The following is a 52,152-nucleotide window of genomic DNA, read 5'->3' as shown; positions in this document are numbered from 1 at the left end:
CCCATCGAAACGTGGCAACGACGAGTACGGGCCAGCCTGAAAGCCCCGTAGGGCGTGGTCTGAAGCGCACATCTGCCGCGCCTTATCTCTAGCAAAGGGAACCACCCTGTCCGTCGAGACAATGCACAGCAGCTGCACGCTTCAGGCCACGCTGAGCATGCAAGGGGTTTTACAACAGCCTGCTAGCCCGCATTTCTCTAACGTCATCCACAGAGAATTTACTGCCGCAAGAGCGGCAAAATGAATTTCCGTAAGCCGCCACCCCGGAGCACTGAGGGCAGCGATAAATATCTTCTAATGTTTTAATTTTGTTTCTCCAGATGCAGATGGGGTGAATTACAGCACGAGCGTTATTGACGTATGTACTAACGCCTAGCCCCGTAAATACTAACAACAAGCTATTTTATTTATTATTTCGTGTTAATTAACGGTTTAACTCATACGCACACATATTAACGGCTGTGGCGAGGTTGAGCGACTCTAGAATACCGCTACCCTGGATAGAGAACGACTCTACCGGTAACCCTGCCAGCTGCTCACGCGGCACGCCCCGCGCCTCATTGCCAAATATAAAACACTGATGCTTGCCAAATTGCGGCGCTGATAGCGCAGCGCCGGCGGTGTCCAAACACGCAAAAGAGTCAAAGCGCGTTTGCAGTGTGCTAAGGGGTACATCTAGTTCGACCGGCACATGAAATATTGCCCCCATGCTGGCGCGTACAACTTTGGGGTTGTAGGGGTCGACGCTATTGGGGCTAAGCACACACTTAAAGCCACCAAACCACGCAAGGGTGCGTAAAATGGTGCCGAGGTTGCCAGGGTCTTGTATCTCGTGCAAATAGATTGTGCGCTCGGCATTATCCGCTGGTGCCGAGGCCGTGGTGGCGCTAAAGGGCACTACGGCAACGATACCTTGTGGAGATTTAGTATCGGATATTTTTTGCATCTGTTTGTCAGAAATCCGCACCAGCGCAAAATCAGTTTGCACATCACCGTAGCTGTCGCTGGCATAAACCGTGGCCGCGGCTAATCGCGAATTATTTTTAGCGGCTTTTTCCAGCTCTAAAATTAGGTGCTCGCCCTCTACCAAAAAACAGCCTAGCTCGGTGCGGTATTTTTTTTGATGGAGCTTTTTAATATCGTCGAGCTTCATGGGGCTTTCCCTTCGCTTGCGATATCGCTCAACATCGCTTTGGCCAGCTCTTCGGCAATTTTTATACCGTCCACCCCGGCGGATAAAATACCACCGGCGTAGCCGGCGCCCTCACCGGCGGGGTATAAGCCCCGGGTATTTAGGCTTTGCAGGGTGTCGCGATCGCGCGTGATGCGCACCGGGGATGAAGTGCGGGTTTCGATACCGGTTAATATCGCATCAGGGCGATCAAAACCGCGAATCTGTTTGGCAAACGCCGGCAAGGCCTCACGGATTGCGTCGATCGCATAACCGGGTAACGTCGTCGACAAATCTCCCAGCGTAACGCCAGGCTTATAAGAGGGCTCTACCTCACCAAACTCGGTAGAGGCTTTGGCGTTTATAAAATCGCCCACCAGCTGGCCCGGTGCACAATAGTTTTTACCACCGGCCACATACGCGTAAGACTCCAACGCCTCTTGTAATTCAATACCGGCCAACGGGCCGCCGGGGAAGTCTTCGGCTGGGTTAATGCTCACAACGATACCCGCGTTAGCGTTGCGCTCGTTGCGGGAGTACTGACTCATACCGTTGGTGACAACGCGGCCTTCCTCGGAGGTAGCTGCCACCACGGTGCCGCCGGGGCACATACAAAAGCTGTATACCGCACGGCCGTTTTTAGCGTGGTGCACTAATTTATAATCCGCAGCGCCCAAATCCGGGTGCCCGGCGTATTTACCCAGGCGCGCGTGATCGATGAGCGATTGCGGATGCTCAATGCGAAAGCCAATGGCAAACGGTTTCGCCTCTACATACACGCCAACCTTGTGCAGCATACGAAAGGTATCGCGGGCACTGTGCCCAACCGCCAGCACCACGTAGCGTGTTTTAATCTGCTCGCCATTTTCCAGGGTGATGCCCCGAATGCGATTGCTTTGCTCACCGTCGTTGCTATGCGCTTTATCAAGGTCGAGAGTCGCCACTTTGCTCTCAAAGCGCACCTCACCCCCCAGAGCAATAATCTCCTCACGCATGGCGGCCACAACACCGGTTAAACGAAAGGTGCCAATGTGCGGCTTGCTAACGTACATAATTTCGTCCGGCGCGCCGGCGCGGACAAACTCGTGCATTACTTTTCGGCCGTAAAACTTAGGGTCTTTAATTTGGCTATAGAGCTTACCGTCGGAGAACAGGCCCGCACCGCCTTCACCAAACTGCACGTTAGATTCAGGGGTAAGCACGTTATTGCGCCACAGCGCCCAGGTATCTTTGGTACGGGTGCGCACATTGCGGCCGCGCTCGAGCACGATGGGCTTAAACCCCATTTGCGCCAAAATCAGCGCGGCAAACAAGCCGCAGGGGCCAAAGCCAATCACCACTGGCCGCTCGGTTAGCTCGTCGGGTGCCTGGGCCACCGGGTAATACTGGGTATCAGGCGATGGCCGGATATGGCGATCATCCGCCAATCGCTCTAGCACGTCCGCCTCGTTGGCAAGGCTCACATCGATAATGTAAATAAACTTAATTTCGGTGTTTTTTTTGCGAGCGTCGTAGCTACGTTTAAATACGGTTAGGTTTTGCAGCTCGGCTTCAGCCACACCCAGGCGCCTGGCAACAGCCTGAGGCAGCGCCTCCGCCGGGTGATCGAGGGGTAGGGCGAGTTCGGTAAGTCGGATCATAAAAGAGACCTGGCCGGTGTCTCCGGCAAAGGGGCAAAAAGAGCGCCAATGGCGCCGAATGAGCGTATTGTACCTTTGAAAACGGTAGCTGCGAAGCAGGTGTTAGCGCCTCGGGTACTGGCAGCATAGGCTGCCGCCCCCTGTTACGGCCCGGCACCAGAACGCGTATAATGCGGTTATTATTTACCGGGCACAGCAGAGTCGTACCATGGCTAGATCAAAAAGCAGCAATCAGTGGCTTAGCGAACACGTTAATGACCCTTACGTAAAGCGCGCTCAGGTGGATGGCTACCGCTCCCGCGCCAGCTACAAGCTGCTTGAGATTATTAAAAAAGACAAACTGGTGCGCCCCGGCATGATCGTTATGGACTTAGGCAGCGCGCCCGGGGGCTGGTCGCAAGTGGTGGCGCCTATTGTAGGCGTTAAAGGGCGCGTGATCGCCTCGGACATCTTACCCATGGATTCCATGGCCGATGTCGATTTTATTCAGGGCGACTTCACCGAAGATGCGGTATTTGAGCAGATTATGGCGGCCGTGGGCGACGCTCCGGTAGATCTGGTGATTTCCGATATGGCGCCCAACATCAGTGGCGTAAACGCCGCCGACCAGGCGTCATCCATGTACCTGGTAGAGCTGGCGCTGGACATGGCGCGCCAGGTACTCAAGCCCAAGGGCTGCTTTGTGGCAAAGGTGTTTCAGGGCGAAGGCTCTGATGAATACCTAAAAGATGTACGCTCATCGTTTGATAAGGTCGTAATACGTAAGCCGGACGCCTCGCGTGCCCGCTCGCGCGAGGTTTATTTTGTGGCCAAGGGTTTTAAAGGCTAGCAGGCCTTTTTTTAGCGCCTAGGCTTTTTAGGGCCAGAGCGCCCGGGCTTTTGGCGCCCGCCACTGCCCGCAGGCTTTGCTTTAGCTCGATTGCCGGGTTTGTTTTTGCCCCCCGGGGCAGGCTTATTTTTTCCCCCGGCCGCAGACTTAGCCGCCGGCTTTTTACCGCTCCCCACCGCCGATTTTTTACCCCCACCCGCAAAGGGCTTTTTACCGCCCGCCTTTGGTTTGCCGGGGCTACGGGCTTTAGGGCCGTTAGCTGGCGACTTTTTGGGCGCTCTTTTCTGCGAGCTTTTACGCCCGGCAGGCGCCTCGGACGATGAATCCTCGATCGCAGCCAGCAGCACTTTCAGCTCTTTTTCGGTAAGGTCGCGCCACTCGCCCACGGGCAAGCCCTTCAGGCTCACGTTCATAATTTTTACGCGCTCTAGGCGCACCACATCGTAGCCAAAATGCTCGCACATGCGGCGAATCTGACGATTCAGGCCCTGAACCAGGGTGATTCTAAATACCGTGGGCGCCTCTTTACTCACCTTGCACTTTTTCGTCTTAGTGCCCAGTATCGGCACCCCCTGGCTCATACCCGTAATAAAATCGTCGCGAATCGGCTTATTAACCGTCACCAGGTACTCTTTCTCGTGGTTATTACCGGCGCGTAAAATCTTATTAACCAAGTCGCCATTATTGGTTAAAAAAATCAGCCCCTGGGAGTCTTTATCCAACCGCCCAATCGGAAATATCCGGGTACTGTGGCGCACAAAATTAACAATATTATTCCGCTCGCTACTCTCGGTGGTACTGACAATACCCACCGGCTTATTCAGCGCAATAAAAATCAAATCCTCCGCCTCTTGCGGCTCGATAAGCTGGCCATTCACCCGCACCGTATCCCCCGGCGCCACCTGATCGCCCACCTGAGCACGCTTACCGTTTAGGTACACATTGCCCTGCTCGATAAAGCGGTCAGCATCGCGCCGCGAGCACATACCACTCTCGCTAATGTACTTATTAAGGCGTGTTAAAGATGTGTTGAGCATATAGTGTCGACTTTTAAACGGTAATACAGAAAGAGGTTGGCAGGTAGCGCTGTAGGCATACGACAGACCCAACAACCCGCCCCAATGGATGCACGGGGGATTATATCGCACAACAGTGGGTAAGCAAAAAGAGGTTAGGTGGTAGGGGTTTACGAAGGGCCCCAACAATGGCGGCTGCTATTGCCAACCGATATTATATGGTTTGAGTATGAGCTAAAGGCTGGTCGGATTTCCCCTAATTACCCATAAAAAAATAGACACCTTGTATAGTTATATTAACCTATCTAAGGTGTTCAAAATGGCGCGTAAGGCGCGCGAAGTTCAGACTCGCATTTGACGCGTTTGTTAGAACTAATCTGGCTCATAGCACCTCATTTCGACGCTTCGGGGCTCAATGCGTACGTTTGACTGCCGATCCTCGTTAACATGAAAACAGTAAAGCTCCTGTCGCTCGCCGAGCGCGGTTATTTGATAGCTGGCCTCATGCTCTGCTGGTAGAGGCTTTAGCTTTGCCACAACTTTTTGAATGTTGCCTTTCTTCAATGCATGCTGCCCAAACCAAACCTTGAATTTACGACTGATTGGCTCACCGTGTACGACCGTTTTAACACGAGCCTCAAATAGATAGAAAGTAGCCCATGTTGCGCAGCTCTCAGTCTCTGTTTCTTCCTTGAAACACAGGGTTGAGGCGGTTTCGCCCGTGTCCTTCAAAAACTTTAAATCGACTACCGCAATCACCTCTACCGCGAAAGCATTGGACGTGAGAAGAAGGGCTAAGATACTGCTACGAATCATAGTTTTGCTCTAACGCCTCAAGACCCAACGGCGCTTTCGCCCTCCGGGTTTTTTGAGTTGTTAAATGCCGAGCTAGTAAAAAATAACAAAGCTAGAATGATACCTTGGATTACAGAGCCGAGATCGTAAACCGTCGTTGAAATCGCATGCTCTACTGTTGGGCTCAAAAACGGTGTAAGTGCATAGCCAACTACAAAAGTAATAACATATAAGATTTTTCCCCATATCTTGGTTAGCAATAAGCCGACTATAGAAGCCGCATACAGCGGAAGAATTAGGGCCCCACCTAAGAGTGCAAGTGAATTCGAGTTGCTGAAATCGGACTCAGGCGATTGCGTAATATACTGCTCTAGTATTTCCGGCAAGTATGGTTCTAAAGAAAGTGACAATCCTACGTAAGCCAGAAGTAAGAATACTTCAAGCGCGACGAATTTTTTTATTGTTGTAGTTGTATCCATATTTACTCCTATGCATTTAACGCTCGGTTTGGTAGCGCGTACGCAGTGATCGTCCTAAGCCGCTTGTTAGATTTAGTTCCATCTACTATCAGGCGATGCCTTTATGATACTGACAGAATTGTGATGGTATTCGTCTAATTCAACCGACGCTTTACCTTTAACTTTGAACTTTCGCTCTGACATCGGCCCAACGATTAGGTCCGAATCCTCATCATTGAAAACATCGACAACCTCGTTTTCCTCGTTATAATAGGTTACCTGAAAATGGATTCTGGCCCATGGAGTTTCCGTATTATTCTTGATTGTTCCAATTGTTGAGACACATGCCTCACAGCCATTCTTAGTAACATTAAAGCTCGTATCGCGAACGGTCAGCTGATTAGCACCTTCATAAATTGGGTCACTACTAAACTGAGCCATTGATTCTTCCATTGCCTGCACAGTTACAAGCCAATAGCCTCCTAGCGCAAGAATAATGACTGCCAAGGCTTGGGGAGGAATAAGTGCTCTAAGTATTGATTGAGGACGGTGACATTTGGGACACCAGGTGGCTTTATCCAGAATGGTTTCCTTGCAACTTCTACATTCCATTTTAAATACTCCGTTTTATGATAGAAATCTAACGTCCAAAGCAAGCGCGCGGCTACGCGCCTCCGTGCCTTTGCTTGTTAAAAGGACCGAGCTTATTGGTGGCACAAGCCATGATTTGTAGGCATAGGATACCCAGCAAGCCTATCGGGTAAAGAATATACCACCCCATAAATACCTCTGCCTTAACTATGACAACAGAAGAGGCAACATCCCAAGCAAACAATCCCGAAAGCCCCACAATTATCCAGATCACATAGGTTGGTATATCACTTTTTATCTTCTCCGCTGCGACGGTGCCCAGCACTAATGCCACAAAGAAACAAACGATATTTACCGCATGCACTTTTACTGGAGCACCGCTTAGGAATATTGACCCCAATGACAACACTAAAAACAACAAGAAACTTGTGACTATGGTTGGGTTCATTTTGCCTTTTATCATTTATATTCGAGCTTGCGCATTATCTCCCCTAAAAGAATTATAGGAAGACAGAATAACGCTCTGATTAGGCTCGACTTTTAGTAATTGTTTAACAATAGGCGGGCGGCAAAGTGTGCTTGCGCGGTATCCTGCGGCCGCGGGCCTCGTTATCTCACCTTCCTATCTGGCTAAGCGTTTGACTATAAAGTAAATGTTAATTATTGAAAACCGCAAACCGAGCTATATAAAACCACTAGCTTCCCAATTACGGCTGGGAAGGATTGGCCGGGGCTGTCTCTTCTCTGACTTTATAATATGTTTGCTCCGACACTTTATGCCAGGCGGCGGCTTTGGCCTGAAAGCTTTTGTAAGACTCCCACACTTTGGCGAACATGGCGTCTTGCTCGGCTTGCTCGATAAACACTTGCTCGGTGATGCGGCGTAGCTCTTGCAGCACTTCGTCGGGTAGGCGGCGTAGCTCGACGCCGTGATCGTTTACCAGTGCCTGTAGGGCGGCGTTGTTAGTAGCGGTGTACTGGTCGAGCATATCCTGGTTGGACGCACGCGCGGCGTAAGTGACGATGGCCTGCAAATCCTCGGGCAAAGATTCAAACGCGCTTTTGTTTACAATTAGCTCCATGGTGGAGCCGGGCTCGTGCCAGCCTGGGTAGTAGTAATACTTGGCCACCTGATGAAAGCCAAACGCTAAATCGTTGGCGGGGCCGACCCACTCGGCGGCGTCGATAACGCCAGTTTGCATGGCGGTGTAAAGCTCGCCGCCGGGGATATTGACCGAGGTGCCACCGGCGCGGTTAAACACTTCACCGGCCAGGCCCGGTATGCGCATTTTTAAACCGCGTAAATCGTCGAGCGTGTTGATCTCTTTGTTAAACCAACCGGCCATTTGAATGCCAGTATTACCCGAAGGAAACGGCAGCAAGTTAAAGGGCTCGTACACCTCGCGCCACAGCTCTAGCCCGCCGCCGTGAAAGAGCCAGCCATTCATCTCTTGCGCGTTCATGCCAAAGGGCACGGTGGTAAAAAACTGGCTGGCCGGCGCTTTGCCGCGCCAGTAGTAAGCGCCGCCGTGGCCTACCTCGACACTGCCGGAGGAAACCGCATCAAACACCCCCATAGCCGGCACGATCTCGCCCGCGCCGTGCACATGAATGGTCAAGCGGCCGCCGCTCATCTCGCCGACGATGCTGGCAAATTTCTCAGCGGTGGTGCCAAGGCCCGGAAAGTTTTTTGGCCAGGTCGTCACCATACGCCACTGATACTGTTGGCCGCTAACAGCCGGGCCAGTTGCCTGAGCCTTGCCTTGGTCGGCCTTACTCATAACCAGTGCGGCAAACAAGGCGACGCACAAAGCAATAAGCGCGAGAATGACAATAGGTGTAAATTGAAAGCGACGTGTTGTGCTCATAGTTTTGTGTCTTTATTTTTTGTTTAACTTTAACGGGCGGCACGAAATTTTCAATGCTATTTAGCTCGGTTTGAAACTTTATTTGATAATGCTTACCCAGTATTGCCTCTAACGCGGACTTTGTTTATAAGCTCGCATCGCCGAGCGTGGCGAGTGACTTTTCTTTGTTTGGCCAAATCAAAGTAACCAAAAGGTCGCTCTTGCGCTTCCATGCGCTCGCGGCATTAGTGCATCCGTGCACGTCAAAGGCCACCCCGGCGTCTGGCCCTAACGGGTTCCCTCTCTCCAGCCAATTTTAGCGGGCCGTATCGACAGGGCGTCCATGCCCTGACGATACTTGCGCAAACGTCCTGTTTGCTTACCCCCTAAAATAGGCTTCCGCTCGGCTCATTCGCAGGGGACCTAAAAACGGCGCTTCGTAGTAAAGACCTTCTACTCTGCACGACCTGCCTTGGATTGCCACTCCCCACAACTTAAACCGCCTCCAACTTGGCGTACTGCACCACCAACCACTTGGTGCCGGCATCGTCAAAGTTAATTTGTACGCGGGTGCTGGCACCGGAGCCTTCAAAGTGGACGATAATACCTGCGCCGAATTTTTTATGGCTAACCCGCTGCCCTAAACGAAAGCCGGTATCGGAGCCCGAATCACTCAGTGCGGTACCGCGCGCCTGTTTACGCTGGGTCGGGCTTTGGTGGCGCACCGGGCGGCTGACGGTGCTTTTAATGCGCACTTCATCGAGGTGCTCGTCGGGTATCTCTTTGACAAAGCGCGACAGCGCATTAAAGGTTTCACCGCCGTGCAGCCGGCGGGTTTCGGCGTAGCAGATGTAGAGCTTCTCCATGGCGCGGGTAATGCCCACGTAGGCCAGACGGCGCTCTTCCTCCAGGCGGTCCGGGTCTTCTACCGACATTTTGTGGGGAAACAGGTTTTCCTCGACGCCGGCCATAAACACTAACGGAAACTCCAAGCCCTTGGCCGAGTGCAGTGTCATCAGCTGTACCGCGTCTTCAAACTCATCGGCCTGGGCCTCACCGGCGTCCAGCGCGGCGGTGTCTAAAAACTGTTGCAGCACGGGCTCTTCGTCATCGGGGGCTTCAAACACGCGGCATGCGGTTACCAGCTCTTCAAGGTTTTCGGCGCGGGCCTGGCCTTTTTCGCCTTTCTCTTTTTTGTGAAACTCAAACAAGCCGGTGGTTTCGAGTACCGACTCGGCCAGCTGATCGAGCTTAACCTCGAGGCTGCGCTCGGCCAGGGCATCGATAAGCTGAGTAAAACCGGCCAGAGCGTTACCGGCGCGAGCGCTGAGCACGCGGTTGGCTAACATTTGCTGGCTGGCCTGCCACAGCGAGCAGCCGTGCTCGCGGGCAAAGGCGCGAATATCGTCGACGGTTTTACCGCCAATGCCGCGCGTTGGGGTGTTAATAACGCGCTCAAACGCCGGGTCATCGTCGCGGTTGCTGGCCAGACGCATGTACGAGAGGGCATTTTTAATTTCTAAGCGATCGTAAAATCGCTGGCCGCCATAAATGCGGTAGGGCACACCTTCGCGCAGCAGGGCTTCCTCTAGCACCCGCGACTGAGCGTTAGAGCGATATAAAATGGCGCAGCTGTCTTTGCGGTTGCCTTTTAGTACCCAGTCGTTAATGCGCTCGACAATAAAGCGCGCTTCGTCTTGCTCGTTAAAAGCCGCGTACAGTGAGATAAGCTCGCCGTCTTCGCCGTCGGTCCACAGCTGTTTACCCATACGGCCCGAGTTGTTGGCGATAACCGCGTTGGCGGCATTAAGAATATTGCCGGTAGAGCGGTAGTTTTGCTCCAGCCGCACGGTGCTGGTGCCTGGGTAGTCTTCGCTAAAGCGGCGGATGTTTTCAACTTTGGCGCCGCGCCAGCCGTAAATGGATTGGTCGTCATCGCCCACGGCGGTAACAAAGCAGCTCTCGCCGGCCAGCACCCGCAACCAGGCGTACTGCACCGAGTTGGTATCCTGAAACTCATCCACCAAAATAAACGGGAAGCGCGCCTGGTAGTGATCTAAAATAGCGGGCTTGTTAAGCCACAGCTCGTGGGCGCGCAGCAGCAGCTCGGCAAAGTCGACCATGCCGCCGCGCTCGCAGTCGGCCTCGTAGGCGGCGTACACGGTAGTCATGGTGCGGGTAAAAGGGTCGGCACTGGGCTGCATGTGCTTGGCTCGCAGGCCCTCGTCTTTTTGGCCGTTAATAAACCACTGCGCCTGCCGGGGCGGCCAGCGCTCGGCATCGATGGCCAGATTTTGATACACCCGTTTAATCAGGCGCAGCTGATCGTCACTGTCCAGAATCTGAAAGTTCTGCGGCAGGTTGGCGTCTTTCCAGTGGGCTTTTAGCAGCCGGTGGGCCAAACCGTGAAAGGTGCCCACCCACATGCTGCGGGTGTTAATGGGCGTACCGCTCTCGCGAAAGCTCTCGTCGAGTCGCGCGCGCATCTCGCGGGCGGCCTTATTGGTAAAGGTAACCGCCAGGATGCTGTAGGGCGACACCCCCTGGGTTTGCACCAGCCAGGCAATGCGGTGTACCAGCACGCGGGTTTTACCACTGCCGGCACCGGCGAGGATGAGCTGATTGCCAGCTTCAGCGGTAACGGCTTCGCGCTGGGCATCGTTTAAACTTGCGACGAGGTGAGGAGCATCCATGAGTCAGTTCTGGCATCTTGGTGTATGGTAGGGCACTTGCCCTGACGGAGGCGACAGCATACCATTTTACTGTAAATTTACACAGTGTCGGTAACCAGACGCCGTCAATACGGGCCCAAGCAGGCATATCGCCAAACTTTTTAAAGGAGCTGTAAACACGTGGATCTTCACCATCATATTCGCCTGATGGCCGGTTATAATAAGCGCTTAAACAGTCAGGTGTTTGCCGCTGCCGCCACGCTCGACCACGCCACACTCACCGCTGACGCCGGCGCTTTTTTTGGCTCGATTTTAGGCACGCTTAACCACATGGTGGTTACGGACCTATTATGGCTGGCGCGTTTTGCGAAACACGCCCCTCACTATAAAAGCCTGCAGGCACTGGCCGAGCTACCCACCCCCGAGCGGCTCGACCAACAGCTGTACCCGGCATTTGCCGCCCTGGGCGCCGCCCGTGGGATAATCGATAACGCCATCATCGAGTGGAGCGCCGACGAGCTGCAAAGCGGCGATTTACAGCGCGCGCTGGCGTATCACAACAGCAAAGGCGAAGTCGCCGAGCGGGATTTTGGTGAGCTGGTGATGCACCTGTTTAACCACCAAACACACCATCGCGGCCAGGTGAGTACGCTGCTAAACCAGCGCGGGCTGGACATAGGCGTAACCGACTTTTTACAGGATATCCCGAGGTTGGATACCTAGCGGGCTGAGCGCGCGCTTGATTCTCGCCGCTGCGCCCCCATAAACCCACGAAACGCCTAACACAGGCCGTGTTTCCACCAACCGTGACAGTTAGTGAGTTATGACGGACGTATACATACTGCAAAATCAAGATAAGTTGTTTTTGAGCAAGCAGCGCATTTGGGTAGATGGCCGCGACCCGGCGGGTTTATACCGCAGCCCCCATAAAGACGAGGCGGTGAATGAGATGTTTGAGGCCAGCAGCAAAGACTACACCCAGCGAGTATCGCTGGTGGCTTGCCCGTTAAATGAACGGCGTAACCCGGTCATCGACCCCGAGATACTGCCGCCGCCCCAGCCTAAAAACCGTGGCGAAGACTCACTAGAGCTGGATTTGGCCGCCAACGACACGCCGCCCCCCGGCGAGAGTGAGCCCGCGAGTACCGAAACCCAAGCTGACCCGGCCCCTCAAGCTGATAGCGCCGAACCGCACCCCGAGGCTACCGAGGCCGAGCCACGCGAGTCATCGCCGCAGTGATTTTATCGCCATCACAATTACGGTTTTTTACCCCCCAGGACCGCTCTGGCGGTGGCCCTGTTTGGGCGAACTGACTACACTCGACACTTTAGGGCTGGTGACAGCCGAGCGCCTGGCGCCACGACCGCGTCCGCAACCGGACTGCAGAGGAAAAGCTTTTGTCTCAATTTGATGCGCAGTTACAGGCGTTATCCGGCGCTAAAGCCAATCAAACACTTCGCGGTATTTTGCGCGGCATCGAAAAAGAGAGCCTGCGCGTTAGCCCCGACGGCCGCCTGGCGCAAACCAGCCACCCGCTGGGGCTCGGCTCGGCACTCACCCACCCGCACATCACCACCGATTACTCCGAGGCCCTGCTGGAGTTTATTACCGAGCCGCAAACCTCCATCGGTACACTGCTCAACCAACTTGATGACGTACATCGCTACACCTATAGCCAGCTGCAAGATGAGTATTTGTGGCCGGCCAGTATGCCCTGTGTACTGGGCGCCGACGGCGATATTCCGGTAGCGCGTTACGGCACCTCCAACAGCGGCACCATGAAAACGGTATACCGCCTGGGCCTGGGCCACCGCTACGGCCGCGCCATGCAAACCATTGCCGGGGTGCACTACAACTTCTCGTTGCCAGACGATTTTTGGCGCGAGCTGGCCCGGGATATGGGTAACCAGCAAAGCCTGCAGGCGTTTAAAACCGACCGCTACTTTGCGTTAATCCGCAATTTTCGCCGCTATTTTTGGCTGTTGGTGTACTTGTTTGGCGCCGCCCCGGCGGTATGCCGCAGCTTTGTGCGCGGCCGCGAGCACGCCCTTGAGGCTTTTGGCGAAGACCAAAATACCTTGCACACCCCCTACGCCACCTCGCTGCGCATGGGCGATTTAGGCTACCAGAGCGATGCCCAGCAATCGCTGGTGGTGTGCTACAACAACCTCGATAACTATTTGCAAACCCTGTGCGGCGCCATTACCCAGCCCCACACCGAATACCAAAACATCGGCCTAAAAGGCGCCGATGGCCAGTATCAGCAGCTAAACACCAGCCTGCTGCAAATCGAAAACGAGTTTTACAGCACCATTCGCCCCAAGCGCACGGCCAAATCTGGGCAAACGGCGCTGCAAGCGTTGCAATTGGGCGGGGTAGAGTACGTCGAGGTGCGCTGCGTCGACTTAAACCCGTTTGAGCCACTGGGCGTAAGCGAATCACAACTGCATTATCTGGATGCGTTTTTGCTGTTTTGCTTGTTAGAAGATAGCCCCGAAGCGACCGATGCCGAGTATCAGGATCTACAGGATAACCAGGCGCGCATCGTGTATAGCGGCCGCGACCCGGCACTAATGCTGCGCCGCAACGGCGGCGACGTTAACATGCGCGAGTGGGCCGGCGAGATTCAAAAAGGGGTCGAGCGCTGCGCCGCGCTGCTGGATCAGGCCAATGGCGAACGCCGCTACCAAAACGCCTGTGCCGAGCAGCGCCAAAAACTCACCGGCGAGCAAATAACGCCAGCGGCCCAGGTGCTAAAAGATTTGGCCGAACACCGGCAAACCTACTACGCCCACACCCTAAAGCTGGCCGAGCAACACCGCGACTACTTTGCCGCCCGCCCGCTTGATGCAAAGCAGCAGGGGCGCTTTGCCGAGCTGGCCGAGCAATCTAAGCGGCAACAAACCGAGGTAGAAGCCGCCGACCGTATTAGCTTTGACGAGTATCTGGCCAACTACTACGCCCAGTACACCTGCTGTGGCGGGGCGCCAGCGGCTACTTCTGCACAATCAGGTTGTTAAAGTAAACCTCGAGCACATCGTGCTCGGCCTGCTCCGACTCCAGTAGCGCGATAATCTCGGCTTTGGCCGTTTCGCGCAGCTGAGTAACCCCCTGCTGGGTGGTGATGGAATCTTCAGTTTGGCGGCTAAACAGCATCACCATGGCGTTGCGCAACAGCGGCATGTGGTGGCGCACCGCCGAGGCGGTATAAACATCGTTAACCCGCAATGACAGCTCGGTTTTTAGGTACTTAAGCCTTCCGGCACCGCCGTAATTAACGACAAACGCCGGCTGCATGGGTATATAAATCGAGCCCTCTACCTCATTAGATTCCGAATCGCTTTGCGCCAACGAGGCCGCGCTTAACAGCAGGGCAAACACGAGCGCTAATGCCGGCAGCAGCACCTGCAAAAACGGGCGAAAGAGGGTGGCGGACTGAGCCATCGGTTACTCCTGACAAGATAAATGTTGATCAAGCCGGCCGCTTAAGCGGCCTGTGCTAGGCTATCGGCGCAGCATCAGTTTACTTGAAGTAGCCGCGCAATATTCGTGCTATCGCTACTGGGGGACGGCGATTGATCGTGGTAACATTGCCCAACACTGGATTGATTAAAGAATATCGCTAAAGATAGCTAGGATAATGTCATGTTAGAGAATTGCCAGGATGCGAAAGAGCGCTGGGGCGGGGTAAGCCAAATTATCGACCGCTGGCTGCAAGAGCGCCAGGAAATGCTGGTGCAGTACTGCGCCCTGTCCGACACCAAAGGCCAAACCAGCGACGAGCGCGGCGCTAAACTGCGCCGAATGTGCGAGATCATGGTGGATTACGTCTCGGCCGGGCATTTTGAGATCTACGATCAACTGGTGCGCGAAGGCCGCGAGTTTGGCGACGAGCAAGCCCTTAAAGAAGCCGCCGAGCGCTTTAAAGAAGTGGATGCCACCACCGAAAAGATCCTCGATTTTAACGACAAGTACCAGGAAACTGACGATCTATCGACACTGGATGCCGACTTGTCAGAGCTGGGCGAAACCCTGGAAGCACGCTTTAGCGGTGAAGACCGTATGATTGCGGTACTTCACGATGCCAATAAAGACGTCGTTCAAGCCAGCTAAACCCCATTTGGCGCCAAAGGTTAACACTGCCTTGGCGCCACCTCGACTCTGGCCCGCCCCATGTTAAAACCGCTGCTGTTTACAGCCGCACTCCTACCGCTGTTAAGCGCTTGCAACCCGGCGCCCAACGCCGAGTTGCAGGTGGCAAACCGCAGCACACAATCGGCCAGCCTGGCGCGCGACGGCAGCCACGCGGTGATTGGCTCTAGCTATCAGGGTGGCAGCTACTGGCAAATATCCCCGGGCGAGCGGCTGTACGACTGGAACCACAGTGACGACACCACCCGCCTGATTTTGCACAGCGCCATCTCCAGCGACGGCGGCTGGGCGATTACCGCCGACAATCAAACTCTGGTGCTGTGGAATACCGCCAGTGGCGAGTCGGTGGCCTACTGGCGCATTAGCTCTGAGATTAACGCGCTGGCACTGGGGCGCTACGGCAACGTCGCCCTATTGGGTTTAGCCGATGGCCGGGCGGTGTTATACGATGTGCGCCACGGCGGTACCTTTGGCACCTTTCGGCACGATGCGCCGGTTAACGCCGTAGCCCTAAGCGATGACTTAAGCCTGGCACTCACCGGTGGCGACGACCAAATAGCCCGCGTCTGGGATACCCAAAGCGGCAAACAACAATGGCAACGCCAGTACGACAAAGCCATCCAGCAAGTGGCGCTAAGCCCCGACGGCAAACGCGCGCTGGTAGCCGCACGCTACGATGGCATCGAGCTGTTATCCACCGCCGACAACACACTTAACTGGACACTACCGGTGGGTCACGAGCGTATTATTCGCGGCTTTAGCCTAAGCGCCGCACGCTTTAGTGAAGACGGCGCCTACCTGTTAACCGGCCGCCCCGATGGCCGGGTGCAACTGTGGGATATCGACGGACAACAAGAGCTGTACCACTGGCAGCTGCCCAAGCTCAACCCCTGGCAACCCAAGCCCACCTCGGTGTTAGCGGTGAGCTTTACCCCCGAGCCCGAGCGCTATCGCGCCGCCAGCGGCAATGGCTTTATCTATACCTTAAGTTATTAAAAGCGCTAACAAGCGGGCACAAAAAAAGCCGGGCTGTTAACCCGGCTTTTTTATACCACGTGCTAAGCGATTACTCGGCAGCGGCTTCTTCTGGTGCTTCGGCAGGCTCAACCTCTAACAGCTCAACTTCAAAAATCAGCGTCGCGTTAGGTGGAATACCCTGGTTGCCACCTGGGCCGTAAGCTAAGTCAGAGGGGATATACAGCTCGTACTTAGCACCGGTTTTCATCAGCTGCAGGCCTTCGGTCCAGCCAGAAATTACCTGGTTCAGGGCAAAGGTGGCGGGTTGCTCACGGGCGTAAGAGCTATCAAACTCGGTGCCGTCTAACAAAGTGCCGCGATAGTGAACGGTGACGGTGTCTTTCTCGCCGGGGCTTACGCCGTCGCCTTCTTCCAGCACTTTATACTGCAGGCCGCTGTCGGTGATCATCACACCTTCTTTATCGGCGTTCTCGGCCAAAAAGGCTTCGCCTTCGGCTTTTTGCGTTTCAGCCAGCGCTTTTTGCTTTTGCTGTTGCAGCTCCATTTGTTGCTCCTGGAAGGTCTGCATGACAGTTTGCATTTCTTCCTGGGTCAGGGCGGGCTCTTTATCATCGCGTACATCGGTCAGCGCTTGGGTAAACGCTTCTACTTCAATGGGCACTTCGCGCTGCTTAAAGTTAGAGGCCATGTTTAAAGCGATAGCATAGTTAACCTTTTGCTCCAGAGTTTCCAGAGTAACTTGCTTATCGGCCTCTGGGGCTGTGGCGGGTGCATCGGGGCTCTCTTGATTACAGCCTGCCAGCACGGTTGCCGAGCAGATAACGCCGGCCATCATTAAACGCTTGTTAAACATACAATACCTATATTATTGGAGTGTGTTTGTTGTATTACTGCAACGGGTCCATCACGCTACAGTTTGCCGGCCCATCCGGCACTCGTAACAAAAAAGCCCATCCATGTTATACCAACTGCGCCACAGTGTGGACGTTTAGGTTGATAAATGCGAATTAGAACGCGCCTGTAGCTCTATTCATGGGGAGTTAGTGCAAAAATTCAATAGTAAGTGATTAATTTTGCGCTCACGGCGTACACAATTTATAGGCTAGGGTCTACAATATCGGCTTAGATTTACCCCTTTCTGCAACACTCAGATTTAAATCACATGTAGGGTTTCACTATGGCTGCCAAGAAAAAAACTGCTGTGTCTGTCGCGCAACTCGAAAAAGACATCGCGGCGGTTAGCGCCAAGCTCGACACGGCGCGCACCAAAAAACTAACCGACGCCGACAAAGTTCTGTCGAGCGCCCAAAAACAACTGGCGGCGGCGCGCAAAAAGCTCGCGACTTTGCGCACCCGCAAAGCAGCCGCTGCCAAAGCAAAACCTACGGCCGCGGCCAAAACGCGTCTGGCAAAAGCCGAGGCTGCGCTTAGCGCGCAAGCAAAAGTAGTAGAGACTGCCGAAGGGCAAGTGAGTTCCGCCAAGGCCGAGCAAACATCGGCCAAACAGGAGTTGGCCCTGGCGAAGACCTTTGCCAGAGCGAGAGCCCAAGCCGAAAAAGCCATCGCCAAACCGGCGGCTAAGGCGCGCAAAAAGGCCGCCCGTAAACCGGCGACCAAAGCAAAAGCCAAAGCCGCCACTAAAACCCGCGCTAAAAAAGCGCCGGCCAACAAAGCCGCGACTCAAGTGGCCAGCAAAAAACCGGCAACGCCTAAAGCAGCTGGCAAAACAGCGGGCCCGAAAAAAACCGCAAAAGCCAAAGCCCCGGTAAAGCAAACAACGGCTAAAAAGGCACCCGCTAAAAAAGCGGCTACTGCAACCAAAACCAAGGCACCGACCAAAAAGCCAGCGGCGCCTAAAGCGCAACCGGCCGCTGCGGTAACCGAAGCCGCGCCGCTGCCCGTGGCCAAGCCCGTGCAACAGCACGCCTTAATGGACATCCCGGAGCCGGTCGCCAAGCCGCAAACCAGCAGCCTTGAGGTAAGCCCCAAGCCTCTGCCCAACCATATAGGGACCGGCATGATCGAGCCACACGACGACGATAAGCTAAAACCCAGCCCGGTACCCGATGCACCGGCGGTACCTAGCTCCGGCAGCTTGTTCGACGAAGACGAACACTAAACCGGCGCGAGCGCACCCTGCAATAAAACGAGGGTGCGCTGTACGACTGGCGGCGGTACCTCGCACGCCGCCAAATAATTTTCTACCCGCGGCAACAGGGGCGCCGCTCGCTCGGCGGGCCAGTGTTTGCTCAGCTCGGCTAACTGTTGAATCTCCCAACGCTCGGCGGCCAACTCGGCGGCTTTAATTTGCCCGCGACACTGACGTTGCGATTCATCCAGGGGCGCCTGTGATTTTATCCAACGGCGCGCCTCGCGCAGCGGCACCACCACTTGCTCGTACCATTCAGCGGTTTCTTTAAGCACCCCCTTTAAGACTTCTGGGCTGGCCTCCTTACCGCTGATATCCAACCAACAGACAAACAACAGCATCGGAATACGCACGCTGTACTCGTCCTGCAGCTGCAAGCACTGCACTTCAATATCGGGTTGTTGATACAGCTCCAGGGCAAAATCCCATAAAGGGCCGGGTAATATCTCAGTCATTAACGTCTTTCTTCCTGTGGTGATAGGCTTTCCCACCGAGCTTAGATAGAATGCCCGGCATGATTACACTACAGCAAATCAGTTTACAGCGCGGGCCTAAGTTTCTGCTGACCGAAACCGACCTGGCGATCTTTCCGGGGCAAAAAATCGGCCTTATTGGCGCCAATGGCAGCGGCAAGTCCTCGCTGTTTAAGCTGCTGCTGGGCCAACTGGGCGCCGATACCGGCTCGGTATCGCTACCCGGCGATTGGCGTTTGGCGCATATGGCGCAAGAGGTGTCCGACACCGACCGCACCGCGCTGGACTATGTACTCGATGGCGACGAGGCGCTGCGCCAGGCCGAGGCCGAGATCGAACAAGCCGGCGACGACGGTGAAAAGCTGGCCCACCTGTTTGACGTTATGGAGCAAATCGACGCCTACACGGCCCCGTCTCGCGCCGCGCAATTGCTAAACGGTTTGGGGTTTACCGGCAATGAACTCGAACGCCCGGTTAGTGCGTTCTCGGGGGGCTGGCGCATTCGGCTTAACCTCGCCCGCGCCCTGATGTGCCCGTCGGATTTGCTGTTACTGGATGAGCCCACTAACCACTTAGACTTAGACGCGACCCTGTGGTTGGAACAATGGCTGCAACGCTACAGCGGCACCTTGCTGATTATCTCGCACGATCGCGATTTTTTGGACAACGTCATCGAGCGCATTGTCAGTATCGAGTCGAGCAAGCTGGTGGCCTACACCGGCAACTATTCTGCCTACGAGGTACAGCGCGCCGAGCGATTATCGCAACAGCAAGCGGAGTTTAATAAGCAGCAAGAGCGCATCGCCCACATCGAAGATTATATTCGCCGTTTTCGCGCCAAGGCCACCAAAGCCAAGCAGGCGCAAAGCCGCATTAAACAATTAGAGCGCATGGAGACCATCGCCCCGGCCCATGTGGACTCGCCCTTTAGCTTTACCTTTACCGCCTCCGAGAAAGTCTCCGACCCGTTAATCGTGTTGCGCCAAATGACCATTGGCTACCCCGAGCGACAAATTCTGGGCGGTGTGGACATCAATATTGCGCCCGCCACACGCATCGGTTTGCTGGGCCCCAACGGCGCCGGTAAATCGAGCCTGATTAAAACCCTGGCCGGCACACTCGAGCCGTTAACCGGCGAGCGCGTCACCGGCGAGCACTTTAAGTTAGGTTACTTTGCCCAGCACCAGCTGGAGGCGTTGGATATGAGCGCCTCGCCGGCGCTGCACATACAGCGCATCAGCCCCAAAGCGCGCGAGCAAGAGGTGCGCAACTTTTTGGGCAGCTTTGATTTTATTGGCGATCGCGCCTTTGAGCCTATTCACCATTTTTCGGGCGGCGAGAAAGCCCGTCTGGCGTTAGCACTTATCGCCTGGCAAAAACCCAACGTGTTGCTGCTGGATGAGCCCACCAACCACCTGGATTTAGAAATGCGCCAGGCGCTGACCATGGCACTGCAGGATTTTGCCGGCGCGGTTATTGTGGTATCGCACGATCGCCACTTACTGCGCAACACGGTAGATGAATGGCTGCTGGTGGCCGATGGCAAAGTCGAAGAGTTTGACGGCGAGCTGGACGATTATTACCGCTGGCTGCTGGAGCGCAAAAGCGGCGGCGATAAAACCACCGAGGCAACAACTAACCCGGCGGACGACATTAAACCCAAGCCGGTACAAGACAAAAAAGTTCAGCGCCAAGAGGCCGCCGCCAAACGCGAGGCACGTAAGCCACTAACCAACCGCATTAAAAAGCTCGAAGCCGAGCTGGAAAAGCTGCAGCAAAAAAACACCTCGCTGGAAGCCGAGCTAGCCGACACCAGCCTGTACGAAGACCAACACAAAGATCAGCTGCAAAAATTGTTACAGCAACAGGCCGAACTGAGCGAAAAAATTGATGCCTGCGAAGAGCAGTGGCTAGAAGCACAAGCCGAGCTGGAAGCGTTAGACGATTAACCGCCAATCATTAAAACCCAGCAAAAACGGCGCCCAGTGGCGCCGTTTTTGCTGGTGCGATACGCCCAATTTAATTAACGTCGATGGGGCATAGGGCGGCTCATGGGCCGATTCATATTGCGTGTCATACCCCGCTGACGCGCCTGAAAGTCGCGGTTTAAATTGCCCCGGTCGATCGCTGGTAATGTCGTGGGGCGGTTAAACGACTCGGGCCGCTGCAGGTTATCGCGCGCGGGCAAAGTCGCGGGCCGGCTTTGCGGTAACGACTCGCGAATCTCATTGGCGCTACGCTCGGGCTGCCAATTACCCTGATTGCGCACCTGCCAATCGTCTCCCATTTTGCGGGCCACGGCGCCACTTTTATCGGCAAACACATTGTTATCCAGGCCTTTGGCGATTGTCGCGGTTTGTAGATCGCGCTTAACCGCCGCACCGCTGGCATTGCGCGCACGGTTCTCGGGGCGCTTGTAGACATTGCGCTGCAGCTTGCTGGCGTTAAGGTTACTTTTGTTAATACTGTTTTTAATATGCGTGCGGTTACCAATATTAACCGTATTGCCAATATTAATGTTGCCGGTATTAATCACCACCGGCGGGCGATGATAACCGCCGCCGTACCAGCCGCCACAGCACCCCCAGGGGCGGTAACCGCTATTCCAGCCGCCGCCCCAACTGGCGCCAAAACTAAAAAAGCCGTTGCTCCAGCTCACCCCAAAGTTCCAGCCCGTCCAGGGGTTGTAACCCACATGAAACCCCCAGGTAGGGGGGCGCGGGTAGTAGGCGCCGCCCCAATAAGGCGGGTAGTACCAACCGGTGCCATACACGGGTACGCCGTAGTAGGGAAACGACCACAAATACCCCGGCCGATAGCCCACGTAAACAATATCGGGGGTGGACTCGTACACCTCGACAAAGGTGGTGTTATACACCGGCGAGCTGGGCGGGATTTGGTTGATTTCATCCTCGGGAATACTATCGGCCACCTGCCACGGACCCTTGGGCTTTTGCGCCACAAACCACACGCCGTTATCCACGGCGTAGTAGCGATTATCAATTTTCAGCACCTGGCTACCGGTGTTAACAGCGTAGGCCACGTTAGTGCCCTTGATATCCTCAAAGGTAGGCGGGCCATCGTAAGTCACCTCCAGGCTCGCCTCGCTGCGTTTAACAGCGGTGGTTTGCGGTATTTGCGCATCCAGTAAGGCGTCTTCGGCCTCTTCGGTGCCGGCCACCGATACCCGCAAGCCGCCGATGTCGGAGGCCGGCGGAATCTCACTAAAGCTTTTGGGTAATTTATCCGGGCGGACAAACTCCCAGGGGCCGTCTTGCTGTTTGGCGCTAAACCAACGGCCCGATAACAACACGTACATTTGCCCGGCCTCTAAGTCGCGCAACCAGGGGGTCTCGGTGTTTTCGACGTAAAGCAACTTGCCGCCGGCCAGGCTCTTCCAGCTGGGGTCACCGTCAGTGGCAATGAGTTCTGTCGGGCTGGTGGCCACTACGATAGCCGGTGACTTAGCACCCGGCGCCGTGTCGGTCTCGGGCTCAGGCAACATTTTCAGCAAATCAGCCGGGGGAGCGTCTGTAATCTCCCAGGGCCCCAGCGCCGAACTGGCGCTGTACCAAAAATTACCGCTGCTTAAATAGTAGGTGTCTTGTTGTTTGTGCCGGACCACCAAAAAGGGCGTGTTAAGGGCGCGCTCGTACGGGCTGTTTTCGACCTCGCTAAAGCGCGGTTTACCGTCGTACAGCAGCAGCACGGCCAGCTCGTCGGCAAATAAAATAGTGGGCGCTTCATTTTTTAGCTCGGCCAGGCTTTGCGCCTCCAGCTCGGCGTTTTTTAAACTGGCCGACAGGCTATCGAGGCTAATGGTAAAACCTGCGGTGGGGATAGCCGCCTCGACCACTTGCGTAAAGCGGGCTTCATCGGCGTCATCCGAGTCAGGCCAGCCCACCCGGGTAACACTGATGTCCCGTACCAGGGCGGTGCCGGCATCGCGGTCGGTATCAATGCGCGCATCAAACCAAAACGCGCCAAATATTGGCTCAGCGTTATCTTTTAGCTCCAGCGACATGGCCGCCCGGCCACTGAGTTGATTGCCGGTCATGCGTTCGGGTTGCGGCTGATACACCACGATGGTGCCTTCGCTGGCCGCAATCTGTTGCGGCCACTCTACGGCGTTAGCGCCAAGTGCCGCGAGCATTAACCCTATACCCAACAACCCGGTTATCCTTTTACAAAGTTCCATAGTCCCGCCTTTGTTGATTACTCCTTTTGCTCAGTTTAGCAGCTGACTGACAGCAACCTTCACTTTTACTTAAGTCAGGTGCCCGCTGGCCGATAACCTTAGACGGCTATGATTTGTCATCATCACAAACGGGCGCCTTAAGTTAACCTCAAGTATATGCCCTGAGTGTGACCCGCCTGCTATTAAGCAACAGCACCTTTACGACTAGATTTTGCGAGATTCTCACTATGAAATGGTTAACCCGCAGCATGCAAACCCGGCTTATCGCCGTGGTCGCCCTCGGTATCGCAGCCCTGCTGATCGCCGCTGAAGTTGCCATCGGTATGCTCAACGCTCAGTTAGACAACTATAACCAATTGATAGAACGGGATATTGCTCACGAGCGTCACGTCGCCGAGATGAATTTTACCTTTAAGGTGCAAGTGCAAGAGTGGAAAAACGTGCTGCTGCGCGGCGCCGATCCCGCACAACGCGAGAAATACTGGCAGCGCTTTAACCAGGCACAAAGCAGCATCCAGGAAACCGGTAAAAATCTGTCGCAACGTTTAAGTGACGCAAACTCGCGCGATCTCGTGCGGCAGTTTCTCGCCGCCCACAATAAAGCCTTTGGGGAGTATCAAACCGGCTTTGAGCGCTTTGCGCTGGCGGGCTACGACCCCGCGGCCGGTGATCAGGCCGTATCCGGTATTGATCGTGAACCCAGCCGCTTGCTGCAAGAGGCCGCCGATATCATCGCACAAGACGTGTCTGTGGCCGCCAGCCAGGTGCAAGAGAAAAGTCAGCAAGTGTCTTTTTGGGCCCAGATCGTTACTTTTGCCGTGGCGCTGATTGCACTGGCAGTGCTGTGGCTATTGTTGCGCTCGTTTTTAATCCGCCCGCTGCAGTCCATTATGAGCCATATCCAGCACATGGCCGTTGGCGATTTTTCCCGGCCATTTCATTTACAGCGTCAGGATGAGCTTGGCCAACTGGGTGACAACCTGCGCCATATGCAACAAGAGATGCGTTCCGTCGTGGGCTCGGTAAAAGGCACAGCGGTGCAGCTAAGCGATGCATCCGCCAACATTAACCAAACCGCCTCAGATATTGCCAGGCATATTGGCGCTACCGAGAACTCCACCGACCAGGTGGCCGCGGCGGTTAACGAAATGTCATCCACGGTACAAGAGGTGGCAAACAATGCCTCGGGTGCAGCCGAAGCGGCCGGGGCCGCCGACAAAAGTGCTCGCACCGGTTTAGGGGTTATGGAGCAAACCGTCACGGCCATTTCTGCCCTGTCCACCCAGGTCAGTGACGTTAGCCAGGCAATGGCGCAACTCGAAACAGAAACCGACAGCATCGGTCGGGTACTGGGCGTGATCAAAGACATTGCCGAACAAACCAACCTGCTCGCACTAAACGCCGCTATCGAAGCCGCCCGCGCGGGTGATCAGGGCCGGGGCTTTGCCGTGGTAGCCGATGAGGTGCGGGCGCTGGCGCAGCGTACGCAGCAATCCACCGCCGAGATCCAACACATCATTGAAGCGGTACAAGCGGGCGCAAGCCGGGCCAGTCACGCCATGGAAGTGGGGCAACAACAAACCGAGCGCACCGTATCACTGGTGGACGACACCGGGCGCGCCATCCGCGATATCTCGGAGGCCATTAATGCGATTGTCGAAATGAACACCCAAATCGCCACCGCCGCCGAGGAGCAAAGCTACGCCGCCGAGGAGATTAACCAAAATGTGGTTAAGGTGGTCGAGCTGGTACAGCAAGCCCACCAAGCAGCGCAGCACTCGACGCAAACCGCTAACGAGCTAGACAACACCGCGCAAAAGCTGTCGGGGCAAATTTCTCACTTTGTGGTGTAACGGTTCCCGGTAGTGTGGTGTTAGCCTTCAATACCCAGCTACCGGGCTAACCAACCGCCTTTTATTGCCCTGCCGTTTGCTTCCTACCGCGGACAGATTTATATCCTCGCCGAGGGTATTAGGTGAATGGTGTGCTCAGTCACATCACACGCTGAGCTCATCAGTGGAATCCGCGTCACGCTTTTTTGTCCTAGCAGGCCATTTTTAACGCCGCAGCGGCAACGTAGGTAGTTTTTCAACACCCTGCTAGTATCACTAAAGTGTCAAAGGCGCACAGCACCCAGGGTGCTTAATGATGCGATGAGGAGACTAACATGCAAATTCTACTGGCGCTGGTGATCATGCTCGCTTGTGTGGCGGCTGTTATCTACACCCACTACCGCCTGGCAAAGCACATTGCCCAACCCGCGCAGCGCTGGGTCGTACGGGTGTTTTTATTGGCGGTCGGGGCGGGCTTTGCCTGGGTTACCCACAAAAGCTACCCGCTGACAGGCTCACTAGAGGTACTGGTGTTAATCAGTGCTTTTTGTATTACTCATGTGCCATCTGCCTGCATTTTATTTTTAAAGCGCAAAAGGCACGAGCAGCTGCGCTAAACCCCGCCCATGTCAGGCACGTTAAAACGCCAACTCGGTTGTAGTAATCAGGCGAGTTTGGCGCTAGGGTATTGCCTGAGCGATTAGATGATCTACCGGTAAGCGGCCAAACAGCCACCATAGAGCTAACCTATTAGCCTGCGGCTGACAACGTTGCCTTGCAACACAACAATAATGCCCCTCAATCAAACAGGATGATTGCTCATGAATGCACTTAGTAACGTAAAATTACTCGCAAAAATGACAGCGCTGTCTGCAGCGCTGATGGGGCTCAACGCCCAGGCTGCCGATAAAGTTGTCGGCTATATACCGTCTTACAAAAATATGACGGCGGTGGTCGACTCGGTGAATCTCAGTCAGTTGACCCACATTAACCTGTCATTTTTAAACCCCAACGCCAACGGCGTGGTTACCGCTGGCGGCGACCCGGTGTGTATGCCGGGCGCCTTTGGCGGTAATGTCTCTGGCTCCGAGTTAAGCTATGTCGTCAACAAAGCCCACCAAGCGGGCGTTAAAGTGCTGGTATCGGTGGCCGGCGGCGTGATTCCCAGCTGCTCGGGCGATTGGCAAACCCTGCTGAGCCCGGCCAACCGCGCCAATACCGTCAATAACCTGCTCAACTTTGTCAGCAGTTACAATTTAGACGGCCTGGATGTGGATATCGAAGGCGTAGTATTAACCGCCATCGACAACGCGGGTAACTACACGCCGTTTATTCAAGCGCTGCGTAACGGCTTGCCCAGCGGCAAACTGCTTACCTCAGCCACCGCCTCTTACAACGGTGGCATGGTGCCCACCTCTTCACTGCCTTACTTCGATTTCGTCAACATCATGTCCTACGATGCAGTTGGCCCCACCTGGGGAGTGTCGGGTAACGAGCACTCAAGTTACGCCCAGGCGCAATCGGACATTGCGATCTGGAAGGCGCGCGGGCTGAGCGAGGATAAACTCGTGCTGGGTGTACCTTTTTACGGCTATGGCTACGGCAGCTACGCCCCCAGCTATTCAATCGCAGACATAGTTGCGCAATTTGGCGCTGGCGCCGCGCAACAGGATGTAATTGGCAGCCTGTGCAGCGATTGCAGCTACATTACGTATAACGGCCTGCCCACCATTCGCGCCAAAACGCAGCTGGCCCTGCAAGAGGGCTCGGGCGTGATGATCTGGGAGCTTTCGCAAGATGCCAGCGGCAGCAACAGTTTACTCAGCGCCATTAACAGCGAGATGGATGCGGGCGGCGGCCCCGGTGGCACCGGCGATTGCCCCGCTTGGGTGGCAGGCACGCCGTATGACGTCGGCGATGTCGTGTTATATCAAGGCGGCTATTACGTAGCCGAATACGCCAACCCGGGCTATATCCCAACAGTTAGTACTTACTTTTGGAACCCAACCACCGCCGCCGCTTGCGATGGTGGTAACCCGCCGGGTTTTAGCCAAAAAACCGAGGCCGAGAACTTTGCCAACATGAGTGGCGTTGAGCTGGAGGCCACCAGCGACACCGGCGGCGGCCAAAACGTGGGCTGGATTGACGGTGGTGACTGGATGGCTTATTCCGGCCTGAGTGTACCCGCGGCGGGCAGCTACCGCGTTGACTTGCGGGTGGCTAGCCCCAACGGCGCCCAGCTGTCGTTGGATTTAAACGGCGGGCAAACGCAACTGGGGGTAGTGGACATACCGGCAACCGGTGGCTGGCAAAACTGGCAAACCGTTAGCATGGATGTGCAGCTGCCCGCCGGGCCTTTTAGCTTCGGCATCTACGCCCCCGTCGCTGGCTGGAACATCAACTGGTTTAGCCTGACCCAGCTGTAAGCCAACAGGCTTAACTCCGCCCCTTGGGCTGTGGCGGTCGCCGTGCTGGCGACCGTCTATTATTACCCAGCCGGCGCGGCTGCTGGTATTAAGATGGGCCGTTAACCATCCGCCTGATCAAGCGCGGGGGCCGGCAAGCTGAGCGAGAAGGGCATTAACGGCAACCCGCTGCGCGCTTTTACGTTGGCTTTGTGGGGGAAGTCAGCCCAGCCATAACGCACTTGAGTGGGCTGTTTAACCTCGTCACTCCACAGCAAAATATGATCGCCCTGCAGCTCGGCCTTAGCCCAGACAAACTCGCCATCGGCCCCGGCAATAGCAAAACCACCCGGCTTACCGTCGCTCAGCAAACCGCGCTTGGCATGGGCAACACTGACCAACACTTTCTCGCCCTCAATGCTCATGCGATAGGCCGCCGGGCTCTCGGCCGCCAGTTTAGATTCGCCGTACACCAGCTTACGCGCCGCGAGTGCTAAGCGCTCGGCCACATCTTTTTTGTTAAGCGGGTGAATATCGTTCCACTCGCCCAAGCCTAAGTTGACGGTCAGCGCGGTATTCGGCTCGCTCAACACATGAGTTTGCGAATCGCGCATCACCGCCCAATCGCTGGGCTGGTTGGCGTCCTCGATCTTGGCGCCAAAGCCGGGTAGCTGCGCCACAATAAACGGCAAGCGCGGCTGGTTAAAGTGATCACGCCAATCGCGCACCATTGCCGGCAATAGCTGGGCATACTCGGCAGGAGCCCCAACGTTCGACTCGCCCTGATACCAAATCACACCTTTAAAGGGCACATTAAACAAAGGCGAGAGCATGGCGTTGTACATGCCCACCGGCTGTAAAAAATCCCAAAAAGTGGTGGGCGGGGTTGGGGTATGTGTCACCCCAACGCGGTACTGCCAGTCACCGGTTAAATCGATCGATGTGTTAGCCAACTCCAGCGCGTAGGGTTTATCGGGCACAAAGCCGCCATCGTTGTTATTGGTAATCAGGCGTACGGTAATCTCGTTAGCGCCCGCCTGTAACACCCCGCTGGGCACCGGATAAATACGCGGCGGATACTGGTAGGTAATATTGCCCACCTGCTGGCCATTAACGTAAGCGGTATCGGCATCCACTATACGGCCCAGGCGTAAAGTGGCGGGCTGGCCGGCGGCCGACGCCGGGATCTGCACGGTTTTTTTCAGCCAGATCACGCCACTGTGCTCTCCCACGCCTCGCTCAGACCAGTAACCCGGCATCGTCATGCTCTGCCACTGGGTATCCGCGTCGGCGCTCGCCCAGTTGTTTTGCAGCCCCACATCGTGCTTATTGATGTAGTCATACCACTCATCGCTGGCGTTGCGATCGGCGGCTTTTTGTTCTTCCACATAGCCGGGTTTCGCATTTTGCTCGGCCTGCGCTAAATAGTGCGGAAACGCCTGCAGCGCCTCGGGGCTCATCCACGACTGCGCGGTGGAGCCACCGTAGGCGGCGGTGACAACGCCCACGGGCACGTCTTCAGCCTGCTCGATGGCTTTGGCAAAAAAGTAACCCACCGCCGAAAAATCCGGCAGGGTCTCGGGCGTTGCAGCCACCCAGCGGCCCTCGGGCACATCCGCTTGTGGGGTTTGGTAGTCGACGACCTTAGGCACCTTAAACTGACGGATGCGGGCATTGGCCGACTTAGCTATCTCATCGGCGTACTTCTCGGCCACCCGCGCCATGGGCAGCTCCATGTTGGATTGCCCCGAGGCCAGCCAGACATCACCAAAGTAAACGTCCGTTAGCTCAATGCGGTTGTCCCCGGCAAGGGTCACAGTATGAGGGCCACCGGCCGCAAATGTGTTGCTAGAGCGGATACGCCACTGGCCGTCAGCGTCCGCTTGGCCGCTGGCCACTTGCTTACCGTCAACGCTCAGGGCCACAGCCTCACCCGGGTCGGCGGTGCCCCAGAACACCACGGGCTGATCGCGCTGCAAGATAGCGCCATCGGACAAAACCCTTGGCAGCTGCACATCGGCGGCCGCGCTAAGGGAGGTAAAGGAAAGGGCGACCGCGAAAGGAGCGGCTAACAGGATACGTGCGTTACTCACTGTGCTCATGGCTGTGTACTCTTGATGCTTATAATTGTTTGCAACTTAATGGTCTGAGTGACTATAACAAAGGCCTGCGGCTCTCGCTACACACCCGGTAGGGCCAACCGCAAACCGGTGCGTTAAAGCGTACCTGTCACGCACAGGGTACAATCACCAAGCGACCGTCAATAACCCGGCAAGGGCCACCCATCTTACGGCTGTCGTGACAACCTTAACCCAAACGCGATAAACCATGTTGATTACTCTGCTAACCCACGCCACTGAGCTTGATAAACACAGCAATACCGGGCAGCTGGTGATGTCGGTGTTGGCAATGCAGGGGCGGGTAAACTGCCAGCGGGTTATTTGGCAACGTAAAGTGCCGGATGCCGACTTACTGCAACGCATCAGCAGCACTGCCAGCGCGCTTGTTTACCCGGCGCCCAACGGGCGGGAACCGCTGACACTTAGCCAAGCATTACCAGAGCATATAATTTTATTAGATGCCACCTGGCAGCAGGCGCGCAAGATGTACAACCACAGCCCCTACTTGCACGATCTGGGGCACATCGAACTAAAGCCCGAGGCACCATCGCAATATCAGTTGCGCCGCAATCAGCGTGAATACGGTTTGTGTACCAGTGAGTGTGTCGCCGAGCTATTGCGTATCAACCAGCAACCAGAGCTGGCTGAGCGGCTCGATACCGAGCTTGCCCTAAAGCAAGCCCGGTAGGCAAAAGGTTAAGGGGTAACCCGCTGCCAGTGTTCGTACTCGACACGCTCGTCATCTTCAAAGCGCTCGGTGTACCAGTTGTCGCCTTCTAATGTATAGCGAAACTCGTAAGAGTCTTCGCCCACTTCACCAAACGAGGCGATGGTAGGAGTCTCGGTGTAGCGGGTGTCAGTTGCCGTGTAGGGGCCGCTGGCCGCCGCCCAGAATTCGCCATTGCGCTTAGAGATAAAAGAAAAGTGGTGGGTATTAATCACTTTTATGCCAACAAACTTCTCTTGCTGGTAATCGAGCATTTTACCTTCGGCGTTTTTAAATTCACCGCTAACCAGCTCCCAGGTGCCGGTTAAATCGCCGGCCGACGATAGGCCGCTGGCCAGTAGCAAAGCCAATAATCCATATTGTAGTTTCATATAATGAGCCTTTGTAAAGTCAGTGAGCGTTGCAAAGGATCATCTATCAGGCGGCTTTTGTAGAGCGTTATTTTGTTTTGGGCAATTGTAGCGCAACTTGCTCAGGCTAATTAACTTTTTTTGGTCCGCGCCATACCCGCCAAATATACCAAAGCACCATCACCGTAATAACACCGGTACTCACCGGGCCGACATAATCACTGGCCGCGGTAAAGTTCTGCCCCAATACCAACCCTAAATAGGCCAAAAACGCCGACCAAATTGCCGTACCTATGGCGGTAAACAATAAAAAAGGCCACAGCGACATTTTACTGATACCGGCGGGAATCGAGATTAGCGAGCGCACACCCGGCACCAAACGAAGCAGGAGTACCGTCCACATGCCGTAGCGATCAAACCAGCGCTGGGTTTTGTCAATATCTTTGCGGGTTATTACAAACCAGCGACCGTACTGGTCGCACCAGTGCTTTAACCGCTCGGCGCCCAACTTATGCCCTAAATAATAAAGCGGCAGGGCACCCAAAACCGAGCCCAGCATTCCTGCCAGTACCACCAGCGCAAACTGCAGTTGATCCTGGCTGACCAGAAAACCTGCCAGCGGCATAATAATCTCAGAGGGAATGGGCGGAAAGACATTCTCGACCAGCATTAACAACACAATGCCAAAATATCCGGTGCTGCGGATGATGTCGGTGACCCAATCACTCATACCGATTCTGCCTCGGCAATCGCACTATCGTTTTTAGGGCGGCTGTCCGCTTTATCATCCGTCGTGTCTTTATCGTCCTCAGGCGGGCGCGTTAACGCTTCAAAAATCAAATAGGTGGGCGTAGCAATGGCCAGCGGTATTAGATAAAACACGCAGCGATAGGCAAACAAGCTGCCGAGGATGGTGCTTTTTTCTACCTGGCCGGCAAGCAGTGCCAAAAACACCGCCTCTAGTACCCCTAACCCGCCGGGAATGTGGGTGATCACACCCGCCAGGCTGCTCACCAATAACACGGCAAATACCGTGGCAAAGTTAAGGTCATCAGCCAAAAACTGATAAATCACCGAAGCCATTAGCGTCCAGTGCGCACAGGCCACCACAAACTGCAGCAGCGCAATACTCACTGGAGGCAGCGTTATAGTGGTATCGCGAATTTGCAACTCGCGTTTTTTACTAAAGGCACACAAACCCAAATACAAAAGTACTACGGCAATAAAGCCGGCACCGATAAACTGCAGATGCGTGTTAGTAACCGACCAACTATCGGGCGGATCAATCTGGCCAGATACAAACAAGCCGCCGGCCAATAAAATATACCCCAACCAGTTGGTCGCGATACTAATACCTAAAATGCGCGTGACATCGCCGGCTTTTACGCCAAGGCGTGAATACAACCGGTAACGGAAGGCAATGCCGCCCACGAGCGAGCTTAGGTTTAGGTTAAAGGCGTAACTTAACCAAGCCACAAACCAGGTTTTGGCCATGCTGACTTTTAAGCCTAGTAAATAGCGACCAAATAGATCGTAGCTGGCATACACAAAATAACACAGCACACCCAAACCAAAGCCGGTGGCCAAGGTGGCCATCGAGGTGTTTTTTAAGGTCTCGAGTACTTTGCCCCATTCGATGGTAACGGCTTGCTGATACAGCAAATAGGCCACAAGCCCAAAGAAAACAACCGTCAGCCCGTTTTTTACCCAGCTCCAGTTAACCCAATCTTTTACACTTTCCCACTTACCAACAATGGCGCTGCGGCTTTCTTTTTGGTTGTGCATCGATTAAACCTCAGCTTCTTTGGCGTCAAGTTCGGTGTTTGTGTCGTAATCCTGCTTGCTCGTTACCCGACGAGCATTTTTAGACTCGGGGTACTGACGGCGTAAATCGGCATCGCGAGTGCGCCCCTCACCCGTTTCAAAACTGCGTTTAAGCTCACGAATTTTTGGGGTATGCGCCGGAAACAGCCCGGCAAACGTCGGAAAGTGACGCAGTGAGTGATACATAAAGAAGTCTTTAACCAAATAGTACCAGCGGCGGCGTTTTACCCAATCCGACTCAATCTCCACACTGTGGTTCTCCAGCATTTCAATCTGCTCGGCCAACTGGGCATTAAACCCTGTGTCTCGTACGATAATATTGGCCTCCAGGTTAAACGCGAGGCTCAGTGGGTCGAGATTACTGGAGCCAATCGTAGACCATTCGTCATCTATAACAGCAATTTTGGCGTGTAGTGGCCTATCGCTATACTCGTAAATTTTGACTCCATTGCGCAGTAAAACGTCGTACAGCGCGCGGGCCATGGGTAGAGCAAATGGAATGTCCGGGTCGCCTTGCAACACCAAGCGAACATCAACACCCCGTTTCGCCGCTCTGCGCAGCGCACGCATAAAACGGTAGCCCGGAAAGAAATAGGCATTGGCAATCCAGATACGCTCTTTCGCCTCGTGAATACCGGCCAAATACGCCTTTTCAATATCGCTGCGATTGCGGCGATTATCCCGCGAGACAAATGCAATTGGGGTATTGCCGGGTGTGTCGGGGTTTTTAAGTTTGTCGGCAAACTCTTGCAGGTGATCGTCGTTAGAGTCGCGCACATAACTTTTGCACAACTCGCGCAGCTCTTTAACAATGGGGCCCTGCAACTCTACCGAGTAATCTTGTTTTCCCTCGGGGCCGCTGGTAATCATATGATCGTTGCACAGATTAATACCGCCAATAAAACCGTAGGTGGCATCAATAACGGCCAGTTTGCGATGCAAACGACGAAATAATTTTGGCCGACCGTTGTACCACTCAGGTTGCGGGTCGTAGATCTGAAAGACAATGCCCGCGGCCGTTAACTCTTCAATGTATTCCGGGTTTAAAAAATGGCTGCCCCAACTGTCGGCGGTTACACTCACCCAGACACCGCGTTGGGCGGCGCCAATCAGCGCGGTTTTTAAACCATCGCCGATACGGTCGTCTTCGAGAATGAATGTCTCGATAAATATTTCACGCTTAGCGTGTTTTATTCGGCGCAACAGTTGCGGAAAAAACTCCTCGCCGTTAATCAGTAAGTTCAACTGATTGTCTTTACAGAAGTGACCTTTAAATTCTCTAAAACCAAACATGATTCACTCCCGTTAAAATTCGACTTCTGCCAACAACGGCGCGTGATCTGATAGCCGTGACCAGGGTTTACTGGACAGCACGATCGGCATATGGGTCTCGGCGCCGCGCACATAAATTCGATCAAGCCGCAACAGCGGAAAAAGCGCCGGAAACGTGCGCGGTGGCTTACCGTAAGCCTCGGTAAAAATCTCTTGCATTCCGGCGCGCTCTTTCAAAATCGCCTGAGATTTTTGCCGCCAATCATTAAAATCACCGGCCACAATAACGGCCTCGTTTTTGGGGATGGCATTGACGTGATCAACCAGCTGCTGCAATTGAATTTGCCGGTGCGGCTCACGCAAGCTTAAATGCACACAAATAGCGTGCAGTGGGTGGCCCGCCTCGGTTTCGATTTGGCAGTGCAGTAAACCGCGCTTTTCAATACCGTTAAGAGAAATGTCCCAGTTATCCCAGCTCTTGATGGGGTGCTTGCTGAGCAGGGCATTACCGTGGTGCCCTTCTTGGTACACTGCGTTGCGGCCATAGGCAAAATCCTGCCAAATCTCATCGGCCAAAAACTCGTACTGTGGCTGCTCGGGCCAGAGCTCGGCGTGGCGCTCCGACCAGCTTTGGTGTTCGCCCTGAACCTCTTGCAAAAACACTAAATCGGCCGATACCAAACGCACCGCATCGCGCAACTCGTGCAACATAAACTTGCGGTTAAACGTGGTAAAACCCTTGTGTGTATTGACCGTTAGGATCTTTAAACAGGCCACTCCATCCCCCCAGAACACGGCAATCTTTACACGCGTATTGCAAATAACACACGCAAACCAAGCGAATTAGCGGCTAGCGCCGACAAATACCGCAGAATAAAGGTTATTGCAGGAATGATGCCGACTCGCGGCGGGGAAGCGCAAGGCAGTCAAGAAGGGGAGTAAACTTCACAGTAGCGGGTTGCAAGGCGCCTTTAGCTCCAGCGCCGATATGCCCAGCCCCCCCCCGCGAGAATAGCTGCGGTAAAAACGCCACTAACAGCGGCGGCAAGCAGGACCCAGTTTTGTGCGCCCAAGCCACTCAGCAACGCCGCCACCGCCGCCCACGGAAACACCAACGCCACCGCCAGCGACACAACCACCGCGACAATAGCGTTGGCCCACAGCAACCGGCGCCGACTGACCGGCGCCGGCAGGCGCGCCATTACCGCCTCGGTAAAGCCGTCGTCATCAAGGTAGGGCTCAGGTTCAGCGAGCGTCTGCTCCAGCCATGTGTCCAGTTTATCCGCGCTCATTGCACACCTCATACTGCCAATCCTGCAGTATCGATTTGAGTTTAGCCTTTCCACGCAATACGTGGGATTTGATCGTGCCCAAAGGTAACTGCATCAGTTGTGCCGCCTCGTCATTGCTGTAGCCTAAACGATAGGTTAAGTGCAGCGCCTCGCGCTGTGGGGCGCTTAGCTGGCTTAGGGCGCGGTTTAAATCGCGTGCCTCAAGCCCGGGGCCGTCGCTCAACTGCTGGGCCTGGGTGCGCTCCACCAGCTCACTGTCGGGCTCGGGAATCTTGCGCCGGTAATGGCTCATTAAACTGTTGCGCGCAATTTGGTATAACCAGGTAAAAAACGCCGACTGGCCCTTAAAGCTCGCCAGTGCGTGGTGCGCCTTAATAAAGGCATCCTGCGCGATATCGTCGGCCAGCGCATAGTCGCCGCCGCACTGCTGGCGCAGTGCTTGGCGCAAGCGCGACTGATAACGCAGCACCAACTGGCTAAAGGCGTGGCGATCCTGGGCTTTAACCGCGCGCTGAATAAGGATCTCGTCACTGAGTTCCATCGTCTGTTTAGTCGCCCAACCGCTGCTGCTCGGCCCGCGCATCTTGCCAGAGCTTGTAGTTAACCGCGCCCATAGCAATGGGGATCAACGCCAGCGCCGCCACATCCAGGCCGCTCGCAAAAAACAGTGCGACAAACGCCGCTCCGCCCACCCACAACAGATACAAGCTGCGCCGGTACAAAGGGTCGCCCCCGGCTGTACTGGCCGCGCCGGTAAACAGCGCCTCGGGCACCGGCTGGCCGCTTTCGATCAGGCGGTTGATAATTTCCAGCTGCAGCTGCTTGCGCTTGTGCAGGCTGAACATCAAGATCCCGAGGCACAGCACGGGGGTAGAAAACACCATAAAAATCGCAAGTAATGGCACCAGATCGTTCACGGCTGACTCCTTTGTCTCTCGAACGCAGCCCCAATCAGGCTAGCGAATATCAATAACTACACAATAGACGCCAGCCCGCCGAAAATAGATGCAGCCACACAAAATGAACCCCCAGAACCAAAAAAACCACCCGAAGGTGGTTTTTTTTGCAGAGCGGGGAGAGTTTACTCCATCTCTTCCAGCTCTTTGCCTTTGGTCTCGCGCACCATAAAGATCACAAAGAACACCGACAGCGCAGCAAAGAAGGTATAAATACCGTAAGCCGCCGACAGGCCAATACCGGCCAGCAAAATCGGGAAGCTCCAGGTAATCAGGAAGTTTGCCAACCACTGCGCCAAACCGGCCACCGCCAGGCCAGAGCCACGAATCTGGTTGGGGAACATCTCGCCCAACATAATCCACACCACCGGGCCCCAGGACAGGTTAAACAAAAACACATAGATGTTGGCACCAAAAAGGGCCAACAGGCCAGAGTCGTCCGACAACTGCAAGTTGCCCGCCGCATCTACCGGCGCACCGGCAAAGGCGTAGGCAACCACACCCAGACTGATGGCCATACCGGCCGAGCCAAACCACAACAGTGGCTTACGGCCAATTTTGTCCACCAAAAAGAAGGTAATAAAGCAGGCGGCAATACTGATGCTACCGGACAATACGTTTACCAACAGTGCTTGGCTCTCAGTAAAGCCCGCGGCCTCCCACAGTACGGCACCGTAGTAAAACACCACGTTAATGCCCACAAACTGCTGCAAAATCGCCAAACCAAGACCAATCCACACCACGGGGCGCACTTTGCCAGCGGCTTTATCAATCAGATCCGAGAAGCGCGGACGGTGATGATCGGCGGCCATAGAGTCGGCAATTTCGGTCAGCTTAGTGGTACCATCGACCGAACCATACAAGCGCACCAGTACCTGGCGAGCTTTCTCGGTTTTGCCTGAGGCCACCAAAAAGCGGGGGCTCTCCGGGATCGCCAACAGCGCGATAAAGAAGATACCGGCCGGAATCAGCTCAACCCAGAACATCCAGCGCCAGGTCTCGTAGCCCATCCAGAACTCAGCGGTCGAGCCGCCGGCCGACTCGGCCAAAAAGTAGTTGCTAAAGAAAGAAGCCGTCAAGCCCGAGATAATGGCAATTTGCTGTACCGAGGTGAGCATACCGCGATAGCGCGCCAGCGCCACCTCACTGATATAAGCCGGTGCCATCACCGAGGCGGCACCCACGGCCAGGCCGCCCAAAATGCGGTACACAACAAACTCGCCGGTCGAGCCGGCCACACCCGAGCCCCAGGCCGAGATAATAAACAGCACGGATGACACAATCAGCAGCGCCTTACGGCCGTAGCGATCGGCCAGACGGCCCGCAAACAACGCACCGGCGGCACAACCAAGCAGCATCGAGGAGACGCTAAAGCCGGTACCGGCCGACTCCGAGTCAAAGGCGATTTGTAAGCCCTTAACCGTACCGTTGATAACACCACTGTCATAACCGAACAGGAAACCGCCAATCGTGGCGATCACGCTGATAAAAATAATAAATCCTGTACTGCCCTGATCAGAGCTGACTGAATTGTTCATGGAGGATACCTAGTTTATTAATTATGTAATAAGCGCCATATGGGCATCGCGCTTTTTGTGGCTCGGGCCGAACATGCCGGCGGACACGCACAGATCATAAACACTATAGATTCGCGCCACAAGCGCCGAAACACGTAAAACACCCGTTTGAGCCAGTTACTACGCGCTTATAGTCAATAATACCCTAAGTTGTTGGGGTTTGAGTAGTGGGGTGGGAGAGATTGGGTTGTTTCGGCTACTTGTTTGGGCTTATTCAGGCACATACTCACACCCACTATTAATATTACTATGGCCACTGAGTTTTAAGCACCTCCAGGCCTCCTTACAAACCCTAACACTCGCTAATACACCCAGGCTTGTGACGTTATCCTGCTCTTGGTTATTCTCATTGTATTTGCCCATCCATTAAGCTGATCAGCCAAAGCATCGGTTAGCTCTTGGTATAGGCCGCAACAACGCTTTTAAACACCCACAACAAAAGATAATACAAATGAGCAATAGTCCTGCAGTTTCGATGACTTTAAACAATAAACCGCACTTTGAAATACTGGACGGCTTACGGGGTTTAGCCGCGGTAGTGGTGGTGATTTTTCACTTTATGGAGATTGTCGTTCCCGACTTTAGCCGTATTTGGGTTGCCCATGGTTTTTTGGCGGTCGACTTCTTCTTTTGTTTATCAGGTTTTGTTATCGCCTACGCCTACGATACCCGGATAGCCGGCATGGGCTTGCTCAGCTTTATCAAAGTACGGCTAATACGTTTACAACCGCTGGTGGTTATAGGCTCTATTTTAGGTTTACTGACCTTTTTGTTTGACCCTTACAGCAACTTGTACGCTGTGTACGGCTTTAAAGAGACAGCCACGCTCTTTATAACCTCGGCTTTGTTAATACCTTACCCGGTGATGCCGGAGCGTTATTTTAATCTGTTTAATTTAAACGCCCCCAGCTGGTCGTTATTTTGGGAATACGTTGCCAACTTTTTGTACGCCACAATTTTATTTAAGCTCACTAGAAAGATATTAGCCCCGTTGGTTGTGCTGGCGGCTGCCGGGCTTTTTTATGTAGGCTGGAGCTCGGGTAACTTACTCGGCGGCTGGAGTGGCGGCACCTTCTTTGACGGTATGGCTCGTATTTCTTTCTCATTTTTAATGGGTATGCTGGTTTACCGCTCAAACTGGATTATTAAAAATAAACTAGGCCTGCTCGGCATGAGCGGTTTATTAATGTTGGCTTTTTTAACGCCTTATAACGAGCAGTGGAACTGGTTAATTGAGCCGCTTTTGGTGGTGTTTTACTTTCCACTGCTGGTGTCACTGGGCGCCGGTGCAAGCTTATCCAGCAGCCATCATAAAATTAACAAGCTCTCTGGTGACATCTCTTACCCGCTGTATATGACGCATTACCCATTTTTATGGGTGTTTGCCAATTATGTAGTAACCGAGCAACCCGGCACCGCCGAGTTACGTTGGGTAATACCCGCCTCTGTGATTTCACTTATCGCTCTGTCTTATGTGGTTGCCAAGTTTGTCGACTTGCCCATACGCCGTTACTTAAGCAAAAAACGAAGCCATTAGGTTTTTGCAGTTGTGGAATTGGGCCCGGAGAACGGAGACGACTGTATTCTATTTTGCGAAATAAAAACCAGGTGGTAATAGCTACGCCGAGAGCCGGACGGCTCTCAGGCGATACCCGCAGGCGTTAAAACCAAAACGAGAAGTACAGCCGGATGACGTTGGCATCAAAGGCGTAGAGCTCTTCTTCACCTACGGCGGCCTCGGTATCTAACACATTGCGGAAGTTGTCGTAATCAAACTGAAAGTGATCCCAGTAGAGATTTGCCGTGCTTTTCTCAAACACCGATAACCAGCGCTGGGGCATGGTGTAGGTAACGCCCAAACCAAAACTGCCGGAGCTGAATTCACTTAGCTCTTTATCGCGGGCCATAAAGTTTTGCGCGTTGCGGTAGGGGAATAAATCCGAGTAAAAGTCGGCCTGAGTTTGGCTGTAGCTGCGGTACTTTGCCTCTAGCAGTAAATCAGAGCCGATGCTGTGTAGGTAACGCACTTCAAAATCGCGGGCGGCAATGCCCCAGCTGTCGTCGTGGTAACGCGCATCGCCGCGTATTGAGGCGCGCCAGGGCAGGTAGTAAATACCGCGCAAGCTAAAGGCGTCGGAATTGCGCGTTAGCGGATAAACTTCGCTCTGGTAGCTGTAACCCCGGGGTGCGCTGGAATCTTTATAGCGCACCTGGCGGTAGGGGTTGTTTAAAAAGCCTTCGTCTATCACAGACTCAAAGCTAAAGACTGCAATCAGTGATTTCGTTAGGATCTGCGATATATTAAATTGATAGCGATAATTTTTAGCGGTGGCCGAGAAAGTCTCGTTGCCGTTAACGCCCACATAGTTGCTGCTAAAGCTCAGCCCCATGCTGATGGTGGTTAAGTCGCCAAAAAATGTTTGGCTAATGCCGGTGCTTACTGTTTCTGAGCGGTAATCGCTCTCGGTACTCTCGGAGTAATTTAAATTCATGAGCGTACTGTCGTGCAGGTAATCGACGCCCACAGAGTACTCGGTGCGCTCTTCGCTGTATTCACTGGCGGTCGCCAACACATCAATAGACGCACTGGAGACCATATCCACATAGTAACCCGCCGAGACCGAGACGGTATCGGCGATATTTTTGCGCACCAACATCGAGGGGCCGTCGATGGTGGCGCCGCCACCGTCGTAACTGTGGTACATCACGTCCAGCCGATCCGGTGGTAATACCTCGGCGACCGCCACCAGCGGTAGCAGCAGCGCCCAGAGCGCGACGACACGCATTACGTTTTTAGTTACAGCCACAGCCGCCTCCGCCGCTACCTTCGGCACCGCGCGAGGCCTCGCGCGCTTCGTACACATGGTTTAAATAACCGCTGGCAATCGGGTCGCGGTCAAAACTCATCACCTCGTCGGCCAGGTGCTGACGCTCGTAGGGTTTTACCCAGGGCGTACAGGCACACAGGCTAAAGGCCAGCAACACGAGGCCCAAACGAGCGGCGGTGGCACTGATCATTCGCGAATCAACTCTTTCACTTGCGCGCGGTATTTTTCTTCGTCGCCGCTGCGATAGCCGCGGTTAACGTAACGCACTAGGCCATCGCGATCGATAACCACGGTGGTGGGCATCGCATCAATATCGTACGCTTTGCTGGCGCTGCTTTCGGGATCGTACAAAATGGGGAAGCCAACCCCCAGATCTTTAATCAGTTTATCGCCGGCGGTTGCATCGGGCTCGACATTTACCCCGTACAATACAAAACCGGCGCTCTCGTAGCGCTGATGCAATTCATCCAGTAGCGGCATCTCTTTGCGGCACGGGGCACACCAGCTGGCCCAAAAATTTAGCATCACCACCTGGCCGCGCTGCTCGGCCAGGCGCACGTTGTCGCCCTGATTACTTTTTAAGGTAAAGTCGGGCGCCGCGGCACCTACCATCTCACTATTGGCCGCCTGGGCCACCAGGAAAAATTGCCCCAACAGCACAGCGCTAAGCGCGAGCGATTTAAAGGGTTTAGATAAAACGTTTAACACCACTGACATGATTACTCCTAGAAAAATACCGACAGGCCAAGGCGGCCTTCAAAGTTATTGGTTTGCCGGCTCTCACCAAACAGCTCGTGGCTAAACAGGTGATCGCGCATACCGATATCAACGGCAAACATATCGGTTAAATAAATTTTATAGCCCGCCCCCAACGAGTAAGTGGCGTAGCGATTGGCCGCAAACTCGGTATTGCCCGCGCCGGCGGTTAGGTAAAAATGCGTGTTAAAGGCCAGGTTGCGGCTCATAAACACCTGCCCCGGAAACAGCTTGTAACCAACGGCTAAGCTGTAATAGCTGTAGTCGCGCTCGTCGTCTGTAAGTAGCTCGACCGCGCCGCTTAATAACTCGTAGCTGGTTTTTTGCGCTTCGCTGCTGCCGTAAATAGCCTCGACAAAAAAGTCTTCGTTAATGTGGTAGGCAAGGCTTAAGCCCAGCACCGCATTGCTGCCAAAGTCTTCGATGCCCAGCACGCCAACATAGCCGCCCACCTCAAAGTTTTCCGTGTCGAGCATATCTTCATCGATGTGACGCCGCTCGATATCAGCGCCGACGATGGGCTCTAGCGGGTCGTCCTCTTGCGCCAGCGCTACCGCCGGCCCAAACAGCGCCGTTAAAACCAGTGCCTTTAGAAAAAGGCGTTGAAGCCAACTCGCCATTCCGAAACCTCTTCGTTGTTTTCGCGTGTGGTCAGCAGGTGATGGTTGCGGTACTCAACGCGCAGAAAAAACCGGCGCGACAAATACACATAGGTGCCAAGGCTTGCCTGTAGTACCGGATCTTCACGGTCTTCGGTATCAACCAAAGTGGCGCTGGGGCTTACTTTAATGGTGCCGCCGCCAATGCGTAAAAACGGCGATACCCGCCACTCCGGAAAGGGCTGATGCAACAGCCCCAGCGCCATTACCTCACTGTCCGAGTAACGGCCAGCCTGCTGTGAATAATCGGCCTCGAGGGTGAAGTTGCGGGTAAAGCGATACCCCAGGCTCAAACCCACCGAGTCGGCCCCGCCAAAATCGCCCAGCGCGGCGCCCACCTCAAAGCGGCCCACCACGGCATCGGAGCGATACTCGTCGACAAAATCCGGCGCCAGGCCATCGGGGCCCAGGGTGTATTGCATTTGGTCGCGCTTAACCCAGCCCTCCAGGCCCCGCTCGGTGGCAATTTTAATCCAGCCGGCGCGGCTTTTTAGCAGGGTAATAGGCTCGCCGTTTTCCAGCGCATGAAACACCGGGTAACCACGCCCGGGGCCGGTGTAAACATCGATATAGGCGTTATTAACGGTGACGACCAGAGCCGGCTCGTCGTCAAACCAGCCGGCGCTGGCGGGCAGTGACCAACCGGCCAACAGCAGCCACAGTAGCGTCCAGGCGTGTGCCGCGGCGGGCTTAAAGGTTACGCGTTTAACCATTACTCGGGCACATCAAATGGGTTGTTATAATATTGAGCCCCGATATCCAGCCACTCGGCCAGCATTTTGCGCTCGGCGTCGTTAATCAGGCCGCGATGATCAAACGTATCTTCCATGGGGTCAAACTCAGTAAATCGGCTAAAAAACCGGCTGCTGGCAAAAGCGCCACCGGGCGACATAATACGATCAATCGCAACGCGCTCAAAAATCGGAATCGGGTTGCCTTCGGCGTCCAGTATCAGCTCGCCGTCTTCATCGGCCTCAAACTCACCGGTGGGGATTAACAGCTCCTGCAGCACCCCGTCCACCAGCTCTAACTCAAAGCGGGTGCGCAACAGCTGCGAGTACGACAGCATTTGCCCGTTGTCCGCCTCGGTCGCGCTTAAGTCTAACTGGCCGGCGGGAATCTGCACAAGGCCGTCGGCGTCCGCCGGGCTGTGACAGCTGCTGCAGGTGTTATCGGCCAATACGCTGTTATCGGCGGCGCGCTCGATGCGCGGTAGATCCCACAGCGGCTGAATATGATCGGGGTAATTAATGGTTACCCGGCAGGGCATGCTCCACTGTTGCTGACACGCGGCCGTAGCCGGCACCCGCGCCGGGTCGGGCCCCTCGGCCAACTCGCTGTAACGCACCGCAAAGCTTGGGTCTTTGTCGCGCACGGCGGGGTCCGTCCAGACATCGCGGTAAACTAAATCCACCTGCGGCCGGGGCGTACCCGCAATGCGGGCGTACACTTCGGCCATGGTTTCGCCCATCTCGGCCACATACGCCGGCTCGGTGTTATCAAACGGCAAGCCGCTGGTAGGGGCGCCGGTATTGAGCGGGGCGGGGCCAACGTCCAAACGGCCGTGGGGCACTTGCGAGTCGCGCTGGTGGCAGCCGTTGCACTGGTAAACCTCACCGGGGCGCAGCTGCAGCCAATTTTGGTGGCGCGGGCTAATGCGCATGCCGTTGGCGTCCAACACCGAGATAGTAAAGGCCACATCGGCGGGCACCGCGGCGCGCACCGAGCCATCGGGCTCTACCGGCACGTAGCCGATAATCTCTTTCATGCCCTGGGCGCTGCTAACACCAAAGGCGCTGCCGGGCACTTGTTTAATCTCGCGCGGCGGTTGGGATACCGCGCCCACCAAGCGCAAAAAGCGCGCGGGGCGATCGGCCGCCAACGTTTGCCCCGGATCGCGCAATGTCTCGATACCCGCTTCGCTGGTATCGGCGCCGTCCAAATCGTACACGCTGCGAATATCCAAAATCCCCAGGCCCTCGGCAGCCAGCGCGGGGATAGTCGCGCCGCCCCCGGCGGCGGCCGGCTGACGCGGCTCCAGCGTTACCAAATCGGTGTAAACCACATCCTCAGCGGGCACCAGCACCGGCTGCTGGGTACTGTCATCCAGGTTATAAATAAACAAACCAAACACCGGTGGCGCCGCCTCATGGCCGGCCTCGGTCTGCTCATCGGTGCAGGGTACGTAGCGCGATTCGTCGCTGCCCTCTTCGACAACCTCCAGGCGGCACTGGCTCCAGCTAACCAGCAGGCGGTTGGTGCCATCGCGCAGGGGCGTCAGGGCCGAAAAGTAACCGTGGCGCGACAGGCTGCCATCGATGGTGACCGGCAGTACGGTTAGCGGCTCGATGGCCTCGCCCTCGGTGCCAAGCACGGTCTGATCGTCTTCGACGTACTCGTCGGTATCGATGCTTACCAGGTCGCCGCCAAACAATGCATCGGCCGGTTTGTAAATACCCACCAACCGGCCATCGGGCATCAGCTCTGGGTTAAATAACCATGGCGTATCCTGACCAACCCGGGTGTGGTAGCCGTAGTGGGGCCGCACCTCGGTGCCGTTGGGGTTTATGGTGTAATAGCTCACCCGGTTATTGCGGTAACTGTCGGCGCGGGTGTAAAGCACGCGGCCATCGGCGCGCACCAGTGGGTCCCAATCGTGCCCTTGGTTAAACGAGATCTGACGAATATCCTCGCCGGCGGCGGTCATCGAGTGCAGCACAAACGCCGGGCCATCGCCCGCTTCGCTCTCGGCGGCGTACTGTGGTTTGTTGGAGTCGAGCAGCAAGGCGCGGCTGCGTGTTTGGCGGTTGGATGAAAAAACGATGCGACCACCGGGCAAATAGCGCGGCGAGATATCATCGGCCTCTTCAGCGACGATATCCGAGCTAATCACCCGGCGCAGCACCCGGCTGGGCAGGTGGTACTCCCAGATATTCCAGGTGGGTTGCTCGTCGTCGTCGGCGCCTTCAATTTCGGGCGCGCGCATGGCAAACAGCAACCGGCTGCCGTTGGGGTGTGAGGTTAGATCTTTAACATCGTATTCAGCGCCGTCGGCAAAGGCCTGATCGGTAACGTTTATAGCGTCGGCATCATTGGTGGCGCGGATTTTAACCATCAGGCGCGCACCGGGGCTAAAGCCATCGCGCGCCACAGGGGTTAACGGCAGCAACTGGCCGGCGTCATCCCGCGGCAGGGGGCGCTCGATGTAGGCAATGGGGATATCTTTAACCACTGGGTCGGGCGGCTGCCCGGAGCCACTTAAGCCCGTGTCACTGCCGCCACCGCCACAGCCAGTCAACAGCGTCGCCAAAAGGGCACCGGGTAAAATGCGACGCCAAGCGTTCATCGACGAAAGCGGCGGGAGCGTTACAGCGTGCTTTATCATTAACCGTCCTAGCTGTATACAAATACAAAAGCGGCATTATCCAAAAGCCGCAACAATAAATCGTTGTCGCCAGTCACGCTGTAAGTGCCGGCTTAAAGGCTGCTCGCCCCTATCTGAGCAAACATTTGCTATGATCTTGCTCATTATGTGATTGGGTAGACACAGGCGCCCAATCGAATAACACAGGCCGACCTACGAATCCGCATATAATTACTAGATTAAAACACAAACCCGGCAACCACCACAGCCTCAAATCATTGGAGCCCTGCATGTCGCTCTGTTCGCCCCCCAGCTTACGCCCTGGCGCCTTAGCCCTTGGGTTAAGCTTACTTGCTGCCACGGCCACCGCCGGCCCTCGCGAGCAAGCGCTAACCATTCACTCGCGCATAGCAGGGGTGCCGCCCAGTACCCAAGTGCTGACGCAAATGAGCGATTTGATTGAGGCCGGCAACACCGCTCAGGCGGTGCGCATCGCCATGGACAACGACGGCTTTTACCGCGCCACCTTGCAAACCTGGATAACCCCCTGGACCAACCGCGAGATGACCGCCTTTGCGCCACTGAATGACTACACCGCCACGGTGATGGGGCTGATTCGCGACGAGGCAGACTTTCGCGATGTGTTAGTGGCCGATGTGCTCTACACCGGCGCCGACAGCCTTGGCCTACCGCCCTACAGCAGCAGTAACAATGAGCATTACCAAGCGCTGCAGCAAAGCAGCGCGCCGCTGGGCAGCTCGTTGGTGCGCCGCACGCAATCGCAAATAAGCGAGGTGCCGGCCCACGCCACCGCGGGGGTTATTACCAGCCGCGCCGCAGCCAAAGCGTTTTTTGTCGCCGGTACTAACCGCGCCATGTTCCGTTTTACCCTGCTCAATCATTTGTGCCGCGATTTAGAGCAAGTGCACGACGTCACCCGCACGCCCGATCGCATTCGTCAGGACGTAAGCCGCAGCCCCGGCGGCGACAGCCGGGTATTTTTAAACAACTGCGTAGGCTGCCACGCGGGTATGGACCCAATGGCCCAGGCGTTTGCCTATTACGATTACGAGTACAACGCCGCCACCGACCCGGACGCCGAGAATGGCGCGATCCACTACAACACCGACGGCGACATCGACCCGGCCAGCGGCAACCGCACCGAGGCCAAATACCACATCAACGCCAGCACCTTTGCCCCGGGCTACGTTACCCCCAACAACCAGTGGCAAAACTACTGGCGCGAGGGGCCCAACGCCATTCTCGCGTGGGACCCAACCCTCGAAGGCAGCGGCACCGGCGCTAAAAGCTTAGGCCGCGAGCTTGCCAACTCGGGCGCCTTTGCCAGCTGTCAGGTAGAAAAGGTGTTTACCCAGGTGTGCCTGCGCAAACCCGGCAACGCCGCCGACCGCGCCCTGGTGAGCGATGCCACCGCAGCCTTTGCCGCCAGTGGCTACAACTTAAAACAGGTGTTTATCGACACCGCCAACTACTGCAAGGGTGAATAACATGGCGGCCGCGATACACACAGCAAAAACCACTTTACCGCTCTGGCTTGCGGGCCTGTTAAGCACTGCGCTACTGGCCGGTTGTGGCTCGGGCAGCGGGCAGGCCACCACGCCCAACGTCAAACCCGACGACGGCGAAGACACCAGCCGCCCCGGCGTTGTTTACAACGGCCCGGCGCCGCTGACCGACGATATCCAAAACTTTAAATTGTATGTATGGGACAACTTAGCGCTTGACGACCGCTGCGGCAGTTGCCACGTAGTGGGCGGCAACAGCCCAATGTTTGTGCGCACCGACGATATCAACCAGGCCTACCAAGCGGCCGTACCCCTGGTGGATTTACACACCCCGGTACTGTCGCGCATGGTGAGCAAAGTGGCCGGCGGCCACAATTGCTGGCTCGATAGCGACACCGCCTGCACCGATATTGTCACCGGCTACATTACCGAGTGGGCAGCGGCGGCCGGCAGCATCAGCAACGAGATCGTGCTCACCGCGCCCGAGATTAAAGAAGTGGGCGGCAGCAAAAACTTTCCGGCAGACAACAGCGACTACGCCGCTACCGTGTACCCGCTGCTAAATCAATTTTGCAGCAGCTGCCACGCCGAGAGCGCCCCCTTAATGCAACAGCCGTTTATCGGCAGCAGCGATGTGCAAGTCTCTTACGAGGCGGCCCGCAGCCGCATGCGGCTAGACGCCCCGGCCAACTCGCGCTTGGTAGAGCGCTTAGCGCAAGAGTCGCACAATTGCTGGAGCAACTCCTGCACCAACGACGCGCAAACCATGGCCGATGCCATCGCCGCGTTTGCCAATATGGTGCCGGTCACCGAAGTAGACCCCGAGCTTGTTACCAGTAAAGCGCTGCAACTGGCCGACGGCAGCGTAGCCAGCGCCAACGGCCGCGCCGACAACTACATTATTGCCCGCTACGAGTTTAAAACCGGCAGCGGCGCCATCGCCTACGACACCAGCGGCGTTAACCCCGCCGCCGACTTAACCCTGTATGGCGACGTCGATTGGATGTCCAGCTGGGGCCTGCGCTTTAACGACGGCAAAGCCCAAGCCTCGACCCAAACCAGCCGCAAGCTATTTGATCAAATCAGCAGCACCGGCGAGTACGCCATCGAGGCGTGGGTGATTCCGTCCAACGTCAGCCAGGAGGACGCCCGCATCGTCAGCTACTCGGGCAGCACCGAGGTGCGCAACTTTGCGCTGGACCAAAACCTATACAACTACACCCACTACCACCGCAGCTCTAGCACCAACAGCAACGGCATGCCGGCCATCGTTACGGCCGATGCCGACGAGCGCGCTCAAGCCAGCTTGCAGCACGTGGTGGTCACCTTTGACCCAGTCAATGGCCGGCGCATTTACGTCGACGGTGAATTTACCGGCGACGCCGACCCAAGCGCCACCGGCAACCTCAACGAGTGGGACTCCAGCTACGCCCTGGTGGTAGGTAACGAGGTGTCATCCAACCGTACCTGGAACGGCGCGCTGCGCTTTTTGGCGGTGCACAACCGCGCGTTATCGGCCCAGTCCATCCGCGACAACTTTGAGGCCGGGGTAGGCGAGACTTACTACCTGCTGTTTAGTATTAGCGAGCTAATCGATGTGGCCGATGCCTATATTGTGTTTCAGGCGCAGCAGTTTGACGATTACAGCTACCTGTTTAGCGAGCCGTTTTTTACCCGCCTGAGCGACGACCCCATCCCCACCGTGCCGGTTAAAGGTATTCGCATAGGCGTTAACGGCCGCGAGGCGATTGTCGGCCAGGTGTTTGCCGCGCTCGATACCGAAATCAACGCCGCCGACTACGCGAACGGGCAACAGCCTCTGTCGCGCCAGGGCGCCGTGCTGGCGTTAGAGCAGGGCAGTGACCTGGACACCTTCTTTTTAACCTTCGACCAACTGGGCGAGCACCGCTTTGCCCGGGTCGAGGCCGAGCCACCGGCGCCACAGCCGCCGGCGGATATTGCCGATCAGCCCAGCCTCGGCATTAAAAGCTTTGCCAGCATCAACGCCTCGCTGGCCGCCATGACCGGCATCAGCCACAGCAATGCGGCGGTGCAAGCCACCTACCAAAAAGTCGAGCAACAACTGCCCACCACCAGCGCGCTGGATACGTTTGTGGCGGCGCAGCAAATGGGCATTACGCAATTGTCGGTGGCCTACTGCAACGCACTGGTCAACGATACCGCCAGGCGCGCAGCGTTTTTCCCGGGCTTTGATTTCTCGCAAGTGCCCGGCGCCGTGTTTAGCGCCAACGGCCGCAATCAGATTATCGACCCACTGTTAAACGCGCTGGTCGCCGCCGAGGTTAACGGCAGCTCGCTGGCCAATCAGGCCAACCCGGCCAATACTCGGGCCGAACTAAACAACCTGATCGATACCATGACTGTGTGCTCGGGCGGCTGTAACGCCGAGCGCACCGCCACCACCGTCAAAGCCACCTGCGCCGCCGCCTTGGGCAGCGCCATTATGCTAGTTCACTAACGGAGCAGACAGCCTTATGAGTAAATACCGCGCGCCTCTGCATCCGGATGCACCGCTTAAACTTAACAGCCACCACCGGCCCATTAGCCGGCGCGACTTAATCGCCCAGGGCTTTCGCACCGGCGGCGCTACCTTAACCGGCGCCTCGCTGCTAACGCTGTTGGCCGGCAACGCCAATGCCGCGCTGTCACCCGATATTAACGCCATGCGCCAAGCCTGCGGCATTGCCAGCCAGGGCGCGGGTAAAATCCCGTTTATTTGTTTTGATCTCGCCGGCGGCGCCAATATTGCCGGCTCTAACGTGTTAGTGGGTGGCGCCGGCGGGCAGCTCGATACGCTATCGGCCAGCGGCTACACCAAGCAGGGCCTGCCCGGCGATATGACGCCCGACAGCAGCACCGGCGATTTTGTTAATCGCGATTTAGGCCTCGCCTTTCACACCGACAGCGGCATGCTGCGCGGCATTTTAGAGCGCGTAGCCCCGGCTACCGCCGCCGCCATTAACGGCGCGGTGATTCCCGCCCGCTCCGAAAACGACACCGGCAACAACCCCCACAACCCCATGTACGGCATTAACCGCGCCGGCGCCAACGGCTCGCTGTTGTCATTAATCGGCTCGCGCGCCAGCGACTCGGGCGGCAACTCTATGGCGCCCTCAATGCTTATCAACCCCGAGGCGCGCCCCACCAAAGTCGACCGCCCCAGCGACGTGACAGGCTTAGTGGAGGTGGGCGATTTGGTGAGTTTGCTCAGCCAATCCGATACCGTGGCGGTGATGGAATCCATGGTGCGCTTAAGCAACGCCAAACTGGGCGCGGTGGATACCGGCAGCAACCGCGATGCCGCGCTTAAAGAGTTAATGCGCTGCGGCTACGTAAAAAGCGCCGATTTAGCCGACCGCTTTGGCAACCCCGCCGCCATCGACCCCATTGCCGATGCCGATATCGTCGGCCCCGGCGGCATTTTTAGCTTTGACGAGTTTGATAACGACAGCGAGTTTCGCAAAACCGCCTCGGTGATGAAGCTGGTGATGAGCGGCTACGCCGGCGCCGGCACCATTACCATGGGCGGCTACGATTACCACACCGGCGATCGATCCACCGGTGAGATTCGCGATTTGCGCGCCGGTCGCTGCATCGGCGCCTGTTTAGAATACGCCGCCCGCATGGGCGTACCGGTTATGATCTACGTATTCTCCGACGGCTCAGTGTTCTCCAACGGCATGCTCGATGAATCCGCCGAAGGCCGCGGTAAAGGCGTCTGGACCGGCGACAACCAACAAACCGCCGCGTCCTACTTTTTGGTGTACAACCCAGGCGGCCGGCCCACTATTTTAGGTGGCTCGGCTGCCGCCCAAGCCGCGCACCAACAGCTGGGCTTTATGCGCCCCAGCGGCGATGTCGAAACCGCCTCCAGCCCGGCGGCCAATAACGTAAACTTATTGGTCGAGACCTTAGTGCTGAATTATATGGCACTGCACGGCGAGCAAAATTTGTTTTCTACGTTGTTTCCGCAACACGGGCTGGGGAATGCCACGGCGTTGGATCGGATGACGGCGATGAATCCGATTTGTGATGGAACGATTGGGAATTTGGTTTAGGGGGATCGGGGAACGGTTTACGGATAACGGGGAACGAGGTTTTTAAAAGTCGCGTGATGTAATCCTCTACATCGTATCCTGGGCTTTTGTATACCGTCATCTCGGGCTCAGATCCCGGGATCCAGTGACTTCGACTTTTTAAGTTGCTATACGACTTACATCGATACAATCTTCTACCTGGGTGCGCTCTGTCGCCGCGCGGGCGAAGCACTTTTCTGCTTGTCCAGAAAAGTACTCAAAAGAGGACACCCCGGCACCTCAGCCCTCGGCAACTGCTCCTGCGTTGCTCTATTCAGCTACATCCCTGTAGCGATTCGGGTCCCCTCGCTCCAGCCGATTTTAGCGGGCCGCATTGACAGGCCGTCCCTGGCCTGACAATGCTTGCGCAAATGTCCTATTTGCTTACCCCCTAAAATAGGCCTGCGCTCGGCTGGTTGCAGGGGAAATGTGTACCGTGCGAGATTTAGGCTTTATTCCAAGAAAAATAAAAATCAGACAAATCCAAACCATTGTTATCCGAAGTTCTATAAATTTTGGTGGGGCAGTGTTAATTTCAGGTTAGTATGCATTTTTGAGTGTCATTATGATTAATAAAATAACATCATTTTTTGCTTTATTTTTATTTTCTAGCCTAAGTTACTCTGAAGAATATGCGTTAGGTTTTGTGTCTGATGTGTCTTTTATTTATCCGAAAATATCCAGTTTTCAGGATATAAATAAAGAAGCCGCGAGTAAGTATATTTTAAGGTTGAAAGGCGCTCTCGATGCCTATGATCTTGGTGTGAGTAATAATGATATTAAAGATATTTCACGTAAAGGTTGTGATGTTGAGGGTCTGTATTTTTTTTTAAGGTACCAGGAAAAAGTGGCTGGAGATATAATGTTATGCCTTTCGTCGAGCTGTGAAAGTCATGAAACAAATCGCATTAAATATAATATTGCATCAGACCGAACATCTAAAAAATTAAGTGAGTGTACAAAGGCTCTTGACTTAAATTAAAACATCAATGAAATATAGTGGAAAATCAACCATTCTGACTCTATTGATAAAAAATATAGAACGACTCTGACCCCTTCGATTAAAAAAGGGCGTCGACTCTGGTAATCTATCGTCACTATTATTCTGGAGCGTTCGATGTCTGAAGACCCTTTAAAAACCTTGTCCGACCAAATAACTGAGGCTCACACTAAGATTCAGCAAGCTCATCAACACATCAACCCAGTGGTTGAGGTACGCCGTGGCTTGCGCGATACCGGTATTCCCGCCGATGTTATGACGGTTGATTGCTTGCGTACCCGCCGCCGCATTATGTTGATACTGCATGATGGAGAGCCGGGCACGCTGCTGTATCAGTTTGCAAGCTTGGATGAAGAAGCTGGTGACGAGTTTCAGCGCAAGAGTTTGTCTGAGGTGGGGGTTGATGTGTTGTATGACTGGATGCGGGATTATTTCTCTGACGAGCCTCAATTGAAGAATCATTAAGAAGTGATCACTTGCGAATCATACAGAACGCGAAAAACATTAGAGTTAGGCCTTACATTTCAATATAAGTTGTAAGACCTCGTATATTGACCATGCCGATGATAGTCAGGATGATACCCCTGATGCAGCGGC

General features: G+C 55.2%; 47 protein-coding genes. 18 read left to right on the top strand and 29 right to left on the bottom strand.

Going from position 1 to position 52,152, the window contains the following annotated elements; all coding sequences use genetic code 11:
- Positions 1–424 precede the first annotated feature (424 nt).
- Both AAC019_RS14165 and AAC019_RS14160 read right to left on the bottom strand, forming a co-directional pair.
- Positions 425–1,153 (bottom strand): RNA methyltransferase, encoded by a 729-nt coding sequence (locus AAC019_RS14165; RefSeq protein WP_339899714.1) that lies wholly within the window; start codon positions 1,151–1,153, stop codon positions 425–427.
- Positions 1,150–2,811: an NAD(P)/FAD-dependent oxidoreductase gene (locus AAC019_RS14160; RefSeq protein ID WP_339899713.1), complete on the bottom strand. Its 1,662-nt coding sequence runs from the start codon at positions 2,809–2,811 to the stop codon at positions 1,150–1,152. The genes AAC019_RS14165 and AAC019_RS14160 overlap by 4 nt, the downstream gene beginning before the upstream one ends.
- 208 nt (positions 2,812–3,019) lie before the next feature.
- Between AAC019_RS14160 and rlmE the strand changes: the two genes are divergently transcribed.
- The gene (rlmE, locus tag AAC019_RS14155) at positions 3,020–3,640 is read left to right on the top strand and encodes a 23S rRNA (uridine(2552)-2'-O)-methyltransferase RlmE (RefSeq protein ID WP_339899711.1); all 621 of its coding nucleotides are present in this window, start codon (positions 3,020–3,022) and stop codon (positions 3,638–3,640) included.
- A gap of 11 nt (positions 3,641–3,651) precedes the next feature.
- On the opposite strand, the gene rluF is transcribed toward rlmE, so the two are convergent.
- From rluF to uvrD, 7 genes are all read right to left on the bottom strand, one after another.
- Positions 3,652–4,677, bottom strand: coding sequence for a 23S rRNA pseudouridine(2604) synthase RluF (rluF, locus tag AAC019_RS14150; protein ID WP_339899710.1), 1,026 nt, complete (start codon positions 4,675–4,677; stop codon positions 3,652–3,654).
- A gap of 351 nt (positions 4,678–5,028) precedes the next feature.
- Positions 5,029–5,472 carry a hypothetical protein gene (locus tag AAC019_RS14145; RefSeq protein WP_339899708.1) on the bottom strand — a complete coding sequence of 148 codons (444 nt, stop codon included), beginning with the start codon at positions 5,470–5,472 and terminating at the stop codon, positions 5,029–5,031.
- Positions 5,473–5,489: 17 nt separating this feature from the next.
- The gene (locus tag AAC019_RS14140) at positions 5,490–5,930 is read right to left on the bottom strand and encodes a hypothetical protein (RefSeq protein WP_339899707.1); all 441 of its coding nucleotides are present in this window, start codon (positions 5,928–5,930) and stop codon (positions 5,490–5,492) included.
- Positions 5,931–6,002: 72 nt separating this feature from the next.
- Entirely contained in the window at positions 6,003–6,521 is a 519-nt protein-coding gene (locus AAC019_RS14135) for a hypothetical protein (RefSeq protein ID WP_339899705.1), read from the bottom strand.
- 52 nt (positions 6,522–6,573) lie between these two features.
- Positions 6,574–6,963, bottom strand: coding sequence for a hypothetical protein (locus AAC019_RS14130; protein WP_339899703.1), 390 nt, complete (start codon positions 6,961–6,963; stop codon positions 6,574–6,576).
- A 244-nt stretch (positions 6,964–7,207) separates the two neighbouring features.
- Positions 7,208–8,368 carry a TRAP transporter substrate-binding protein gene (locus AAC019_RS14125; protein WP_339899702.1) on the bottom strand — a complete coding sequence of 387 codons (1,161 nt, stop codon included), beginning with the start codon at positions 8,366–8,368 and terminating at the stop codon, positions 7,208–7,210.
- Positions 8,369–8,841: 473 nt separating this feature from the next.
- Positions 8,842–11,040 (bottom strand): DNA helicase II, encoded by a 2,199-nt coding sequence (gene uvrD / locus AAC019_RS14120; protein WP_339899700.1) that lies wholly within the window; start codon positions 11,038–11,040, stop codon positions 8,842–8,844.
- Between the two features lie 159 nt (positions 11,041–11,199).
- On the opposite strand from uvrD, the gene AAC019_RS14115 reads away from it, so the two are divergent.
- From AAC019_RS14115 to gshA, 3 genes are all read left to right on the top strand, one after another.
- Positions 11,200–11,742, top strand: a complete 543-nt coding sequence (locus AAC019_RS14115; RefSeq protein WP_339899698.1) for a DinB family protein — start codon at positions 11,200–11,202, stop codon at positions 11,740–11,742.
- Positions 11,743–11,842: 100 nt separating this feature from the next.
- Complete coding sequence (locus AAC019_RS14110; protein WP_339899697.1) at positions 11,843–12,259, top strand: hypothetical protein; 417 nt, start codon at positions 11,843–11,845, stop codon at positions 12,257–12,259.
- Positions 12,260–12,417: 158 nt separating this feature from the next.
- A complete protein-coding gene (gene gshA, locus AAC019_RS14105; RefSeq protein WP_339899696.1) occupies positions 12,418–14,040 on the top strand; it encodes a glutamate--cysteine ligase in 1,623 nt (540 codons plus the stop codon).
- Here the strand turns inward: gshA and AAC019_RS14100 are convergent.
- Complete coding sequence (locus AAC019_RS14100) at positions 14,015–14,464, bottom strand: flagellar basal body-associated FliL family protein (protein ID WP_339899694.1); 450 nt, start codon at positions 14,462–14,464, stop codon at positions 14,015–14,017. The genes gshA and AAC019_RS14100 overlap by 26 nt on opposite strands.
- A 201-nt stretch (positions 14,465–14,665) precedes the next feature.
- Here AAC019_RS14100 and rsd point away from each other — a divergent pair, with 201 nt between their 5' ends.
- Complete coding sequence (gene rsd / locus AAC019_RS14095) at positions 14,666–15,133, top strand: sigma D regulator (protein ID WP_339899692.1); 468 nt, start codon at positions 14,666–14,668, stop codon at positions 15,131–15,133.
- Between the two features lie 60 nt (positions 15,134–15,193).
- Positions 15,194–16,168: a hypothetical protein gene (locus tag AAC019_RS14090; RefSeq protein ID WP_339899691.1), complete on the top strand. Its 975-nt coding sequence runs from the start codon at positions 15,194–15,196 to the stop codon at positions 16,166–16,168.
- A 70-nt stretch (positions 16,169–16,238) separates the two neighbouring features.
- Here the strand turns inward: AAC019_RS14090 and AAC019_RS14085 are convergent, their stop codons facing one another.
- Positions 16,239–17,003 (bottom strand): FKBP-type peptidyl-prolyl cis-trans isomerase, encoded by a 765-nt coding sequence (locus tag AAC019_RS14085; protein WP_339899690.1) that lies wholly within the window; start codon positions 17,001–17,003, stop codon positions 16,239–16,241.
- A 324-nt stretch (positions 17,004–17,327) separates the two neighbouring features.
- On the opposite strand from AAC019_RS14085, the gene AAC019_RS14080 reads away from it, so the two are divergent.
- Positions 17,328–18,269, top strand: coding sequence for a hypothetical protein (locus AAC019_RS14080; protein WP_339899689.1), 942 nt, complete (start codon positions 17,328–17,330; stop codon positions 18,267–18,269).
- Here AAC019_RS14080 and AAC019_RS14075 read toward each other — a convergent pair.
- Positions 18,266–18,754 carry a TIGR02444 family protein gene (locus AAC019_RS14075; RefSeq protein ID WP_339899688.1) on the bottom strand — a complete coding sequence of 163 codons (489 nt, stop codon included), beginning with the start codon at positions 18,752–18,754 and terminating at the stop codon, positions 18,266–18,268. The two genes, AAC019_RS14080 and AAC019_RS14075, sit on opposite strands and share 4 nt — an antisense overlap.
- 59 nt (positions 18,755–18,813) lie before the next feature.
- Here AAC019_RS14075 and AAC019_RS14070 point away from each other — a divergent pair, with 59 nt between their 5' ends.
- A complete protein-coding gene (locus tag AAC019_RS14070; protein WP_339899687.1) occupies positions 18,814–20,721 on the top strand; it encodes an ATP-binding cassette domain-containing protein in 1,908 nt (635 codons plus the stop codon).
- Positions 20,722–20,795: 74 nt separating this feature from the next.
- On the opposite strand, the gene AAC019_RS14065 is transcribed toward AAC019_RS14070, so the two are convergent.
- Positions 20,796–22,970, bottom strand: a complete 2,175-nt coding sequence (locus tag AAC019_RS14065; protein ID WP_339899685.1) for a carbohydrate-binding family V/XII — start codon at positions 22,968–22,970, stop codon at positions 20,796–20,798.
- Between the two features lie 227 nt (positions 22,971–23,197).
- Between AAC019_RS14065 and AAC019_RS14060 the strand changes: the two genes are divergently transcribed.
- The 3 genes from AAC019_RS14060 (at position 23,198) to AAC019_RS14050 (ending at position 27,228) form a co-directional block, all read left to right on the top strand.
- Positions 23,198–24,823, top strand: a complete 1,626-nt coding sequence (locus AAC019_RS14060; protein ID WP_339899684.1) for a methyl-accepting chemotaxis protein — start codon at positions 23,198–23,200, stop codon at positions 24,821–24,823.
- A gap of 314 nt (positions 24,824–25,137) precedes the next feature.
- On the top strand, positions 25,138–25,419 hold the full coding sequence (locus AAC019_RS14055) for a hypothetical protein (protein ID WP_339899683.1): 282 nt from the start codon (positions 25,138–25,140) through the stop codon (positions 25,417–25,419).
- Between the two features lie 204 nt (positions 25,420–25,623).
- Positions 25,624–27,228: a glycosyl hydrolase family 18 protein gene (locus AAC019_RS14050; RefSeq protein ID WP_339899682.1), complete on the top strand. Its 1,605-nt coding sequence runs from the start codon at positions 25,624–25,626 to the stop codon at positions 27,226–27,228.
- A gap of 101 nt (positions 27,229–27,329) precedes the next feature.
- Here AAC019_RS14050 and AAC019_RS14045 read toward each other — a convergent pair whose 3' ends face one another.
- A complete protein-coding gene (locus tag AAC019_RS14045) occupies positions 27,330–29,309 on the bottom strand; it encodes a sialate O-acetylesterase (protein ID WP_339899680.1) in 1,980 nt (659 codons plus the stop codon).
- 226 nt (positions 29,310–29,535) lie between these two features.
- Between AAC019_RS14045 and AAC019_RS14040 the strand changes: the two genes are divergently transcribed.
- The gene (locus AAC019_RS14040) at positions 29,536–30,015 is read left to right on the top strand and encodes a tRNA-uridine aminocarboxypropyltransferase (protein WP_339899679.1); all 480 of its coding nucleotides are present in this window, start codon (positions 29,536–29,538) and stop codon (positions 30,013–30,015) included.
- Between the two features lie 8 nt (positions 30,016–30,023).
- Here AAC019_RS14040 and AAC019_RS14035 read toward each other — a convergent pair whose 3' ends face one another.
- The 9 genes from AAC019_RS14035 to AAC019_RS13995 form a co-directional block, all read right to left on the bottom strand.
- The gene (locus AAC019_RS14035; protein WP_339899678.1) at positions 30,024–30,425 is read right to left on the bottom strand and encodes a hypothetical protein; all 402 of its coding nucleotides are present in this window, start codon (positions 30,423–30,425) and stop codon (positions 30,024–30,026) included.
- A 106-nt stretch (positions 30,426–30,531) separates the two neighbouring features.
- Positions 30,532–31,134, bottom strand: a complete 603-nt coding sequence (locus AAC019_RS14030; RefSeq protein WP_339899677.1) for a DedA family protein — start codon at positions 31,132–31,134, stop codon at positions 30,532–30,534.
- A complete protein-coding gene (locus AAC019_RS14025) occupies positions 31,131–32,189 on the bottom strand; it encodes a lysylphosphatidylglycerol synthase domain-containing protein (protein WP_339899676.1) in 1,059 nt (352 codons plus the stop codon). Before AAC019_RS14025 ends, AAC019_RS14030 begins: the two co-directional genes overlap by 4 nt.
- A gap of 3 nt (positions 32,190–32,192) precedes the next feature.
- On the bottom strand, positions 32,193–33,521 hold the full coding sequence (gene clsB / locus AAC019_RS14020; RefSeq protein ID WP_339899675.1) for a cardiolipin synthase ClsB: 1,329 nt from the start codon (positions 33,519–33,521) through the stop codon (positions 32,193–32,195).
- A gap of 12 nt (positions 33,522–33,533) precedes the next feature.
- Complete coding sequence (locus AAC019_RS14015; RefSeq protein ID WP_339899674.1) at positions 33,534–34,277, bottom strand: endonuclease/exonuclease/phosphatase family protein; 744 nt, start codon at positions 34,275–34,277, stop codon at positions 33,534–33,536.
- Between the two features lie 194 nt (positions 34,278–34,471).
- Positions 34,472–34,792: a hypothetical protein gene (locus AAC019_RS14010; protein WP_339899672.1), complete on the bottom strand. Its 321-nt coding sequence runs from the start codon at positions 34,790–34,792 to the stop codon at positions 34,472–34,474.
- Positions 34,779–35,333 carry a sigma-70 family RNA polymerase sigma factor gene (locus tag AAC019_RS14005; protein WP_339899670.1) on the bottom strand — a complete coding sequence of 185 codons (555 nt, stop codon included), beginning with the start codon at positions 35,331–35,333 and terminating at the stop codon, positions 34,779–34,781. The genes AAC019_RS14010 and AAC019_RS14005 overlap by 14 nt, the downstream gene beginning before the upstream one ends.
- 7 nt (positions 35,334–35,340) lie before the next feature.
- Positions 35,341–35,709 (bottom strand): DUF6249 domain-containing protein, encoded by a 369-nt coding sequence (locus tag AAC019_RS14000; RefSeq protein ID WP_339899669.1) that lies wholly within the window; start codon positions 35,707–35,709, stop codon positions 35,341–35,343.
- Positions 35,710–35,873: 164 nt separating this feature from the next.
- Entirely contained in the window at positions 35,874–37,286 is a 1,413-nt protein-coding gene (locus AAC019_RS13995) for a sugar porter family MFS transporter (RefSeq protein WP_339899668.1), read from the bottom strand.
- Positions 37,287–37,776: 490 nt separating this feature from the next.
- Here AAC019_RS13995 and AAC019_RS13990 point away from each other — a divergent pair, with 490 nt between their 5' ends.
- Positions 37,777–38,862 (top strand): acyltransferase, encoded by a 1,086-nt coding sequence (locus tag AAC019_RS13990; protein WP_339899667.1) that lies wholly within the window; start codon positions 37,777–37,779, stop codon positions 38,860–38,862.
- A 124-nt stretch (positions 38,863–38,986) separates the two neighbouring features.
- On the opposite strand, the gene AAC019_RS13985 is transcribed toward AAC019_RS13990, so the two are convergent.
- Genes AAC019_RS13985 through AAC019_RS13960 form a run of 6 tightly spaced genes read right to left on the bottom strand, consistent with a single transcriptional unit; the run spans position 38,987 to position 44,953 of the window.
- Positions 38,987–40,132 carry a DUF3570 domain-containing protein gene (locus AAC019_RS13985; protein WP_339899665.1) on the bottom strand — a complete coding sequence of 382 codons (1,146 nt, stop codon included), beginning with the start codon at positions 40,130–40,132 and terminating at the stop codon, positions 38,987–38,989.
- Complete coding sequence (locus tag AAC019_RS13980; protein WP_339899664.1) at positions 40,119–40,343, bottom strand: DUF4266 domain-containing protein; 225 nt, start codon at positions 40,341–40,343, stop codon at positions 40,119–40,121. The genes AAC019_RS13985 and AAC019_RS13980 overlap by 14 nt, the downstream gene beginning before the upstream one ends.
- Entirely contained in the window at positions 40,340–40,870 is a 531-nt protein-coding gene (locus AAC019_RS13975; RefSeq protein ID WP_339899662.1) for a TlpA disulfide reductase family protein, read from the bottom strand. The genes AAC019_RS13980 and AAC019_RS13975 overlap by 4 nt, the downstream gene beginning before the upstream one ends.
- A gap of 8 nt (positions 40,871–40,878) precedes the next feature.
- Positions 40,879–41,529: an outer membrane beta-barrel domain-containing protein gene (locus AAC019_RS13970; RefSeq protein ID WP_339899661.1), complete on the bottom strand. Its 651-nt coding sequence runs from the start codon at positions 41,527–41,529 to the stop codon at positions 40,879–40,881.
- A complete protein-coding gene (locus AAC019_RS13965) occupies positions 41,499–42,281 on the bottom strand; it encodes an SH3 domain-containing protein (protein WP_339899659.1) in 783 nt (260 codons plus the stop codon). The genes AAC019_RS13970 and AAC019_RS13965 overlap by 31 nt, the downstream gene beginning before the upstream one ends.
- On the bottom strand, positions 42,281–44,953 hold the full coding sequence (locus AAC019_RS13960; protein WP_339899658.1) for a hypothetical protein: 2,673 nt from the start codon (positions 44,951–44,953) through the stop codon (positions 42,281–42,283). Before AAC019_RS13960 ends, AAC019_RS13965 begins: the two co-directional genes overlap by 1 nt.
- A 269-nt stretch (positions 44,954–45,222) precedes the next feature.
- Here AAC019_RS13960 and AAC019_RS13955 point away from each other — a divergent pair, with 269 nt between their 5' ends.
- The 5 genes from AAC019_RS13955 to AAC019_RS13935 all read left to right on the top strand — a co-directional run bounded on the left by AAC019_RS13955 (position 45,223) and on the right by AAC019_RS13935 (position 52,020).
- Complete coding sequence (locus tag AAC019_RS13955; protein ID WP_339899657.1) at positions 45,223–46,440, top strand: hypothetical protein; 1,218 nt, start codon at positions 45,223–45,225, stop codon at positions 46,438–46,440.
- Position 46,441: 1 nt separating this feature from the next.
- Positions 46,442–48,937: a LamG domain-containing protein gene (locus AAC019_RS13950; protein WP_339899655.1), complete on the top strand. Its 2,496-nt coding sequence runs from the start codon at positions 46,442–46,444 to the stop codon at positions 48,935–48,937.
- A gap of 16 nt (positions 48,938–48,953) precedes the next feature.
- A complete protein-coding gene (locus AAC019_RS13945; protein ID WP_339899653.1) occupies positions 48,954–50,537 on the top strand; it encodes a hypothetical protein in 1,584 nt (527 codons plus the stop codon).
- Positions 50,538–51,120: 583 nt separating this feature from the next.
- The gene (locus AAC019_RS13940; protein ID WP_339899651.1) at positions 51,121–51,537 is read left to right on the top strand and encodes a hypothetical protein; all 417 of its coding nucleotides are present in this window, start codon (positions 51,121–51,123) and stop codon (positions 51,535–51,537) included.
- A 135-nt stretch (positions 51,538–51,672) separates the two neighbouring features.
- Positions 51,673–52,020 (top strand): hypothetical protein, encoded by a 348-nt coding sequence (locus tag AAC019_RS13935; protein WP_339899649.1) that lies wholly within the window; start codon positions 51,673–51,675, stop codon positions 52,018–52,020.
- The last annotated feature ends 132 nt before the right edge of the window (positions 52,021–52,152 follow it).

The organism is uncultured Gilvimarinus sp., from assembly GCF_963975215.1.
In the GTDB taxonomy this organism is placed as follows: domain Bacteria; phylum Pseudomonadota; class Gammaproteobacteria; order Pseudomonadales; family Cellvibrionaceae; genus Gilvimarinus.
This window is presented reverse-complemented; position numbering and strand designations above follow the sequence as displayed.

Coding starts and splice junctions, on each gene's coding strand:
- AAC019_RS14165 (WP_339899714.1), bottom strand. CDS start 1,153: ATGAAGCTCGACGATATTAAAAAGCTCCATCAAAAAAAATACCGCACC.
- AAC019_RS13940 (WP_339899651.1), top strand. CDS start 51,121: ATGATTAATAAAATAACATCATTTTTTGCTTTATTTTTATTTTCTAGC.
- AAC019_RS14050 (WP_339899682.1), top strand. CDS start 25,624: ATGAATGCACTTAGTAACGTAAAATTACTCGCAAAAATGACAGCGCTG.
- AAC019_RS14110 (WP_339899697.1), top strand. CDS start 11,843: ATGACGGACGTATACATACTGCAAAATCAAGATAAGTTGTTTTTGAGC.
- AAC019_RS14070 (WP_339899687.1), top strand. CDS start 18,814: ATGATTACACTACAGCAAATCAGTTTACAGCGCGGGCCTAAGTTTCTG.
- uvrD (WP_339899700.1), bottom strand. CDS start 11,040: ATGGATGCTCCTCACCTCGTCGCAAGTTTAAACGATGCCCAGCGCGAA.
- AAC019_RS14125 (WP_339899702.1), bottom strand. CDS start 8,368: ATGAGCACAACACGTCGCTTTCAATTTACACCTATTGTCATTCTCGCG.
- AAC019_RS14080 (WP_339899689.1), top strand. CDS start 17,328: ATGGCTGCCAAGAAAAAAACTGCTGTGTCTGTCGCGCAACTCGAAAAA.
- AAC019_RS14160 (WP_339899713.1), bottom strand. CDS start 2,811: ATGATCCGACTTACCGAACTCGCCCTACCCCTCGATCACCCGGCGGAG.
- AAC019_RS14025 (WP_339899676.1), bottom strand. CDS start 32,189: ATGCACAACCAAAAAGAAAGCCGCAGCGCCATTGTTGGTAAGTGGGAA.
- AAC019_RS14130 (WP_339899703.1), bottom strand. CDS start 6,963: ATGATAAAAGGCAAAATGAACCCAACCATAGTCACAAGTTTCTTGTTG.
- AAC019_RS14090 (WP_339899691.1), top strand. CDS start 15,194: ATGTTAAAACCGCTGCTGTTTACAGCCGCACTCCTACCGCTGTTAAGC.
- AAC019_RS13960 (WP_339899658.1), bottom strand. CDS start 44,953: ATGATAAAGCACGCTGTAACGCTCCCGCCGCTTTCGTCGATGAACGCT.
- AAC019_RS14100 (WP_339899694.1), bottom strand. CDS start 14,464: ATGGCTCAGTCCGCCACCCTCTTTCGCCCGTTTTTGCAGGTGCTGCTG.
- clsB (WP_339899675.1), bottom strand. CDS start 33,521: ATGTTTGGTTTTAGAGAATTTAAAGGTCACTTCTGTAAAGACAATCAG.
- AAC019_RS13990 (WP_339899667.1), top strand. CDS start 37,777: ATGAGCAATAGTCCTGCAGTTTCGATGACTTTAAACAATAAACCGCAC.
- AAC019_RS14030 (WP_339899677.1), bottom strand. CDS start 31,134: ATGAGTGATTGGGTCACCGACATCATCCGCAGCACCGGATATTTTGGC.
- AAC019_RS13975 (WP_339899662.1), bottom strand. CDS start 40,870: ATGTCAGTGGTGTTAAACGTTTTATCTAAACCCTTTAAATCGCTCGCG.
- AAC019_RS13935 (WP_339899649.1), top strand. CDS start 51,673: ATGTCTGAAGACCCTTTAAAAACCTTGTCCGACCAAATAACTGAGGCT.
- rluF (WP_339899710.1), bottom strand. CDS start 4,677: ATGCTCAACACATCTTTAACACGCCTTAATAAGTACATTAGCGAGAGT.
- AAC019_RS13950 (WP_339899655.1), top strand. CDS start 46,442: ATGGCGGCCGCGATACACACAGCAAAAACCACTTTACCGCTCTGGCTT.
- AAC019_RS13965 (WP_339899659.1), bottom strand. CDS start 42,281: ATGGTTAAACGCGTAACCTTTAAGCCCGCCGCGGCACACGCCTGGACG.
- AAC019_RS14005 (WP_339899670.1), bottom strand. CDS start 35,333: ATGGAACTCAGTGACGAGATCCTTATTCAGCGCGCGGTTAAAGCCCAG.
- AAC019_RS14135 (WP_339899705.1), bottom strand. CDS start 6,521: ATGGAATGTAGAAGTTGCAAGGAAACCATTCTGGATAAAGCCACCTGG.
- AAC019_RS14010 (WP_339899672.1), bottom strand. CDS start 34,792: ATGAGCGCGGATAAACTGGACACATGGCTGGAGCAGACGCTCGCTGAA.
- AAC019_RS14040 (WP_339899679.1), top strand. CDS start 29,536: ATGTTGATTACTCTGCTAACCCACGCCACTGAGCTTGATAAACACAGC.
- AAC019_RS13980 (WP_339899664.1), bottom strand. CDS start 40,343: ATGATCAGTGCCACCGCCGCTCGTTTGGGCCTCGTGTTGCTGGCCTTT.
- rsd (WP_339899692.1), top strand. CDS start 14,666: ATGTTAGAGAATTGCCAGGATGCGAAAGAGCGCTGGGGCGGGGTAAGC.
- AAC019_RS14085 (WP_339899690.1), bottom strand. CDS start 17,003: ATGTTTAACAAGCGTTTAATGATGGCCGGCGTTATCTGCTCGGCAACC.
- AAC019_RS14145 (WP_339899708.1), bottom strand. CDS start 5,472: ATGATTCGTAGCAGTATCTTAGCCCTTCTTCTCACGTCCAATGCTTTC.
- AAC019_RS13970 (WP_339899661.1), bottom strand. CDS start 41,529: ATGGCGAGTTGGCTTCAACGCCTTTTTCTAAAGGCACTGGTTTTAACG.
- rlmE (WP_339899711.1), top strand. CDS start 3,020: ATGGCTAGATCAAAAAGCAGCAATCAGTGGCTTAGCGAACACGTTAAT.
- AAC019_RS14060 (WP_339899684.1), top strand. CDS start 23,198: ATGAAATGGTTAACCCGCAGCATGCAAACCCGGCTTATCGCCGTGGTC.
- AAC019_RS14035 (WP_339899678.1), bottom strand. CDS start 30,425: ATGAAACTACAATATGGATTATTGGCTTTGCTACTGGCCAGCGGCCTA.
- AAC019_RS13945 (WP_339899653.1), top strand. CDS start 48,954: ATGAGTAAATACCGCGCGCCTCTGCATCCGGATGCACCGCTTAAACTT.
- AAC019_RS13955 (WP_339899657.1), top strand. CDS start 45,223: ATGTCGCTCTGTTCGCCCCCCAGCTTACGCCCTGGCGCCTTAGCCCTT.
- AAC019_RS14065 (WP_339899685.1), bottom strand. CDS start 22,970: ATGGAACTTTGTAAAAGGATAACCGGGTTGTTGGGTATAGGGTTAATG.
- AAC019_RS13995 (WP_339899668.1), bottom strand. CDS start 37,286: ATGAACAATTCAGTCAGCTCTGATCAGGGCAGTACAGGATTTATTATT.
- AAC019_RS14055 (WP_339899683.1), top strand. CDS start 25,138: ATGCAAATTCTACTGGCGCTGGTGATCATGCTCGCTTGTGTGGCGGCT.
- AAC019_RS14075 (WP_339899688.1), bottom strand. CDS start 18,754: ATGACTGAGATATTACCCGGCCCTTTATGGGATTTTGCCCTGGAGCTG.
- AAC019_RS14140 (WP_339899707.1), bottom strand. CDS start 5,930: ATGGATACAACTACAACAATAAAAAAATTCGTCGCGCTTGAAGTATTC.
- AAC019_RS14045 (WP_339899680.1), bottom strand. CDS start 29,309: ATGAGCACAGTGAGTAACGCACGTATCCTGTTAGCCGCTCCTTTCGCG.